Annotated in this window: 17 protein-coding genes (2 of these 17 cut by a window edge); 10 read left to right on the plus strand and 7 right to left on the minus strand. The window is 61.0% G+C overall.

Features of this window, described 5'->3' with window-relative positions; all coding sequences use genetic code 11:
* The 6 genes from AX724_RS17060 to AX724_RS17085 all read right to left on the minus strand — a co-directional run.
* Nucleotides 1-330 carry the 5' end (the start) of an HlyD family type I secretion periplasmic adaptor subunit gene (locus AX724_RS17060; RefSeq protein ID WP_066768629.1) on the minus strand. Its footprint begins 1,065 nt before the window's first position, so 330 of the gene's 1,395 nt are visible here — the first part of the coding sequence; its start codon is at nt 328-330; the stop codon falls past the left edge of the window.
* Nucleotides 327-2,516, minus strand: a complete 2,190-nt coding sequence (locus AX724_RS17065; RefSeq protein WP_066768639.1) for a type I secretion system permease/ATPase — start codon at nt 2,514-2,516, stop codon at nt 327-329. Before AX724_RS17065 ends, AX724_RS17060 begins: the two co-directional genes overlap by 4 nt.
* Nucleotides 2,513-4,198: a TolC family outer membrane protein gene (locus AX724_RS17070; RefSeq protein ID WP_066768642.1), complete on the minus strand. Its 1,686-nt coding sequence runs from the start codon at nt 4,196-4,198 to the stop codon at nt 2,513-2,515. The genes AX724_RS17065 and AX724_RS17070 overlap by 4 nt, the downstream gene beginning before the upstream one ends.
* A 671-nt stretch (nt 4,199-4,869) precedes the next feature.
* On the minus strand, nt 4,870-35,931 hold the full coding sequence (locus tag AX724_RS24590; RefSeq protein WP_231736734.1) for a tandem-95 repeat protein: 31,062 nt from the start codon (nt 35,929-35,931) through the stop codon (nt 4,870-4,872).
* An 827-nt stretch (nt 35,932-36,758) separates the two neighbouring features.
* Nucleotides 36,759-37,241 carry a hypothetical protein gene (locus tag AX724_RS17080; RefSeq protein WP_156448135.1) on the minus strand — a complete coding sequence of 161 codons (483 nt, stop codon included), beginning with the start codon at nt 37,239-37,241 and terminating at the stop codon, nt 36,759-36,761.
* A complete protein-coding gene (locus AX724_RS17085; protein WP_156448136.1) occupies nt 37,238-38,236 on the minus strand; it encodes a hypothetical protein in 999 nt (332 codons plus the stop codon). Before AX724_RS17085 ends, AX724_RS17080 begins: the two co-directional genes overlap by 4 nt.
* Before the next feature lie 341 nt (nt 38,237-38,577).
* On the opposite strand from AX724_RS17085, the gene AX724_RS17090 reads away from it, so the two are divergent.
* The 10 genes from AX724_RS17090 (at nt 38,578) to AX724_RS17135 (ending at nt 56,946) form a co-directional block, all read left to right on the plus strand.
* Nucleotides 38,578-39,177: a toxin-activating lysine-acyltransferase gene (locus AX724_RS17090; RefSeq protein ID WP_197421618.1), complete on the plus strand. Its 600-nt coding sequence runs from the start codon at nt 38,578-38,580 to the stop codon at nt 39,175-39,177.
* A 195-nt stretch (nt 39,178-39,372) separates the two neighbouring features.
* The gene (locus AX724_RS17095; protein ID WP_066768659.1) at nt 39,373-40,164 is read left to right on the plus strand and encodes a gasdermin; all 792 of its coding nucleotides are present in this window, start codon (nt 39,373-39,375) and stop codon (nt 40,162-40,164) included.
* 12 nt (nt 40,165-40,176) lie between these two features.
* A complete protein-coding gene (locus AX724_RS24195; RefSeq protein ID WP_066768661.1) occupies nt 40,177-41,385 on the plus strand; it encodes a trypsin-like serine peptidase in 1,209 nt (402 codons plus the stop codon).
* Entirely contained in the window at nt 41,378-43,333 is a 1,956-nt protein-coding gene (locus AX724_RS17105) for a trypsin-like serine peptidase (protein WP_066768663.1), read from the plus strand. The genes AX724_RS24195 and AX724_RS17105 overlap by 8 nt, the downstream gene beginning before the upstream one ends.
* Nucleotides 43,330-46,599 carry a hypothetical protein gene (locus AX724_RS17110; RefSeq protein ID WP_156448137.1) on the plus strand — a complete coding sequence of 1,090 codons (3,270 nt, stop codon included), beginning with the start codon at nt 43,330-43,332 and terminating at the stop codon, nt 46,597-46,599. The genes AX724_RS17105 and AX724_RS17110 overlap by 4 nt, the downstream gene beginning before the upstream one ends.
* Nucleotides 46,600-46,624: 25 nt before the next feature.
* Nucleotides 46,625-47,938, plus strand: coding sequence for a hypothetical protein (locus tag AX724_RS17115; RefSeq protein ID WP_066768667.1), 1,314 nt, complete (start codon nt 46,625-46,627; stop codon nt 47,936-47,938).
* Between the two features lie 17 nt (nt 47,939-47,955).
* Nucleotides 47,956-50,730, plus strand: a complete 2,775-nt coding sequence (locus tag AX724_RS17120) for a phospholipase D-like domain-containing protein (protein ID WP_066768670.1) — start codon at nt 47,956-47,958, stop codon at nt 50,728-50,730.
* Nucleotides 50,731-50,929: 199 nt separating this feature from the next.
* Entirely contained in the window at nt 50,930-52,477 is a 1,548-nt protein-coding gene (locus tag AX724_RS17125) for a hypothetical protein (protein WP_066768676.1), read from the plus strand.
* Entirely contained in the window at nt 52,458-54,923 is a 2,466-nt protein-coding gene (locus tag AX724_RS17130; RefSeq protein ID WP_066768686.1) for a hypothetical protein, read from the plus strand. Before AX724_RS17125 ends, AX724_RS17130 begins: the two co-directional genes overlap by 20 nt.
* A gap of 157 nt (nt 54,924-55,080) precedes the next feature.
* Nucleotides 55,081-56,946: a hypothetical protein gene (locus tag AX724_RS17135; protein WP_156448138.1), complete on the plus strand. Its 1,866-nt coding sequence runs from the start codon at nt 55,081-55,083 to the stop codon at nt 56,944-56,946.
* A 412-nt stretch (nt 56,947-57,358) separates the two neighbouring features.
* On the opposite strand, the gene AX724_RS23660 is transcribed toward AX724_RS17135, so the two are convergent.
* Nucleotides 57,359-57,671, minus strand: the 3' portion of a protein-coding gene (locus AX724_RS23660) for a hypothetical protein (protein WP_156448139.1). 200 nt of this gene lie beyond the right edge of the window; 313 of the gene's 513 nt are visible here — the last part of the coding sequence; its start codon lies beyond the right edge, outside the window — the gene reads right to left on this strand; its stop codon occupies nt 57,359-57,361.

Consider the following 57,671-nt stretch of genomic DNA (forward strand, 5'->3'; position numbering starts at 1 on the left):
CACAAAATCGCCGTTGCGTACATAGATCGCCCGAACAACGCCTGCTCCAGGTGACTGGACCAATTTGATGTTGCCGGTCGGAATCACGCTGCCCGGCGCAGAAGCGACGACGTCGATCCTCCCGAACACGGTCCACAGGATCGTAAGAAGCAGACCGATCGTCAGAATCCAGGCGGCCATCCGCGCCGTGGGAGACACAGGACGTTCGGCAACCTCGAGCGCGGCAGGAAGAAAATCGGCCTCACGGGAGGGGACGAAGGTCCGGCGCCATTCCCGATCCGCCCTAAGTGCTTCCTTGAGCACATCCCAATGGTGACGCCACGCGCTCATACGTCGGCACCTCGTGCGAAACCGGCACCGCTCTGGCGGCGATGCAAATCTGCATAGCGCCCGTTATTCCGCAACAGTTCTTCGTGATTGCCGCGTTCCACGATATGGCCAGCTTCCAGTGAGATAAGATTATCGCATTGCCGTACGGCAGAGAGGCGGTGCGCGATGATGATCACCGTACGGCCGGCGGAGATCGCCTTGAGGTTTTTCTGGATGATCTCCTCGCTTTCGGCATCGAGCGCGCTGGTCGCCTCGTCGAGAATGAGAATGCGCGGCCCAGTCACCAGCGCCCGGGCGATGGCCAGGCGCTGACGTTGGCCGCCGGACAGGTTGGTGCCACGCTCTTCGACCGGCGTGTCGTAGCCTTGCGGCAGCCGCACGATGAACTCGTGGGCGCCAGCCAGTTCAGCCGCCGCCATCACTTTTTCGAGCGGCAGGGCTGGGTTTGCGAGCGCGATATTCTCGCGGATCGAACGGTTGAACAGCAGATTTTCCTGAAGGACGACGCCGATCTGCCGCCGCAACCATGCCGGGTCGATCTGGGCAATATCGACGCCGTCGATGAGGACGCGCCCGGCAGCGGGCACATACATGCGTTGAAGCAGCTTGGTCAGCGTCGACTTGCCCGAGCCCGAGGAGCCGACGATGCCTAGCGAGGTGCCCGCCGCTACCGTGAGGTCGATGTCTTCGAGTGTCCAGGGACCATCGAGGCCATAGCGGAACTTGACGCCCTCGAACTTAACCTCGCCCTTGAGCGAGGGGAGGGCGACGCGGCTACCGGTACCAGGTTCCACCGGCTGGTTGAGCACGTCGCCCAGGCGCTCGATCGCGATCCGTACCTGTTGAAAATCCTGCCACAGCTGCGCCATGCGGATCACCGGGCCCGATACGCGCTGCGCAAACATGTTGAAAGCGACGAGGCCGCCTACGGTCAGGTCCTTGTCGATCACCGCCCTGGCGCCAAAATAGAGGATCAGAACCATATTGATCTTGGAGATGAGCTGGATCAGCTGGCTGCCGGTATTGCCAAGATTGATGACCTTCTGGCTGGCGAAGCTGTAGCCGGCGAGCTGCCGTTCCCAACGATCCTGCCATTGCGGTTCGACAGCGCCGGCCTTGACCGTCTGGATTCCGCCGATGCTCTCGATCAGGAGCGCGTTGTTGGCTGCCGCGCGCTCGAACTTTTCCTCGATGCGCGCGCGCAGGGGACCCGTGACGAAAACAGCGACTGCGACATAGGCAGGGATCGCCAGGATCGAGATCAGGAAGAGCTGCGTGGAATAGAACCACATCACCACAAGGAAGACGATCGTGAAGAGGGGATCGATCAGCACCGTCAGCGATGAGTTTGTAAGGAACTCGCGGATCGTTTCGAGCTGTCGTACCCGCATGGCGATGTCACCAACCCGGCGTGCTTCAAAATACGCCAGGTTAAGGCCAAGCAAGTGACGGAAGAGCTTGGCGCCCAGCTCGACGTCGATTTTCTGGCTGGTTTCCGAATAGAGCCGGGTGCGCAGCCACCCGAAAAGAGTTTCCCACACCGAGACGACGCCAAAGCCGATTACCAGGATCGTGAGCGTGTCGAGCGTATTGTGGACAAGCACCTTGTCGATGACATTCTGGAAGAACAGCGGCGAAGCAAGGCCCAGAAGATTGATGCCGAGCGTCACCAGCAGCACCTCACCGATCAGGCGGCGATATTTGACGATCTGGGGGATGAACCAGGAAACGTCGAATGCGCGCGTGACGCCGCCAATGCCTTCACGGGTTGTTACCAGCAGAAGTTCGCCCGACCACATGGCCTCGAGCGCCGCCCTGTCGACCTTCATGATCTGGGGCTGGACGCCTTCCGAGCTGTGGCATGGCGGCTGGATCAGGGCTTCATCGTCGCTGATCCGGGCAATGATGAACCATCCTGACGGGCCGTTGGCGAGTGCGGGAAGGGGTGTTTGCCGCAGCTTGTCATAGGAAGAGCGAACGGATTTAGCCCGAACGTCGTCCTGGCGCTTGGCAATGCGCTTGAGATCGTCGGCGTCTACGCCGCGGTCATGGCCAAGGCTATGACGCAGCTGTGCCGGGTCCACCGCGATGCGGTGAAGCGCAAGGAGCGTCGCATAGGCAATGAGGCCCGAGTCGTCTTGCCCCGCCGTCTCGGCTGAAGGTTCAGTCGCCTGGTCGGGGATCATGGCTTGGTTCTCGGGGTGGCGGTTGAAGGAGAGCGGGTTTCTGAGGCAGTCGGTCCGCCGCGCATGAGGTCCAGGGGGGCCTGGGCGGGCGAAGCTGCCGCAGGAAGGGCGCTTGCCTGCGATTCGGGCATCTCAGGGGCGCGAGGCCTGCCGCTCGGAGCACCGAGCCTGTCAATCGTGCGAATGACGCCGCCCCAGGGGACGGCGCTACGCCGTTCGACTTTTTCGAGATAATCGTCCGGGGCATAAACGGGCGGGTTGGCAAGCAGCCGCTTCGTCTCAAGTTGGCCCAGATGGCGCAACAGGATGGCTTGCGCGACATAGCGGTCCCGCTTGCTGCCTAGCAGGGCAATCTGCGTCTCATTGAGCGAATTCTGCGCGTAGAGTACGTCGAAAGTGGACCGCAGCCCTTCGCGATACTCCTCGAGCGTGCCCTCATAATAAATGCGGGCCGCCTGCACCTGCAAATCCTGCGCCAAGGCATTTCGATCAGCCGTCACCCACTGATTCCAGGCATTGACGATCGCCTGGACCAGTTGCCGCCGGGTTGCTTCGATACGAAGCGTATCGGCGGTCTGGCGATTGCGAGCCTGGGCAACGGCCGAGCGGATACGACCACCCGCGAACAGAGGGATCGTCAGGGTGGCGCGTCCGGTAAATGTGACGTCCTGATCTGCGCGGTCGAAATGCGCGGCCGGACCGGTCGTGCCGGCCGTGCCTCTGATCGATAGTTCGGGACGGCCTTCCGCTTGCGCAGCCGCGATCCGCGCCTGAGATGCATGGGCGGTTGCAATGGCAGCGGCAAGATCCGGGTTGCTCGCTTCGGCCATCGCGAAGGCTTCGTCGGCCGTACGGGGCAAATCCGGTAGCCCCGGCTCCTGCGCGAGATTGCCCGGCTCGCGGCCGACGATGGCCGTGAACGCCGCGCGACTGGATTCCAGCTGGGTTTCGGCGGCATTGAGCTGCACACGTGCCGCCTGTACTTGCGTCTCAGCCTGCGCAATGTCGGTTCTGGTGAGTTCACCGGCATCGCGCCGCGCGGCGATTTCGTCGAGGGTAGCTTCCAAAGTTCGTAGATTGCGCTGCCGGATTACAAGCGAACGGCCGTCGCGGCGCACATCGGTATAAGCTGCGATCAGATCGACGAGCAAATCACCCTCGGCTCCGCGCAAGGTTTCCCTTCCCGCTACGCTGCCGGCAAGGGCCGCACGCAAGGCACTTGCTGCACGGCCTCCCGTGTAAATCGGCTGGTCTATGACAAATTGGGATGCGAGATCGTTGCGCTCGATATTCGGGTCGTTGAGACGGTCCGAGAGGGGGCGGTTTGCCTGAGTGATTGCACCGGGCAATGTCAGTTCATAGCCACCTGACAGTTGCACCTGTGCCGACGGACGCGTCTGGGACATCGCTATGCCGACCTCGTCGTCGGTTGCCCGCAAATCGTAGCGGCGCGCACCTAGCCCTGGATTGGATGTAAAACTGTCCGCTATAGCGGCCGAGAGACTATCGTCGGCGGGCGGCGGCACTGGCTCTTCGTCAAAGGCAATGCGCGGGGTTGGATAGGCATCATGCGCTTTGTTCAGGCGTTGCGAAGGACCCTGGGCAGTGGCGTTGCCTGTCAGCAACAAGGCTGACGCCGTCACGGCAAGGCCGCCGATATACCGGTAGCAAAAACGCGCCATGGCTCGATCCCGATCGGATCAAACGCGGTCAAAAGCGAAAAGATGGGGCATAGCCGCACAATTTTGCGTGCAGGTCGCGATCGCGGACCGACGGCCGATAACGCCAACAGCAAGAGTCTTGTACATCGAAATTGCCAGCCCCCGAACGGCGCGGAAAAACGCTGCGCCTCATTCCCCGGATCACCTATTATCCCGTCAAGGGGCCAAGTCAATTGCTTCTGTTACGAGTAAAAAACAATCAATTTGAATGTAAGTTTTGGCGCGTTGAAGTGTTATCTCATCATTTGGCGATGAAAGTATCTTTCTGTTCGGTATGACAGAATATCATTGGTCGTGCTTCTTTAATGAGCACTGCAAATGCACTAATCAAGATTTATTGGGTCATAAAGCGTCACGCAATTAGGCGCGGACAACGTAGTCGGCGGCTCAGACTGTCAGTAGGTTTTCTTCAATCAGCTGGCCTGTTCCGTCAGGCCATCGTCTCGATCGCAACATGGACAAGCGGCGCGGTCTGCTCGGCCATCTTCTGCGCTCGTTCTCGTTGCCCCACCGTTGATATCCCCAGCGTTGATCAAGCGCCTGAGATTTGCATTTTCCGCATCCGCGACAGGAGCCGAACTCCTCTCGGACTTCGGCTCCCATATGCTGCGGTCTGTGCGTTTCCACGCCCATTATGCGAAGAAGTCGACAGGTTTTGTCGCCTCCTGCTTCCAGCCCGTAAGACCGTCGCCTGCCGGTTGGGCTCCGAATGTCACCATGCTCTGGATTATGGAAGCAACGGTCTGGTTGATCCGGGTCGGGTCTGAAGGCGCAAAGGGCTGTTGATCCGCCACTTTGTCGAGAGTCTCGCTTCCCTCGCCCGCGAAGAGCTTCACGATGGCAGGGGGTGACTCGGATATCCGGATCAGACGGTCGCGGCCTGGGGAGTTGGTTGCGAGATCGGCAAAATTGCTAAAGCCATCTTCAAGGGCTGTCGCGAGTTGGTCGGCCGCCGCAAACGGGTCGATAATCCCTGCATCGGCTTTGTTCGGTATGCCACCGTCTGGCAACTCGTTCACCACGGCAGGAGAGGTGCTGGAGAAATAGGTGAGGGCGGCATCGACGAACTCGGCCGCCGAACCGTCGGCGCGGGTATAGCTGCCCTTATTGACGATCACGGTCTCGCCGAGGTCAAATTTGCCCTCAACGGCGGTGCCGGCGAGATTGATTGACTGAACACCTGATCCGTCGAGCGTTGTGATCTCGCCGTCATCGACCGTTCCGTCGCCGTTCCGGTCCTGCCAGATGCGGAACTGTGCGAAGCGAGCGTCGGTGCCCGATAGGATGCCATCGGCGTTGCTGTCGAAAGCGCGCAGTCCTGCAAGGTCGCTGGCCGCACCGGGCAGGTCGTTCACGAAGCTGAACTCGCCGGCATTGCTGAGCGTACCGTCGCCGTCGCGGTCGAGGAACAACATGCCCTCGCCGGCGCCCATCCAGCTGGTGTCGTCGGCAATCCCGTCGGCATCCATGTCATAGGCAGCACTGCTAGCCAACGCGGATACCGTCGTCACCCCGCCACCATCGAGATCGAGGAGGATGGGAGCAGCCAAGCCAATCTGCACGCCGTTCTTGAATTCGGCGATCTCGACGCCGGTCAAGGTGTCGGTGCCGTCATTGCCGTCCTGGGAGGCGGCGTTGTCGACGATCTGTATGTTGCCGCCCACAGTTGAGATCGAATAGGTTGTAGATATCCCGGCGAACACGCCAATGTCCGATCCGGCGCCACCGTTGATCACATCGTTGCCTGCGCCGCCCGTCAGCCGGTCGTTGCCGCCGCCGCCATTCATCGCATTGGCCGCCGCATTGCCGATGATGACGTCATTACCTGACCCCGTCTCCACATTCTCGAAATCATACACGCCATCGGTCTCCGCGCCCGAAGTCGCGGAATTGGCGCCAAGGTTGACGACCCAGGCCGCCGTTGCGGTGGCGTAGGACAGGGTATCTGTCCCGCCTCCGGCATAGACCATGTCATTGCCGGTTCCCGGGGCAATGAAGTCGTCGCCGGCGTCGCCGGTGACGGTGTCGTTGCCGCCATCGCCATAGATCACGTCATTGCCATCGCCGCCGTAGATGCTGTCATTGCCCGCGCCGCCAGCAATCTGATCGGCGCCTGCGTCACCGGTGATCGTATCGTTGCCATCACCGCCATCGATGATGTCGTCGCCAATTCCGGCATAGATTTGATCCGTTCCTGCCCCGCCTGCGAGAATATCGTTTGCGTCGCCACCAGTGAGCGTATCGTCTCCTTCGCCTCCGTTCAGATTGTCCGCGCCGGTGCCGCCATTGAGCTGGTCGTTGCCCGCCCCGCCAAGGATCGTGTCGTTCCCGGCGTCCCCGTTGAGGATGTCATCGCCATCTGCGCCATCGAGCATATCGGTGCCGTCACCGCCATTGAGGCCGTCATTCCCGGAACCGCCCAGCAGGGTATCGTTTCCACCGCCGCCGTTCAGTGTGTCGGTTCCTGCCCCGCCTTCCAGTATATTGGCTGCGCTCGAGCCGGTCAGCGTGTCGTTGCCCGCGCCGCCGCGCACATTTTCGACATTCGTGATAGTGTCAGATTCGCCGCTTGCGACGCCCTGCGCGGTCGTGACGGCCAGGCTGATGCTGAGGTTGGTGGTGTAGGCCGAATAATCGACCCAATCGATGCCCGCGCCGCCATTGAGGCTGTCATTGCCGGCACCCCCGACCAGGACATCGTCGCCAGCGTCGCCCGTGATGGTATCGTTGCCGTCTCCGCCATAGAGCGTGTCCTGACCGTCTCCGCCGGAGATTACGTTCGCCGCGCTATTGCCGACGATCAGATCGTCACCCGCGTTACCGGAGATCTTCGTGATGGCGCTCAACGTCACGCTCGTAAAATCGAAGCTGTCGGCATTGTCGCTGCCGGCAATCGTGACGCCGCTATAGGTTCCACCCGAGATCGTCTCGATGTTCGAGAAGGCGGCGAGACGGATGATTGCATTGTTGGCGAGAGCCACGATGCTGTCCGTGCCTGCGCCGCCGTCGATAGTGTCGTTTCCGGCAGCGGTTCCAGTGAATTGGAACACGTCGTTTCCGATACCGCCCGACAAGTTGTCGTTTCCGGCAGACCCCAGGATGGTGTCGTTTCCGGCGGAACCAAAGATGGTGTCATCGCCCGTTCCGCCATCGATCCGCGTGATATTGACGAGCGTGGACGCGCCAAAGTCGAGTAGATCGTTATTTGCCGAGCCGCGGATATAGACGCCGGTGTAAATGCCGGCGGTGATTGTTTCGACGCCGGACAGGGACGTAAGGCCGATGGCGGTGTTGTTGGCCTGCGCAGCGATCGTGTCATTGCCAGTGCCGCCGTCCACGCCGTCATACCCGTCACCGGTCCCTGTTGCCTTGAACAGGTCGTCGCCGAGCCCGCCGCTGAGCGCATCGTCGCCGATACCGCCCACCAGCGTGTCGTTGCCGGAGCCACCGTTCAGCGTGTCATTGCCCGCGCCGCCCTGGATCGTATCCGCGGCAGCGGAGCCCATGATGACATCGTCGCCGTCAAGGCCGTTTATCGCGACGATCCCAGTCAGCGTGACATTGGTGAAATCGAGCGTGTTGGCACGATTGGTCCCCGTGACGGTCACGTTCGAATAACCGTTTGCCGAAATCGTCTGAAGTCCGACCGTCGTGCCGATCCGGAGCGCCTGGCCATTGAGGCCTGCGTTCAGCGCGGTGGGCTGATTGACGAACAGGAAGTCGTCAGCACCAAAGTTCGAGAGTGCAACATCCTCGACGACGATCGCCGGACGGCCATTGATTGCGATCTTCACGTCGTCCCCGTCCTGCGAAAGGAACGGAGCGAGGTCCGCGAAGCTGGTGAGACCGTCCGAGCCGTTGAGGAAAACGATCTTGTCGGCGCCATCGTGGAAGTCGCCGATCGTCGCCCAAAGCTCCTCCCAGGCCTCTGCCTCCAACATGGTCGAGTCGAACACGAAATAGTCGTAGCCCGCGCCGCCCATGGCGTAGTTCTGGGTACCAAACAACTCGATAACATCGTTACCGCGGCCGCCATAGACGCTGACTGACCAGTTGTCGGCCGTGACATAGTCGTCGCCGTCCAGGGCATCGACAGAGGCGCCGCTCGCACCGTTGCCAAGGATCCGTTCGCTCGCGCTGCCGATATTCTGCCAATCGCTCAGCATGCGCGTGGCCGTCGTCGTGGGCCAGGGAACCGCCCCTGTTGTCGGAGTCGGTCCGAAGCCGCCCGATGTTGCCCAGCTACCGAACATGAAGTCCGAGGCATCAAGGTCGGCAAGCGTGATGTCCTCAATGACGATCGCGGGCAGGCCCGCGAGGACAATGTCGACGTTCGCGCCGTTCTGGATCATGTGCGCCGCGAGCTCGGCAAAACCGTCGACGCCTCCCGTGCCATTGACGATGCCTATGCGATCTACACCATCTGTGAAGTCGGCGATGGTCGCCCATGTCTCCGCTTCACCGCCGGCGAGGAGCGAGAAGCCGTCGAAGATGAAGGTATCCGCGCCTGCGCCGCCTTCGCCAGAGCCACTATAGTACATGAACTCAAGGATATCGTTCCCGTCCTCGCCGTGCAGCGAAACGGCCCAGGCGTCGGCAGTCATGTAGTCGTCGCCGCCCAGCGCCCATATGCCAGCATTCTGCGCGCCGCGACCGACAATGCGGTCGTTGCCCTCGGTAAACTGGCTCCATTGCGAGGGCGTGTACTCGGGACCGGTCGGCAGCATGCCGACGACTAGTGTGATCGTGTCGCTTGCCGAAAGACTTCCGTCGCTGGCGGTGATGCGGATGCTGTAGTCGCCAAGCGCACCCGCACCCACGGTCCCGGTCAGATGGCCATCTGTCAAGCTCAGCCAGGAAGGCAGTGTCGAGCCATCGGTCATGCTTGCCGTATAGGTAAGTGCATCGCCATCGGGATCGCTGAAGGCGCCCGCAGGTATCGTTACATCGAGCGTCGCGCCGCGGATGGTGGCGACATCGCTAAGTGGCTGCAGCAGCACCGGGGCGTCATTCTCCCCGCTGGAGGCATCGAGCGTCAGGCGGAAGATATCAGAGACGGACAAGCTGCCGTCACTTGCGATGACCTCGATGTCGATCGCGGTGTAGCCTGCGGGCGGCGTACCAGTGAAGCGTGCGCCGTCGAAGGCGAGCCAGGAGGGCAGGGGATTTCCGCCAGCGAGGCGCGCGGTGAGAGACAGCATATCGCCATCGACATCGGTGAAGCTGCCAAGGGGCAGGGCCACATCGATCGCATTGGCGCCTGAGAGGCTCACATCGGGCAGCGCAGCGATCAGGACCGGCGCATCGTTGACCGGGCTTATCGCGAGCATGAAGCTGTCTGCAACGCTCATTGTGCCATCGCTTGCGGTAACGCGGATCTCCAGCGTGCCATGGAAATTAGCCGGAGGCTGGCCGGTGAAGCGGCGGGTTGCCGCATCGAAGGCGAGCCAGGAGGGCAGGGCGTCGCCGCCGGCCAGCGTGGCGGAGAGAGCAAGCGCATCGCCGTCCACATCGGCGAAGCTACCGGTAGGCAGGAGCAGGTCGATGGCCTGGTCCTCTGCGTACTCATGATCGGCGATAGGCGTCAGCACCACGGGCGCATCGTTGACGGGCGTGACGGTGAGCAGGAAGCTGTCGGTGACGCTGGCACTGCCATCGCTTGCCTCTACCGTGATCTCGATGGACCCATTATAGTTGGCAGGCGGCGTTCCGGTGATACGTCCGCCTGCGAAAACCAGCCATGATGGTAGCGGCGCGCCGTCGCCAAGCCGTGCGCTCAAAGTGAGCACATCGCCATCCATATCGCTGAAGCTGCTGGCCGGGACGGCGATGTCGATCGCCATGTCTTCCGCGACAGACACATCTGCCAGCGTCTGTACCACAACAGGCGCATCGTTGACGGGATCGATGATCAGGCGGAACGTGGCGCTCGTCGAGAGTAACCCGTCCGATGCGGCGACGACGATATTGAGGAGGCCGTTGAAGTTGGCAGGCGGCTGACCGGTGAAGCGGCCGGCATCGAACTGCAGCCAGGACGGCAGCGGATCACCCGAGGCAAGGGTGGCGGACAAGGTCAATGCATCGCCATCAACGTCGCTGAAGGCGCCCGACGGAATCGTGAAGTCGATGGCCTGGTCTTCGAGGTTCTGTCGATCGACCAGGGCAAGAGCCGCGACCGGGGCATCGTTGAGCGGCGTGATTGTGAGCGCGAAGGTGTCGGCGGCACTTGCGTTGCCATCACTCGCCCGGACCTCGATTTCGATGGTCCCGTGATAGTTGGCAGGTGGGGTGCCGGTGAACCGGGCACCATCGAATGATAGCCATGCCGGAAGTGGTGAACCGTCACCCAGATGGGCCACGAGCGTGATCACGTCCCCATCGATATCCGTAAAGATTCCGGTCGGGAGCAGCAAGTCGACCGGGCTGTCCTCGCTCGAGGCCATGTCTGCGATCGGTTGCGCCACCATGGGCGCATCGTTGGTGCCTGCAATCACCAGATCGAACGCGTCGCTGACGCTGCCCTGGCCGTCACTCGCGGTGATGCGCAGGCCCAGAATGCCATTGAAGTTTGCCGGCGGCTGTCCTGAGAGCACACCATTTGCGACGCTAAGCCAGGCGGGCAGCGGGCTGCCGTCGGCGAGAGTGACCGAGAAGGTCAATGCATCGCCATCATTGTCCGTGAACGCACCGGTCTGAAGGGCGAAGCTGAAAGGCTGGTCTTCGGTTCCCGACAGGTCGGCCAGCGCCTGCGTCAGGACCGGAGCATCGTTGACCGCATCGATGACGATCGCAAACTGACGGATGACCGTAGCCGTCTGGTCCGCCGCCAGGATTTCCAGGGTTACTGTACCATTGAAATTGGCCGGCGGCGTGCCGGTGAACGTCCTGGTCTGGCGATCATAGGCAAGCCAGGATGGCAGAGCCGCGCCGCCGACACCGCGGACTTCGACAAGAACCGTGTCGCCATCGGCATCTGAAACAAGATTGTCGGGCAAGGTCGCCGTGAACGGCTGGTCCTCGGTCCCACGCAGGGCAGGGATCGCGCCGATCACTGGCGCATCGTTCACCGCGGCGATCGTGACCGCGACCCGGGCGATGTCGGTGACGCTGGCGGAATCGGTGACTTCATAGTCGAACCAGGCATCGCCGTTGAAATCGGCATCGGGCGTGATGATGAGCTGGCCGATGCCATTGGTGGTAACCGTCAGGCCGTGCGTGTCGACGATGCGGCTGAAGACAAGGGCCTGGTTGTCGGGCTCGATGTCATTCTCAAGCAGTTGGGAGATGAACAGCGTCAGCGGCGGCTGATCTTCGCTGAGCGACAAGGTGTCGTCGCCCGCGATCGGCGCGTCGTTGACCGGCAGGACCTCAATCTCGACAGTGGCCGTGACCGGGAATCCGGAGGCGTTCGTGATCGCATAGCTGAGCAGCAGCGTGCCATGGAAGTTTGCCGCGGGCGTGATCCGATACTGTCCGTTCTCGAGTGTCGCGATCGAAGCATCGGCCGGCGCGCCGATGAAGCCGAGGAAGGTGATCGTCTCGCCTTCAGGATCATAGTCATTCGCAAGAAGCTGGGCCGGATCGATATCGATATAGGTGTCTTCGAGCGTGCCGAACCCATGGTCGGACACTGCGATCGGAATGTTGAACTCCGGCAGGATGGTGAGGGACACTCGGCCGATGCGATCTGCGCCATGCGCGTCGGTGACGCGATAGGAGAAGGCGGCGTTGCCAAAATAGCCCTCGCGGGGCGTGAAGACGGCGGTGTTTCCGACCATGGCAACGGTGCCATTGTCGCCATCGAGCAGTTCGACGATTGCAAAGCTGTCGCCCTCGATGTCACGATCGTTGGCAAGAAGCGTAGCCAGGTCGATGATGAGAGCCGTGTCCTGGTCGCCGACGAACACGCCTTGCGGATTGTTGCCGGTGCCCACGCCATCGGAATTGGCGTAGGGGGCATCGTTGACCGGTGCGATCTCGAACGAGAAGGTCCCGGTGCTTGTCAGACGGCCGTCCGTGATCGTGTAGCGGAAGGTCGCGGTCCCGCTGGCATTTTCCTTGGGCACGAAGCTGTAGCGTCCACCTGGCAGGCGCTGAATGCGGCCCAGGTCGCCGCTTGTCTCAAGCGAGACGAGACTGACCGTATCGCCGTCAAGGTCGCTGTCGTTGCCGATCAGGTCGGCGGCTGTGAATTCGAACGGCGTATCCTCGTCCGTGCTGAACAGGTCGGCCACTGCGGTCGGTGCATGGTTGGTCGATTGCACATTGATGGTGACGGTGCCGGTCCGTGCGCCATCGACATCGTCGTTGATGATATAGTCGAACCCGGCCTGCCCGCTGAAGTCGGCGTCGGGTGTGAAGACGATCGTCGTGCCGTCGAAGTTCAGCGTGCCGTGAGCGGCATTGAGGACTCCGACGAGGCGGATAGGATCGCCATCGACGTCATGGTCGTTCGCCAGGAGCTGCGCTGGCGTTATGACGATCGGGGTTTGCTCGAGCGTCGAGAAGCTGTCGGGGCCGGCATAGGGCGCTTCGTGACGCCCTTCGACGGCGATCTGCACGGTCGCGCTGCTGTCGCCCTGGAGATCGTCGGTGATGACGTAGGAGAAGCTGTCCTCGCCTGACCACCCCGCCTCTGGCGTGTAGGTGACGCTCGCCGCCAGCTTGCCGTCGAACAGATGCGTTCCCGATGCGCTGTGGCTGTCGCCGCCGGTAGTCGCGGTCCAGACGATGTCGAAGCTTCGGCGCAGATCGAAGGGAACCGTGGCGGTGACAAGGCCGGTGGCGCTGTCGACGTTCATCCATACGGGCAGGTCGGATCCGTCCGCCAGCTTCGCCGTCCAGGTCGCCCCAGGCGCTAAGAGCGCGGCGGGCGGGCCATAGGTGACGATGCCGTCATGGATGACGAGCGTGCCATGGCCGGCCGCGGAAACTGCCTTGACGCGCAGATAGTCGCCGTCGTCCTCGCGATCGTTGGCGATGAGGTCCATCAGCGCGAATGTCAGAGGCTGGTTCTCGATGGTCGCCAGCGTATCGGCAACTGCATCGGGCTTCTCGGCGGTCGGAAGCACGTTGAAGATGATGGTCCCGCTATTGTGCGAGATGCCGCCCTTTTCGTCGATCGTCGTGTAGCTGATCGCGATCGACCCGTTGAAGTCCTCCGGTGCGGAGAGGTCGATCTGCTCGCTCGACGTGCGGATGCCGATGCCATTGGTCCCGCCGTCCGCCAGCGTGAAGCCGCTATCGACAACCACATCGGTGAGGATCGAGAAGCTCGGCAGGCTGCCATTATTGCCGGCGACGTCGAGGCGTACGCCCAATGCACCGACATAGGCCGGCGGCGGGGTGCCGTCGAACGCAAGCGTTCCCTCGTTGAAGGCAAGCCAGTCTGGTAGCGGCGCTTCGCTTTCGCGTTTCGCCGCGATGTCCGCAGCAGAGCCAAGGTCGATCGCGAAGAGGCCCTGGGACTTGAAGAAGTCGCTCTGCTGGAGGAGCGCGTTGATCGCCGGATCGAGCGGCGCGGCGGGGCCGATGACGAATTCGAGGGTGAACCCGCGCTTCGCGGCTGAATAGCTGCCTTCCGGCACGACAGGGGCGTCGGGCGTGAAGCTCAGCTGGAGGCGAACCGGCTGCTCATTGGCGTCGGGCGTTTCGCCCGTCAGCGCCAGGGTCATCGTGTCGACGTCGAACTCCAGCCATTCAGGCAGCGGTCGGCCGCCTTCCAGGCTTACGGAGAAGCTGCCATGGCTCACATCGAAGAGGGCCAAATCGCTTTCATAGGCAATGCCCGTTCCCAGCGAGGCCGGGTCGATCGCCAGCGTGTCGGTGAAGACGCTGGCCGGGTCGCCGGCTTGCGCCCCGGGCTTGGTGAAGTGGAGCACGACATCGAGCGGCATAGTGACGCCGGCTTCCGGTGTGCCGGCGAAGCGCAGAGTGGCGGGATCGAAGATCAGCCAGGACGGCAGGGCATCGCCATTGGACAGTGTTGCCGTGACGGTTGCGCCCGAGGGGAGATTGTCGGCGCCGAAGGCGATCTCGCTGTGATGCGCCTGGCGGACCGTGAAGCCTGACAGGACGGTGTCCTGCACGGACAGGCCGTTAGCGAGGCTCTGGTTGTTGCCGCTGTTGAAAGTGAAGCGCTGCACGTAGCTGCCTGCGGTCGGGTCCTTGAGGATCACGCTGATGGTCGCTGTCGAGCCTGCAGGCGCCTCGCCGGTGAAGGTCATGGTCGCGGCGTCGAAGCTCAGCCAGCTGGGTAGATCTTCGCCGTTGGCTTGGCGTGCGATGACCGTGTAGTCCGCCGAGAGATAGCGGGTATCGAGCACGCCCTGCACACCGGCGCTGCGGAAGAACAGCACATCGCCTTCGGGTTCGACATCGTTGCCGAAGGCTTCGGCCGGGATGACGAACAGCGGCTGGTCTTCCAGGCCGGTCACGAGATCGTCGCGCAGGGTAGCGCCGTCGTTTTGCGGCAGGATGCCGATCGCGACATAACCCGTTGCGGTGCCGCCGCGGCCGTCGCTGATCGTATATTCAAAGCCCGCATTGCCATTGAAGTCGGGCCTCGCCTTGAAGACGATCTGGCCCAGCTCGTTAACGCTGACCTTTCCGTTATCGGCAAAACGCTCGACGCCGACGAAAGTCAGGCTGTCGCCGTCCGCGTCGCGGTCGTTTGCGAGCAGTGTCGCGGGATCAATGATGATCGTCTGGTCTTCCAGAATCGTGAACCGGTCGCCGATCGCCTGCGGGGCATAATTCGCCGGAAGAACATCAATGAAATAGGTGAGCGTAGCGCTGGCTCCGCGCTCGTCGATCACATCGAACGAGATGGCCGCCGTGCCTTCACCGTCGGGCGTAAATGCGATTGTCGCGCCGTCGAGGACCGCGGTGCCATTGAAGGCGGCGTCGCCATCGGCGGCTGCATGGAGGCCGACGAAGGTGATGGCATCGCCTTCGATGTCGTAGGCGGTGGCCATGAGGTCGGCGACGGCAATGCTAGTGGTCCGCCCGAAGCGGACATTTTGCTCAGACTCGCCGGAGCCGCGCGGGGCATCGTTGACCGCGTCGAAATAGAGTTCGATCGGCGCCACCGAGCGTGCACCCGACGGGTCTTCGAGGACGTAATTAAACCCGGCGAAGCCGTAAAAGTCGGTGCGTGAGATGATTTCGAGATAGTCGCCGGCTACGCGCGCCGACAAATTGGTTCCGGCCGTCCATTCGCTGCCATTGCCGTCATAATCGAACGGATCGATCGGGTTTCCGTCCGCGTCGACAAGCGGCGTGATTCCCACGACGCGCAAATCTTCCCAATCGTTGTCGATATCATAGTCGTTGTCCTTGAGGACGGTATCGATGCGAATGCGCAGGATTTCGTCCTCGACCCCGTGGAGCGCCGCATTGGTGTCGGGCACCGCGACCGGTGCGTCGTTGACGGCTGCGACATTGACCCGCACGCGGGCCGTGGATTCGCGGCCATAGGGATCGGCGACAGTATATTCGAAATAGGCCTGGCCGTTGAGGTTCGCCGGGGCCTGGAAGGCAATCATGCCGTCTTCGCGAATCCAGGCATTAGCCCCGCCGGTTCCGTTGACTGATTTGAGCACCAGTTGATCGACGCCTTCTTCGGCGTCGTTGGCGAGCAGCGTCGCGGGATCAACGACGGCTACCTCGTCCTCGACGCCGAAGAGATAGACGTCATCCTCCGCGTTGAAGCGGCCGATGCGTGCCAGATCCTCGATCTTCGCGCGATCCCAGACCGTACCATTGGCGAAGGCGATTTCCTCGATGCCACTCTCATTGCCGAGGAAGTGATCCTTGATCAGCATCGTATCGAAGGTGAGCACGCCAGCGACATTCTCAAGCTCGATCAGGAGATCGTCACCCTGGCGGACCAGCGAGACATCCTTGGGCAGCGCGCCCTCCTTAATCGCCACGCGATCGATATCGCTCGCAGCGCCCTGTTCGATGACCTGGTCATTGTCGCTGTCGAAGCCGAGCAGATAAGTATCGGAGCCAAAGCCGCCCTTGAGCAGATCCTCACCGTAGCCGCCATCGAACATGTCATTGCCGGTGGACCCGATGAAGCTGTCCGCAAACACTGACCCCAGCAGCATCTCGATGCTGACGAGCGTGTCGCCGTCGGCTTCGCCGGTCAGGCCCTGGCCCAGAGACAGGTCAACGGTCACGCCTTCCGCCGACAGCGAATAGTCGGCAATGTCCTCGCCTTCGTCGCCGATCAGCGTATCGGCGCCGCGTCCACCGATGAGGACGTCGTTACCCGCGCCCCCTGAGAGAATGTCGTCGCCGCGGCCGCCTTCGAGCCGGTTGTTGCCGGCATCGCCCTCGATGGTGTCGGCATAATCGGTGCCGATGACGTTCTCGATGCTGGTTAGCGTATCACCGGTCGCGTCGCCGCCCGAGGCTGTGCCGTTCGCCAGCGAGATGGTTACGCCTTGCGTCGAAGGCGAACTATCGGTGGCGTCGAAGTAGCTGGCCGTGTCGATGCCGTCGCCGCCATCCAGGATATCCGCGCCGACGCCGCCGTCGAGCGTATCATTGCCAAGGCCGCCGATCAGCATGTCGTTGCCGGCACGACCTTCGAGCCTGTCGTTCCCGACGCCGCCTTCCAGGCGGTTGTCGCCGGCGTCGCCACCGAGCTGGTCGTTATAGTCGGTGCCGACAAGGGCTTCGATGCCGACATAGGTGTCGCCTGCGGCTGTACCGCCCTGGCCGACCCGCGATTCAAGATCGGCGCGTACACCGACGTTGGAGCCGGCGAAGAGCACGGTGTCGAAGCCCGCGCCGCCGGTGATGTGGTCGGCGCCGAAGCCGGCGTCGATGATGTCGTCGCCGTCGCCCGCATCGATCACATCGTCACCATCGCCGGTCTCGATCCGGTCGTTGCCGCCGAGCGCGAGAATGAAGTCGTTGCTGTCGAGGCCCTGGATCAGTTCGTCCTGCGCATTACCGACGATATAGTCGACATAGCGGCTGCCGCGCAGCGTTCCGTCATACACTGCCTCAACCGTGGCGTGGACGAAGCCGGTATCCTCAAGGCCGGTCGGGTCGGCGATGCGATACTGGATCGTCGCTTCGCCCGAATAGCCGGGGTTGAAGCGTATGACGACAAACTGCTCGCCAGAGAAAGTGACCACCTCGGCCGTGCCGATGCTGACATGGTTGCCCAGCGCCAGCGCAACGGGGTCGAGCACTTCGTCAATGCCCACGAAATGGGGCAGGGGCCCGCCATCTACGTCGTAGTCATTGGCTATGAGATCGGAAACGCGGAGAACCAGCGGAACATCGAGAGGCGTGGCGAAGTCATAATCGTCGACGACGGTCGGGTCGTCGGGCTGGGCGATGATCGTGAGATCGACATAGCCCTCGGCGATGCCGCCTTCGACGGTGTCGTCGGTGATCTGGTAGAAGAAACCGGACGATTGGGTGGCATTCGGATTGGGCGTGAAGAGGATATTGCCATCCGCGTCGAATTCGAGCGTGCCGTTGAGATCATGGTCGGGCCGGAAGCCCAGGAACCGGAGCGGATCCCGGTCCATGTCGCTGTCGTTGGCGAGCAGCACCGAGATCGGAATGGTTGCCGGCACGTCTTCAAGGACGTCGACAAAATCGTTCCGGGCCACCGGAGGGCCATCGCTCACATTGTCGAACCAGAGCGTGACCCTGCCGTCGTCGACCGCCCCTTCGAGATCGGTGACAAGATAGTAGAAGCTTGCTTCGCCCCAGAAATTTTCGTCGGGCGTGAAGATAATCGTTCCATGGTCGGTAAATGTGATGTCGCCGTTGACCGCGGTCGGAACGCTGCTCTGATCGGTCGCGAAGGTGAGGGTAAAACCTTCGGGATCGAAATCGTTCTTGAGCAACTCCAATATCGGGATCTCGATCGCCACGTCTTCCGGTCCGCGCAGGAACTGGAGGCCCGGCCCGGTGTAGCCGTCGTTGCCGGCCACGGGGCGATCGTTGACCGGTTGATAGGCGATGGTCGCGCGGGCCCAGGACATGCCGCCCTGGCTATCATTCACGCGATAGTCGAACCAGGCATCGCCGTTGAAGTTGGCGGACGGCGTGAAGAGGATTGTCTGGTTGGCGAGAAGCTGAGCAATGCCGCCATGGCTTGTTCCGATGGCATCGATGACGAGCGGGTCATTGTCCGGGTCCGTATCGTTCGACAGCAGCCCGGGCACGATGGCACCGTTCACCTCCTGGGCAAGAGCGTTGAGAATAATCGGATTATCTTCGAGGATCGGATCTCCGCTCTGGGTCGTCACGATAAGATCGCTATTGGCAACCGGCGCATCATTGACCGATGCGAAGCTCAAATTAACACGTCCGATCGACGTTGCGCCCGACGGGTCCTTGACGATGTAATCGAAGTGAGCATTCCCCCAGAAATAATCGCGCGGGATGACCTGGATCAATCCGTCCGCATCAATGCTGACTGTGACGTCAGCATTGGAGAGAACGGACTGAAGGGTAAGGATGTCGCCATCGGCATCGCTGTCGTTCGCCAGCAGAGCAAGCGGATCGATGGTGAGGGATTCGCCTTCTACACCCTCTATCGTACCGTCATTCTGAGCGACTGGCGCGTCGTTGACGGGCGTAACGGTGATATAGACCTTGGCGCTCGCGGAGCCGCCTTCCGGCGTGTTCGCGACATAGGTGAATTCGGCGGTGCCGTTGAAATTTGCGGTGGGATCAAAAGCGATGTTGCCGTCGCTGGAGAGCGAGACGGTGCCGCCAACTGCACCATTGACCTGTCCGACGATCATCCGGTCACCGTCGAGATCGTTGGAGAGCAAGCGCTCTACGCGAATATTGAGCGTGCCATCTTCCGCGACGGTAAAGCCGCGATCCTCGATTGCCGTTGCGACAGGACGAATGCGGATATCGACTTGCGCTGTATCGAAAGCGTTGCGTCCGTCCGTGAGCGTGTAGGTCAGCGTGGTCGGACCGTAATAGCTGCTGCTGGCTGTGAAGAGCACATTGCCGTTCGCATCAAGCGATGCGGTACCGTTGGCGCTGCCATCGACCGAGACAATGTGAATGGGGTCCCCGTCGGCATCGAGGTCGTTCTGCAGCAATTCGCTCGCAAGGATGGTGATCGTCTGGCCGGCGATCAGGGTGTAATAGCCGTCGTCGAGCGCCGCAGGCGCGCGGTTGTCGACGAGATCCCGCATCGCCGCCTTGGTCCATTCGACGCCATCGGCGAAGCGGATGATCTCGACGCCCTTGCCGTCGGCGGCCAGCGCATCAATGATCGTCAGGCTGTCGTCCGTCGATGAGGTGAAGCGGATGATGACCGACTCGCTGCCGCGGAAGAGACGCGATACCGACGCTTCGGTAGATGCGAAATCGGCGATAAAGACTGCATCCACCGGCCCCGTCTGCGTCTGCTTGTCCTGGATGGTGTCATTGCCGCTGCCGCGAGCGAACGCATAACTGTCCGATCCTTCCGCGCCGAACAGCTGATCGTCACCGCCACGAGCGGCGAAATTATCGGTGCTGTCGAACCCGTAAACCTTGTCGTTACCGGCCCCGTCGATGTCGGACAGCGCGCGGGCGCGCATGGTGTCGAGGTTCCAGACCGTGCCATTGGCGAAACGGATGGTGAAGAGGTTGAACGAAGCGAGCGCCCCTGTCAGGACGATCTGGTCCTTCCCGCCAACGAAATTGATGACGAGGTCGAGATTGTCGGGACCGCCGCGCGCAGTATTCGCGATATCGGCGGGGGTGAGGTCCTCGAGACGCAGGACGTCGGTATCAAAGCTGAATCCTTCGATCCGGTCTACCCCGTCGCCCGAGCGATAGACGAAGGTGTCAGCACCGCTGCCACCACTAATGATGTCGTTACCACGGCCGCCGGCCAGAGTATCGTTGCCCGATGTACCAGCGATGACGTCATCGCCATCGCTCTGTTGCGAGGCGAGAGCCGCGGCGCGAATGGCATTCAGATCGATGACGACGTTGCTGTCGGTGAGCAATACCCGCTCAATGCCCTGGAAGCCAGCGAGGCCGCCACGGATGACGATCTCATCGCCCGCCTGTGGCAGGCGGACGACGATGTCGTCGCTTTGCGGGGAGAGGCGCGCGAAGCTGAGGTCGCCGAAATCATAGCCCGAGATTTCGAGTACATCATAGACGGTTTCGGCCGCATCGAGGATTGTGTCGCGACCGTCGCCGCGCGCATAACGGTATGTATCGTCACCGCCATTGCCGATCAGCAGGTTGTTGCCCGGACCGCTGACGAGGATGTTCGCATCGGCGTCGCCGGTCTTGATGGTCGTGCTGGCGGTTGTAGCCATTTCGAGGAGAGTCTGGTCACTCCAAACCGTGCCGTCAGCGAAGCGAATGGCTTCGACCTTGTTGGTCATTGCGCCCTGGATCGTGATGCGATCGTTGGTTTCGCGGATCTTGAGGATAAGGTTCGCGCCGTCGGCGCTTTGCTCGACAATGATATCGCTTGGTGCAATGCCGGCGTCGAACTGGATCGTGTCCATGCCGCCGGATTCCATGATGAGATCCTGCCCATCGCCGCGTCCGAAGCGATAGATGTCGTCGCCCAGACCACCGACGAGCCTGTCGGCGCCTGCGCCGCCGCGCAGTGTATCACTCCCTGCGCCCGCGTAGATCTCGTCATTGCCGAGCCCGCCTGCAAGATCGTCGGCATAGTCCGATCCATAGAGGATATCGTCGCCAGCCGTGGGATCGGTCGCCATCGCCAGCAGCGTGGAGGCTGTCCAGACGGTACCGTTGGCAAACTCGACCGACTGGATTGCCATGGCGAGCGATGCTGCTTGACCGAGGTTGATCCGGTCGCCGGTGCCGGCGATGGCCAGCATGACCGTGGAGGCCCCGCGAACCAACTGGACATCCTCCGGCGCGATGTCGGCCCCGAACAGGAGACGGTTGACGCCGCCGCTATCGGAGATGCGATCCTGCCCATCGCCGCGATGGAAAAGGTAGACGTCGTCACCAAGACCACCGTTGAGGACGTCGTCCCCGCGGCCGCCCGCCAGCGTGTCGTTGCCGCTCGTGCCGGTAAGGGTGTCGTTGCCGCCCTGACCATCGATCGTCGTGATGCCGCCGACAAGGGTGACACTATCGTCACCTGCGGTCGTGACCACCGACCGGGCAAGGACATCGCTCCAGTTCCACGTCGTTCCATCAGCAAAAGCGACCTGCTCGATTTTGCTGGCGTTGCCTGAACCCAGCGCCTGGTTAAGCTTGATCCGGCCGCCGCCGTCGCTGACGCGCAATTCGAGATCGGTCCCGATCTGCACGACACTGACATCTGCGGGATCGATACCGTCGACAAACTCGATCCGGTCGTTGCCGCCGGCATCGCTTATGGTATCGCGGCCATCGCCGCGGGTGAAACGATAGAGGTCGTTGCCACTGCCGCCGGTGAGATTGTCATCGCCCCGACCGCCTTCGAAGACGTCGTCATCGGAGAGGGACAGGGTTTCCGTGCCGCCGAAGATCACATCGTCGCCGGTGCCGCCAGCAACGACATCGCTTCCCGCGCCGCCTGCCAGACGATCGTTGCCGTCCTGACCGGAAACCCAGTCATCGCCATTGCCCGCATCGACGATGTCGTTGCCCGTGCCCCCGGCGAGCTTGTCGTTGCCGTCATAGCCGTAGATCGTGTCATCGCCGCCAAAGCCGTAGATGCGATCGTCAGATGGGCTGCCGGCAAGGACATGACCATCGTCGGTGTCGTCGAGGTCGACGGCGCCATCGAGCGGGAAGGCATAGCCGTCGAAATTTTCGAGCGTCAGGCTGCCCGCGCTGACACCCTGCAGGCGCAGGATCGAGCGCGGCGTGGAGCCGCTCTCAGTGGTTTGAATGATTGTGTCGGCGCCATCCTGCTTCACAACAAGGAGACCGAGCTGGAAGGGGTTACCCGAATAGTAGTTGAGGAATTTGATGACGTCGCCCGTCGGACCGCCCTCGAAGTCGGTGATGACGTCTTCGCCTGAACCCATGCCGTAGCGGTTGATGTAGCGATAGGTGTCGCGGCCGCTGCCGCCCGTCATGACATCGATGGCATCGTCCGACGAGACATCCTCGAAGAAGTCCGCGCCATCCCCGCCGATGAGCGTGTCGGCGCCCTGGCCGCCTTCGAGCGAATCCGAGCCGAGGCCACCTTCGAGAATGTCGTTGCCGTCACCCCCGCGCAGGGTGTCGTCATTGCGGATGAAGGTCGAGATATTCGACCCGCGAACCTGCAGGTACCAGACCCCAGGAGCACCGAGGTTGCCATCTGTTGTGTCGAGTGTAACCAGGCCGCCTGCGGGCATGGGCAGGGTGCGCGTTTGCTGCGATGTGTAGAGACCAGGATAGCTGCTGCCACCCCAGGTGAGTTGCTCGTAGCGATAGGCGACATCGAAATCACCATTGCCCAGGACCTTGATCTGCGCCTGGAAGGCGTTGGGCGTGGTGCTGTTGCCATAGGCGCCGACATCATCCCAAGTGACCGTAATCGTGCCGCTGGCGGCGTCAAAATCGACCCAAACCTGGTTGCTGCCGGTCGAATTGCCTCCTTCGCTGGGGGCGAGCTCGCCTGCGCGCGTGTCGGCGTCCTGCGGCCAGACCAGAATGCTCATCGAGCCGATCGTGAGCGTGCCATTCGTCGAGATCTGGATCGCGGAGACCGCGGTGCCCTCGACGCTGACCGTGCCTCCATTGAAGCCCACTGGTATGCCGATCGTCTCGGATCCGTCGTCGCTGCGCGCGAGCACCGTTTCGCCAAAGCCACGCAGGCCTCCCAGCGTATTGACGAGGGCGTTAGAGGCTGGTCCGAAGGCTGCGAGGCCCTGTGCGATAAAGGGATCGCTTCCACCGTTGTCACCGATGATGTGGTCGTTGCCGCCACCGCCGGTCAGGAAATCGGCACCAAAGCCGCCGTCAATCAGGTCATTACCAAGGCTGCCTGTCAGCACGTCGTTGCCGTCTGTGCCGGTGAGCGTCCGATCCTCGGAGGAGGCGAACGTCATGCCGCCGAAGTTGGCGGTCGTGAGGTCACCCATATTGACGTTTTGGAGCACCAGCGCGGTACCGAAGACATAGCTACCGTCGCTATTCGTAGACAGAATGCTCTGAACGAGAACGTCGGACCCTTCCTGTTTGAGAAGAACGGATTCCTGCTCCAGCCCGCCGATGGCGGCCCAGTAGGGAACTTCGACGAAGTCGCCGTTCGCGCCAGCCTCGAAATCGGTCACGATGTCAGCGCCGGCGATTGTTGCGCTGCTTTCAGAGAGGACGAATGTGTCGCGGCCCGCACCGCCGGTCAGCACATCCGACCCGGCGCCGCCATCCAGACGATCTTCACCCAGGCCGCCTTCGAGGGTGTCGTTTCCGTTGCCGCCGTAAAGGTCATCAGCGTCGCGTGCGATGCCGGTGATGAGCTGGGTGCCACGGATTTGTACTGCCCATACCCCGGGCTCACCGGTGTTGCCGAGCGCGGTGTCGAGGCCGGCGGCTCCCTCAGACGGCAGTGGGAGGTAGAAGATTTCCCCCGATGGTGTCCAAATATAAGGCACCCGGGAATCTGTCCAGCGCAGGTCTTCGTAACGATAGATAATGTCGAACTGATCGTCGCCAAGAATTTTTATCTGGACCTGGAAGGCGTTTGGCGTGGTGCCATAATAATAGCGGCCGACATCATCCCAGGTGACGGTGATGGTGTTGGTTGCAGCGTTAAAGTCCCACCAAACCTGATTGCTGCCTGCAGAGTTGCCCCCGTCGCCCGGTGACACAGCGCCGGCACGCGTATCGATGTCCTGTGGCCAGATATTGAAGGAGAAGCTGCCCAGCGAAACTCTGCCATCGGCCACCTCGATTTCGCCAATCGCCGACCCGTCGACGGAAATTGAGCCGCCGTTGAAGTCTTCAGGGATGGCGACGTAGGAATAAGTATTATCCGCGCGCGCCATGGCCTGTTCGCCAAAGCCGAGCGGACCGCCGAGCGTGTTGATGAGTGCGCTGGAGAGTGTCCCGAAATAGCTGCCAAGATCGGGCAGGTCGGTCTGCGGGAGCCCGGGATCGCCGATCAGATGGTCATCGCCGTCGTAGCCGTAGATTGTGTCCGGGCCATAGCCGCCATCGATGAGATCGTTCCCCCGCCCGCCGTTGAGGCGGTCGCCGACCGAGGTGCCCGTGAGCACAACATCATCGGTGCGATAGATAAGAGCGCCGTTGAAATTCGCGGCGACCAGATCATTCGCGTTGACGTTCTCGAGGGTCAGAATGGTGGTGCTGATGTAGGTGCCGCTAAATTCGTCATAGCGTTCGGCCGTGACGATCGTGTTGGCGCCGTCCTGTCGAACAAGTGCCCCATATATGTTGTAGGAGATGTTAAAGGCGGACGAATAATCCAGCTCAATGACGTCGCCCTGCGCGCCGACCATGAAGTCCGTGATGATGTCGCCCTCGCCGGCGCCTGCCGCAGCGCCGATGTCGAACGCACTCAAGCCAACTTCGCCGCCGCCGCCGGAGCCGACGCCGCCATAGCCGATGACGAAGCGGTCGCGGCCAGCGCCACCCGTGATCCGGTTGGACTGGGTGCCGTAGGAGAGATTCCAGAAGATGTCGTCGCCGGCGCCACCATCCATCTCGTTAGCGCCGACGCTGTCCTCGAACAGGTCGTCGCCATCCCCGCCCAGGAGGATATCGTTGCCACCGCCGCCGTAGATTTCGTCGTTACCGTCGAGCCCGGAGATATGGTCGTTGCCGAGGCCGCCTTCGAGGAGATTGTCGCTCTCGTCGCCGACGATAACCTGGTTCTCGACCAGTTCGAAGTCATTGCCGTCGAAGTTCGCGAGCGTGAGATCAGCGGCGTCGATACCCTGGAGGCGGACCAGCGCGCGGGTGTAGCGGACCGAGCCATCGTCCAAGACGGCAAGTGACACAACCGCATCGTCGCCGTCCTGGGTGACGATGATCGAGCCGATGCCGGGGAGGTCGAAGTCCATGAGAATGCCGAGGATGTCGCCCTCGTCGCCGGCCGTGAAGTCGGTGATGAGATCGACACCGGTGGCTCCCGGCGCCTGCGAGGCGAGAATTTCGTAATAGTCGCGACCCTGACCGCCCGTCAGCGTGTCGCTTCCGTTGCCGGTGCCGACATCCAGGAATGTGTCGTCGCCCTCGCCGCCGTCGATCACGTCATTGCCGCCCGGTCCACCCGAGAGGATATCGCCGCCACCGAAGCCCTGGATGGTGTCGTCGAGAACGCCGCCCACGAGTTCGTCGTCGCCTTCGGTGCCGGTCAGGTCGAGGGGCTGGGCGAGGATCGTGGGCCGGTTATCGAGCTCGGTGAAATTGTCGAGCGTCAGGAGGCTGCCATCGACATCGGCGAGACGCAGGAGCTCGACGAGGGCCGAACTGTCGGTCCGGAAGAAAATGACGACATCTGCGCCCTGCTGGGCGAAGAGGATGCGTTGGAAATCGATCACCTCGAAATAGCCCGACCAGTTGCGGCTCGGCCGGAAGGTGATGACGTCGCCGCCCGCGCCGGCGGTGAAGTCGGTAATTGTCGAGATGCCAGCACTCCCCTGGACGGGACCATCGAGCGCAGGAACCCGAACGAGGTAGGTGTCGCTGCCACTGCCACCTATGGCGACTGCTACGGCATCGGGCTGTGACAGGTCGAAGACGTCGTCTCCGGCGCCGCCGTCGAGAATATTCTGACCTTCCGCATCAAGGAAGGTGTCGTTCCCGTCGCCGCCAACGAGGGTATCGTTGCCGTAGCCACCGTCGAGGATATCGTCCGTGGCGCCGCCGGTTAGAAGGTCGGCTTCGCCGGTTCCGTTGAGGCTGTCGCCGGTGAACAGAATCTCCGCGCGGTCGTCGAATTGCTGGAAATTGTCGCGAGTAAGGAGCGTGCCATCTACACCCTCGAGCCTGGCCAGCTCAAGAATGGCTGGAGCATCGGCGCGGTCCGGCTTGAAAAGGACGAGGACATCGTCGCCGTCCTGTACGAGGAGTACGCGCTCCCATGGGTAGAGGGCGTCGCCGCCCTCCACTGCACCGGCGCCGAACCCGAGCAAATCGCCGCCTTCGCCCGGCGTGAAGTCGGTGATGATGGACGCTTCGCCGGCGAACAAGGTCTCATTCTCGGAGGGCAGGAAGATGATGAAGGTGTCGCGGCCGCTGCCCCCTTCGATCGTGTTGCGAGTGTCCCAGGAGCGGCTGACGTAGAAAACATCGTCGCCGGCGCCGCCGGACATCGTGTTGGTGCCCTGAAGGTCCCAGAAACTATCGTTCCCGTCGCCACCGATCAGGATATCATCGCCGCCGTCGCCTGACAGATAGTCGTCACCCGCGCCGCCCTCGAGGATGTCATTGCCATCACCGCCAGAGAGGCTGTCGTCCTGGCTCGGGGGAAGACCGATGATCTCGGTGCCCCTGATCTGGAACGACCAGACGCCATCATCGCCCAGGTTGCCGGCGGTTGTGTCGAGGGCCAGATTAGCCCCGGAAAGGACGCGGATGTCGAGGTAACGGTCGCTGGTGCCGAGGCCAGGCACATAGTCCTGGGCCCAGTCGATGGATTCGTAGCGATAGGTGACGTCGAGTGAGCCGTCTCCGAGCAGCTTGATCTGGAGCTGGAAGGCATTGGGCACCGTTCCCGATGGAGAGGCGCCTACATCATCCCATGTAATGGTGATGGTCTGGCTTGCCGCGTCAAAGTCGTACCAGACCCGGTTTGTGCCTTGCGATGTGCCACCCGTGCTCGGCGTGAGGGCGCCGCCGCCATTGTCCACGTCCCAGGGCAGGACGTCGAACCAGTTGGACCCGAGCGCGGCGTAGCCGTTGATACCGACGGTTATGCTGGTGACGCTTTCGCCGTTGATCATGAGTTCGCCGCCGAGCGCGTCGAGGAGCGCGGCAGGTAGATCGATGACAAGTTCATCATCATTCCCGGCCGCCAGAGCCTCCTCGCCAAATCCCGCGGTTCCACCCAGGCCATTGAGCAGCGCGTTAGTCTGAACGCCGAAATAGCTTTGCAGCTCGGCCTGGACGGCGATCCAGCCGCTTGCACCCAGATCAGCGGGCGCATCGCCGACCAGATGGTCGTCGCCATCGCCACCCGATAGAGAGTCAGCCCCGGCTTTGCCGAGGATTTCGTCGTCTCCGGCCGTGCCTGTCAGATTGTCGCTGCCATCTGTTCCGACGATCGTATCGCCCGACGTCCCGCCGGGTTCCTCTCCACCAGGCTCCTCGCCACCGGGCTCTTCGCCGCCGCCGCCGGGTTCCTCGGTGCCGCCGTCGAAGATGACCGAACCGAAGGGACTGGTGTCGCGCTCGGGATAAAGGATCGCCTGTGCTGCGGCCTCGGAAACGATGTGACTTCGAAGGGTCGTATAATCCCAGAGCGTTCCGTCAGCGAATTGGATCTGATCGATATCTTCGCCGTAGATGCTGCCGCCGCCTTTGATTGTGACACGATCATCCTCACTACCGCGCAGGCGGATGACAAGATCGTCGCCCTTGACAGTGAGGGCTATGTCAGCGGCGGTGATGCCGGCGCCGAACCGCAGAGTGTCGACTGAGTTCCACGGGTTGGGGACCTCGATGGTGTCGCGGCCATCGCCGCGATCAAAGACGAAGGTCGCGTCACCATTGCCGGTGATGAGCGTGTCGTCGCCCTTGCCGCCGCTGATGGTCAGCGTGCGTTCGAACCAGACACCGAATTCAATGCGATCATTGCCCTCGGTGCCTTGGGTTGCACGAGCGAAAATCTCGGCCGCATCCCAGATAGTGCCATCCGCGAAAACAAACTGCTCGATCACGTTGTCGACGCGATCGATATAGTTGTTCTCGTTGTTGCCCATCCCCTCGATGGTCAGGCGATCGGAAGATCCAGCGATGGTGAGACGGATCGCGCCGTTCTCGACGCCCAGGAAAATGATGTCGTCGGGGGTGATGCCGGGGCCAAAGCGCAGCGTGTCGATACCGCCATCATTGTCGACGTTCGCATCGAGAATGCGATCCTGTCCGTCCCCGCGCCCGAAATAATAGGTGTCGCTGCCGCGGTTGCCCTCGAGACGGTCATCGCCTCTGCCGCCGGTCAGGATGTCGTTGCCGTTGCCGGTTTCGATATAGTCGTTGCCGTCACCGCCATAGATGTCCGAGCCGTTATTGGCAGCATCGGCCGGGACGATGATATGGTCGTCGCCATCGGTGCCCGGGATGGACGCTGCAAGCGTCGAAAGCTTTACGCTCGTCCCGTCGGCGAATTTGATCGACGCGATGATCCCGTCAACGCGTCCGATTGGATCGACTAGAGTGAGGCGATCGTCGCTGCCAGCGATCAGCAATATGATGTTGCCGGAAGCGTCGCGGCGCGCGGTGATGTCGCCAAGAGTAATACCCGAGCCGAACTCGATGACCGCGAGGCCATCCCAACCTGTAGTGCTCTGGATGCGGTCCTGGCCGTCGCCGCGGCTGAAGCGGATGACGTCAGCGCCGCCGTTGCCGGCGATGATGTCGTTGCCCTTGCCGCCCGTAAAGACTTCGCCAGCGCTCAGGTTGGTACCGACCAGATTATCATCATTGTCGGTGCCCTGGCCGCGCCAGAGAGCTTCGAGCTGGGCCAGTGTAAAGCTCGCCCCGTCGTCGAAGATAATGCGGTCGATCGTATAGTTGGTCGAAGACGCGTGGCGTAGGGTAATGCGATCGGTACCGTCACCGAACGAAATCTCGGTCTCGCGGAAATCGGGCGTGAAGGTGACCCGCATGTCGGCGGCGGCATAGCCCTTGATCCGCAAAACATCGTCCGAGCCGTTGCTGTCCTCGATGACGTCGGCACCGTCGCCGCGCGTGAAGATATAGGTGTCGTTCCCTCCGCCACCGGCGAGATAGTCGGCACCATGGCCGCCGTTGAGCGTTTCGGCCCGGTTCGAGCCAAGAATTACGTCGTCGCCGCTGCTCGCCTGATCGGTGACCAGGCGCTGCACGATTGCAGCGCCATCGAGCAACTGACCGTCCGCGAAGAGGAGCGAGGGCAGGGCGCCACCCCCCATACCATCGACGAGAATGACCTGGTCGCCGGTGGAGAACAGGATAGCAATGTCGTTGCTACCTTGTGCAAGCGGACGGATAAGTGCGTCGGCCGCACCATAATCGGCAAAGTTGATGGTGGCTGCGTTGACGCCCGCAGGCATTTCTATCCGGTCGACGCCGTCTCCAGCGTTGATCGTGACTGTGCCCCCATTTGCCAGCAGCACGCGGTCATTGCCGCGCCCGGGTTCAACGGCATCGGTGACATCGAGCTCGCGCAGGTCGATAATATCCTGACCGCTGGAGTCGCTGCCAGCCAGAATCAAGCTGCGCACTTGCGTGAGCGTAAGCGTCTCGCCGTCGGCAAAGACGAAGGATTCGACGGGGGCGTTCTTATAGCCGCCCAGGATCACGAGACGATCGGTATCGGTTGCCAGCGAGATGAGCAGATCGCCATTGACGTTGCTGAACGTCACTTCGTTTCTGGTCACACCGGGGCCGAAGACGATCTGGTCGATGCCGCCCGTGTCGGTGACGGCGTCATATCCATCGCCGATGCCGAACTTATAGATGTCGTTGCCGGTGCCACCGGCGAGCAGGTCAGAGCCTGCGCCTCCGGACATCACGTCGGCCCGACCGTCGAAGCCAACGATGCTGTCATCACCTGCGCCGCCGGTGAGCATGCGCTCGATGATGGCGTCGCGGGTCAGTACGGCGCCGTCCGCGAAATGATATTCCTCGATGCTGGTGGTACCCAGGCCACCGACGATCCGCAGGACGTCGGCGCCATTGCCCAGATCGATGATCATGTCGCTGCCGTCGCGCGTGACGATCAGGTCTTCCAGATGTACCGAGGCGCCAAAGACGATACGGTCGATCGCGCCGGGCCGATCCTGCTTTTCGACGATCGTGTCGAAATCATAGCCTGCGGTGAAGGCGTAGGTGTCGCCGGCGTTGCCGCCTTTCAGCGTATCGTCGCCCTGGCGACCGTCGAGCGTGTTGGGAACGTCGATAAGGAGGTCGCTGACCTCGATGATATTGTCTCCGCGATTGCCGCCCTCGATCTGCAGTTCCTGCTCGATATCGCCCGCGCTGAGTACGGTGCCGTCGTCGAAGCGGAAGATTTCAATGGTGTCATCGATGCTGCGGAACTGGTTGCGGATGCGCAGGGAACTATCAGGGCGACCGGTGATGGTGATAAGGAGATCATCGCCCGACTTGGTGAAGACGACGTTCCGGTCCGTCTGATAACGGATGTCGGCGGCGAACTCGACGGTGTCGTCGACCGGAACGGATATGCCGTCGCGATCGCTCCAGTGCGCGCGGGTGCGGCGGTCTACGATGACGTCGTTGCCGTAGCCTACATCGAAAATATATGTGTCGCCGCCGTCGGCACCGATCAGTTCGTCGTCGCCGCCCCGACCATCGATGATTTCGCCGAAGTCCGAACCAGTGAGGGTATCTGCGCCGCTTGTCGCGCCGCCGGTGAAGCGGTCGAGCGCAATGTCCTCCGGGTTGAGATCAGTGAAAGAAACCAGGCGATCGCCAAAGACGAACAGTTCGACCGCTGCGTGCTGAAGGCCCTCGCGGATATACTGGCCTTCGACGATCAGCCGCTCGCCGGTTGCTTTGATCGTGAAGACAAGGTCGAGCGCCGTACGCGTGATGGCGACGTCGGAGAAATTGAGGTTTGCGAAGATGAGCCGGTCCGCACCTTCCTCATCGAAGATCGTGTCATTGCCGCTCCCTTGAGCGAAATAATAAATATCGTTACCCGACAGGCCTTCCAGGCGATCGTTGCCGGCGCCAACGTAGAAGATGTCGGCAATGCCCTCGAACCCGTATATGATATCGTTTCCGCCAGTCTGGCCGACGTCCACGAAATGCTGGAGGAGTTGAAGGTAGCTCCACTCGGTCCCGTCCGCGAACGCGATTGTCTCGAGCGCATTCACATAACCGAGGAAGATGATTTCCTCGAGGAAATCGACCATGGTCACCTGATCATCGGTGCCGGAAACGCGCAATGTCAGCGTGTCGCTCTTGCCGGTGCGCAGATAATCGAGGTCGGTCCAGCGAATGTCGTCGACGAACTTCAGGACGTCCTTCGACGGCGGATCGAACAGGCCATATTTAGGGCCGTTATCCTCGATGACGTCATGACCATAGTTGCGGCCGAAAATATATGTGTCGTCGCCGCGGCCGCCCTGGAGATAATCATCGCCAGCCCCGCCGTCGAGTGTGTTGTCGTTGAGGAAGCCGTAGATCGCGTCATCGCCTGCGGTCTTCGCGTTTGCGAGGACCCGCTCGGCAACCTGGGTGAATTCAAGGCTCGTGCCGTCGTCAAAAATGAAGCGTTCGACCTGGTTGGGTGACACATAGTCGAGCCCGTCGCTGCTGCCGAACACCTCGGAAAACAAGCCTAGGCCAAGCGACAACCCACCGAAATAATCCTCGATCTCGATCGTGTCGCTGGTCGGGTTGCCCTGCTTGTCGAGCAGAGTGATATGCAGCGTCGTATCCGTGCCGCTGCGCGTCAGCCGCAGATCGCTGGCACTGATATCGCCGGTGAATTTGAGGAAGTCGATGCCTGCCTTGATCGGGCCGAACGAGAAACCACCGCGTTCGCTGATGACATCCTGGCCGTCGCCGCGCGCGAAGATGTAGATGTCGCCGCCCAGGCCACCGGTGAGAACGTCATTGCCCTTGCCGCCCCAGAGCACGTCGCCCGAGCCGGAACCCGCGTAGACGTCGCCTGTATCGCGGGGATCGGCTACTTCCACGGCCATGCGGAAGCGATCCCAGATGACACCGTCGGAGAAGACGATCTGCTCGACGCCGGACTGGAACTGCTTACCGTTGGACAGATAGGGATTGAGTTCGCCCAGGAACTGATCGGTCAACCGAACGAAATTCGTCTGCCCGCGGATTTGAAGGATAAGATCTTCGCCATCCCGAATGGCGATCACATCGCCGGAATCGAGATCGGTGAAGCGCAGTTCGTCATTTCCGCCCAGATCCTGATCGAAGATGACGTCATCGCCGCTATTCTTGCCAACGAAGTAATAATCCGAGCTCATGCCGCCACGCAGCGTCTGGTCGCCGGTGGTCATGTAGAAATAGTCGGTGCCGTTCGTGCCTTCGACGAGCGTGTCGCCGCTCGCGTGGGTGATGATGCGGGTCTCATCGACCGAGAGCGCATGGGCGACGCCGCGGATATCAAGGTCCACGCCCACATTCTCGTACGCCTGGATCAGCATCTGCATGATGTAGGCCTGATCGACGCCCACCTTCGCCTCAAGGACGCCGCCGGTGTCATCCGGCGCAAAGTCCGGATAGATCTGCCAGAGGATCTCGTTCCAGTCGGTCAGATAGTCGAGAACTGCGTCATTTGCGTTTGATGCTGGTGCTGCCGCGAAGATGGCCTCGAACATCGGCGCCATCTGGCGATCGGTGGTCGTGACGAACACATCGCGCGATGCATCATAGGACAGACCTTGGGCAAAGGGCTTGAGGCCCCCTTGCAGGGCGAGGCGCACCGCCAGACGACGCGACGTGATGACATATTGCTCCATCACCGGCTGGAGCATGGCGATCATCGTTTTGACGTCGCTCTGATAGCTGGTCGCCGGTGCGGTCGTCCCATCGGAATAGGTTACCAGGACGGGGTTGCCGTTGGCGTCCACCTGATTGACGTAACGCCCCGCGCCTTCGACGCCGTTCACGCTGTAGCTGAGTTGACCGGTCACATTATTGTAAGTGGCGGACAGCATTTCGGGGCGGAAATCGACGCCGCCGAGGCTGGTCGCGAAATGGAACTGCTGCGGTGTCAGCAGCTCCACGCGATAGACGCTGTCGTCGGTCGAACCGACTTCATCGAGGGTCTCGAAATCGATCTGGTAGTTACGCAGGTTGAATTCGAACGCGTTGCCCGACTTGGCTTGAAGCTGAAGCGCCCGATCGAGATTGCGCGCCCAGACATAGAAGCTGCCGTCATTGTCGGTGATCTGGACCGTATAGTCGACGGCGACGCCGTTGATGAAATTGACGCCGATCTTCTCGACAGGAAGGTTTGCGAGCGGATTGAACTGGATGTCCTCTCGGCGCCATTCGGTCCCGATCGCGTGGGGGAGGGCGAAGATAGCGTCGATGGAAGCGTAGGAGACAGACGGATTGGATGCGAGCGCCCAGCTTCCGTCGGTCTGCTTGATGCCATAGTCGAGAATGACCGCACGGCCATTCACCTGGCTCATGAGATATGGTGCTTCGTCGCGGAAGGCGAGGGCGCTCTCACGCGAGGAAGGTGACCAGGCTTGCTCGAGCCTCCAGCCGGAGCCTTGGTCGAGCACTTGTTCCAGCGTCGGGCGTGCGATCGTCGCACCTTGCGCGTCGAGAACCGGATTCCCAGATTCGAGCGTCCAGTAGCCACCGGTCGCATCCTCGGCATAGACTGCACGGTCGACGAAGGCGCCATCGCTGCCGAGCTTGACGGCCACCAGCTCCTGGCTGGTTTCGAGCGTCATGCCCCAATCGCCCAAGACATCGCCGACCTTGGCGACAAGGTCCTTCATCTTGGGCGTGGTCATCGCCGCGGCACGATCCTGCGCCAGTTCAGCAAAGCCTACGTCGTTGGCGGCCGCTACGGCGAGATCGGTGATAGAGCCGAAGCCCTTCGCATTAAGCTCGGAGCTGGACTGCCAGGGCGCGAGGCCGGCTTCACCGGCAAATTTGGTGTCGACTTCGTTGGCGGTGAACAGCGCTTCGAAGATGTTGCTGGTCCGGCCGTTGTTGAATGTGACCGTACTGCTTGAAACCAGATGGGCGTTTTGCGGCGTCGTCACGCCAAGAGCGGTCGAAGAGAGGTTGATCGAAATGATACCGAGCTGATCAAGAGACTTTAGCTCGCCAGTATCGGTTACGCCGTCGCGATTGCGGTCTTGCCAGACCTGGAGGCTCGACCAGATCAGATCGGAAGCCGTGATCTTGCCGTCGCCATTGCTGTCATATTGGGACAATTCGGCAAAGCCACCGCCTGCGCGGCTACCGAACATCTCGCCGATACCGTCGATACGGGCGTTACCATTGCTATCGAGGACAAGGAAACCATCGTCACCCTTGAGCCAACCGGTACGTTCGGCAAACAGGTCGCCATCGACATCGAAATAGGCTTTGCTGTCGCTGAGACTGGTCGTCTCGATGCCATCGCCGTCGAGGTCGATGATGAGCGGGTCCATTCCGTCGGCCCATTTGAGCGCCTTGGTGAAACGCTGGGTCGCCGCCACCGTCGATAGGAGCGAGTCTGCAAATACCGAATAATAAAGTGCCGCGCCAATGGCGCCGGGAACGAGATTGAGTAGGGGCAGTAGTGCCTGCAGCGGATTGACCGCGCGGAACACCATATTGAGGTCGCCCTGGCCAGCCAGCTCGCCTTGCAGCGCGCCGAGGCGTGAACCGACGACGTCGACATTCTCGATCTTCATCCAGCCTTTGTGGATGCCTTCCGACGAGCCCGCCTCATTGCCCGTGGCGGCCATCATGCCACGGAAGATCTGCTCGAATGCATTCGTCACATACATGTCGAGGTTGCCATCCTCGTCATGCTGGAAGGTGTAGAGAATCCATGGCTGGATGTGATCGACATAGACCTCACCGGTCCAGTCGCTCGCTTGCCCTGTCATGTAGCGCGTGATGTTGGCCATGCCGGTTGCGCTACCGAGCAAGCCGTTCATGATCGCAAGGCCCGCGAGGCCGCCATTGGCGTCGCCTCCGGTCATGGGGATGCCGAAATATTTCAGCACGTCATGATGCTGCGCGTCCATCAGCGTTGTGTCGGCAAAGAACCAGATATTGTCAGAGTTGGCGGCGTTGTCCTCGACGGCGAGGCCCGTTTCCGGGTCGAGCCCGTCTATCGTGTCGCCATAGATCTCGCCGTTCCGCGAAGTGTTGAAAATCCAGTCACGGCCAAGACCGCCCGCAGTGATCGCGCCCTCGCCAAGGATCGAAATCACCCAATCATTGCCAGCACCGCCGTTAAGGATCATCTGTAGGTTGGTCTGGGCAACCCCTGCAGTACGTTCGAGCGTTGGTGGTTCGGGGGCCTGGCCCAATGCCACCAGAGCATCGTATGCTGCCCAAGCGGCTGCTGCTTGAGCCTTCACATTTTCGTCGAACGTCTTTCCCGCTTCGAGGTATTCGGGCTTCCAGCCGACAAGGAAGTCGTCACCGTTGCCGCCTGCGGCGTTTGCCCACTTAGTACCGAGTACCCAATCTTCGCCGTCGCTGGTGTCATTCGGGTCAATCGTGAAACCGAGTTTCTTGAAGAGCTGGGTAGCATAACCATCGATATCGATACCGTCACCAAGAGCCACGCTGACGTCAAAGCCATCATATACGCCATTGATCAGTTCGTCGAAGATATCCGGATACTGATCATAGATATATTCACCGAGCTCCGATCCGGCATACGATCCGGCAACACTCCCCGCCACCGCGCCAACCAGCGGTCCCCAGAATCCGCCAAAGCCCTTCAAAGTCGCTACAGCGACGTAGCCCCCAACTGCAGCGCCAGCGAGTCCCCCCGCCGTCTCGAAGAAATAGGATACCCAGAGCTTGTTTGCCTTCTTAATGTTTTCGGCATCGCCTGTCTTGCGTAGCTCATCCGCAGTCGATGCAACCATCGAAAACGCCAATACGTCCCCGATAATCCCAAACTTGGCAAGAACATACCCAGCACCCGCAAGGATTCCGCCTTTAAGGGCGAAAGAAGGCGAGACAGATCCCGCTGAATCCAACAACAGGCGCCGACGTAGATCACGAAGGTCGTCGAGGATTCCTCCGTCCAGAATATCCGGATTGCCATGAAGCATGTCAAATTGCGCCTGCAACTTGAACCGCTTGCCGCCCGTTCCATCGTTTAAACCATCGGATAGCTCGCGACCTGATGCTTTGAAGCCGTCCAACCAAGCTCTGAAGCCTGCCTTGTCGATATCACCGACGGAGTATCGCTCTGCCATGAACTCGGCTGTTCCACGATACGGTTCAGTCCCATGGCCCTTTGCTTTCAGGCCGTCGTTGCTGAAACTGCCGGTTTCGTTCCAAACTTTCCGCAGGAAATCTGCATCGTCAGTTAAGAGTCGTAAACTTCCGTTCGTGTCGATACCCGCATTTTGGAGCGCGGCTGCTGCGACGGGATTGTTTTGATGATCCATGAGCGCACGGAGAACATTGTCTCCTGCGTCTGGTCTCAATTGTCCAACGCGCGGGTGATCATCCGGAAACCTGATACCTTCGATTTCGAAATTTACCAAGGGAATGCCCTTCGATAATCTCCAAGTATCGAATGCTTCTACGATATCCGCGGGGGCTCCGCGCATTTCGGCATTAATGACCGACGACAGAACAACTTTCTTGCCCCCGGTCAGAAGTTGATCCCATGCAGCAGCACCTCCGCCCGCATACAGGTTCTGAATGGCATTAGTATCGAGAACAATAAACTCGCCCGCCATTATTCGTCTCCCACTAATACATAAGGCAAGTTATTTGGATGGATTGCGCTCCACATTCTCAATAATTTGAGGACGCTGTCGGGATCGCCAATGTGGAAATCTTCATCTTGGAAAGGCCATCCCCATCCATCAGGCTCATTTCGTATCAATCGCCGAGCAACGTTGATGAAAGTCGTGCCTGCAGATTCAACCTTATGACGCAGCTCGGCGTCGTGTTCTGAGGATTTTATGATCTGGGCATAGGTTGGCCATCCATGCCGAGCTAAAATCGACCAGCCGATGGCTTTGAAGTTTCCATATGCTTCGTGAGCGACCTCAGAGCATTGAGAATTGTCCAGGAGATTGCCGCGACCCGCCACGTATTCGGAATCGTAAACGGCAAGTGCTTCTTGCGCGCGAGGATTGCTTACATATTCCTTCAACATCTCATAGAATTCATCAAAGGTGAATTTGCGCGGCATCTGAAATTCACTTGCACTCATGCCGCACACTCCATGGAAAAGTCGTCGTTAACCGCGATGGCGAGGTCGGTGATGGAGCCGAAGCCCTTGGCATTGAGCGTGGAATTAGATTGCCAGGGGGCAAAGTCGGCTTCGCCTGCAAATTTGGTGTCCGTATCGTTGGCGGTAAACAGCGCCTCGAAAACACGGCTGGTCCGGCCGGTATCGAACGTGAAGGTGCTGATGGAAACGAGATGCGCATTCTGAGGTGTCATCACCCCAAGAGCCGTCGCGGACAGATTGATCGACACGACGCCGAGCTGGGCGAGGCTCTTGATCTCGCTCGCATCGGTGATGGCATCGCGGTCGCGGTCTTGCCACATCTGCAGGCTGGACCAGATCAGGTCTGCGGCCGTGATGGCGCCGTCGCCATTGCAGTCATACAGCGCCAGTTCCGCGAACCCACTGCCTTCGCGGCTGCCGAACATCTCGCCGATGCCATCGACGCGGCCATTGCCGTTAGCGTCGAGGATGGGGAACCCATCGCCGTCCTTCACCCACCCGGTGCGTTCAGCGAACAGGTCGCCATCGACATCGAAATAAGCGGTGCTATTGTCCAGGCTGATGGTTTCGATGCCGTCGCCATCAAGATCGATGGTCAGCGGATCGCCGCCGACGACCCACGCCAGCGAATTGGAAAAGCGGGACGTCGCGGCGGCATTGGAGATCAGTTCGTCGGAGATCACCGATTGCCATATGGCGATGGCGTAAGGAATCGGGTCAAACAGTTCCGTCTCAGTAATTCCACGGACACTGCCCAAGAGGTCAGCAACATTGCGGAAACCCTTGACATTGATGGCAGAGACAGATTGCCCCGCCCCGCTACCAGAGTCGCCCACATAGCGGGGTACCATATCGTTAGCGTGGAAAAGCGCCTTGAAAATCGTTGAGGGGCGACCGTATCGGAAAGCTGTCGCCCCACGGCATAGGAGCCGGAGTCCGCGCGAGCTTGCTGTTCCTCCAATATCTGTGATCATGCCCCCGCATACCCCTTTCGCCCTTGCCTAGATGCCACAAGCCTGTAAGTATGCAATAGAAATCTGCTTTGACGAAACGCAGCAATGCCTAATTAATCATTATGAAATCTGGTTCGTGTCCTTAAATATTTATGTAACATTGGATCATATAAGAAATAATCATGAGAGATGTTAAGAAAAAACTACATCCAAATTGAATGTATCTCGTAAATTCACGGTTTGATCTAATAGCGCATCGTTATTGACGGCGATTATTTGACGATTATTGGCAAGAAATCCATATTTCTGTAATGTTTGCACATCGCCCGCGCGGCAGGGAAAGCATCGAAGGAGGGATTATAGTGGCGAAGAAGTTGAACGAATCGCAGCTCGAAGCAGGAGAAGCGTCGGCACCATCGACCGGCATCGACCCGGAAATTGCGGCAAAGATTTCGGCCGTGCGCACGCATATCCGCGAGAGCTTCGGTAAGGCCGTCATGGCGCTTATGATGTTGCCGCGCTACCGCAACCAGACGCTTGCCGACCTCCAGCACCTCGTGCTTGAGCCGATGATGCGCGACCGTGTGGCGATCGCCTATCCGGGTGGCGAGAAGACCGGGCCGCTCGCAGACATGGCGGGGCTCGCAATCTGGGCAAGCGTTAGCAAAGAGGCTGATGGGCGCATCCGCGAACAGATCCAGGCCGGGACGTTCCCAGTGCGCCTCAAGGCCGAAGACTGGAATTCCGGCGACATCAACTGGCTGCTCGATGTCGTGGCACCCGATCAACGAACTACGGCGAATGTGATCGCCAATTTCAAGCAGGTCGTGAAGGAGGGGAGCCTACGTCTGCATCCCATCGTCACGCGCTTGGTCGATGCCGACACGCTGCAGAGGATGGGCGCCGAGAAGATCTCGCATCCCGCATCCCCGTCTGTGCCGGAAAACGCGACCGTCAATTGATTGCTTTCCCCCAGAGCCGGGCGGGCGGGAGGCCTGCCCGTCCGGCTCACCCCTTGGGACGGGAGATGGAAGTCGAAGACGAGAATTCTATAGTAGATCGATCGAATTGATGACAAGATAGAAGAACAGGGTCTCCCGGGTCGCATCAGCACATGGCCGGTATCACATGCCAGCATGTCCACTTGGGAGGTATTTATGGGAATATTGCCGAACTGCAAGGACCCGGCGCTGAGCGCGCTGAAGTCCATTGGTTATAATGTCGTGCAGCTTCCGCGGGTCGATTTGCATCCGACCCAGCTTCTTGTCTCTAGCAACAAGCGGTTGAAACGCCTCGGTGATTTGACCTCAGTGTTCGTGCCCGCAAGCGATGGCCCCGCGATCCCAGCGATCAGCGCCGACCGGCCAGGGCCCAATATCGCAATCACGAAGACCGCATCGCTAGACATCGGCGTGGGGCTCAATATCTTGGGCGGTCTGATTTCAGCTCTGGGCGGATCGACGCTCGGGCTCAGCCTTTTTTACGCGAAAGCTGCCAAGATCGAGATGGAATATGGTGGCACCCTGGAGAATGCAGCCGAGCTCGCGCTTATAGATCAGTTCCTCGCCGGCGCAAAGGTCAGCCCTTATGCGAAGGCGGCAGCGCAGATGCTCGACGCCGACCAGGTCTATGTCGTCACCAGCACATTGAAAGCGACGACACTCAGCGCTGCGGCGACCGACGAGAAGAAGAACGCGGTCGGCATCGACGTGCCCGTGCTCTCTAACGCAGTCGGCGGCAATCTTAAAGTCTCTTCGGCCGGCACAGGCAGCACCACTGTCAAATTCGAGGGCAAAATCCCGCTGGTATTCGCCTTCCAGGCCGTTCGGTTGATCTTTGACAAAGGCGTCTACAGGTTGATGAAGCTCGTGGATGGCGGCGGGGTGATTGCCGAGGGTATGGGGGAAGCACCGCTCGCCGCGGACAGTGATCTCCTCTTGTCCGCTTGAGGGGAGGCTCGCATGCACGAACAACGGGCAAAGCTTCTCGCAGGGATTCTCGCGGCGAGCGAGACGACCGACGGCCCACGGGCCGAATGTCTGTCGATGGCGGAGGGCGCGGGCGTGCCCTCCGATTCCAACGTTATTCTCGATCGGGTGACGGCACAGTTGGAGGCATTGTCCGGGGGATCGGGCGGCGGCGATGCGGTGCCTCCGGGCACCGGCCCGTGCGCCGCCGTCGAACCGGCGCGCAAACGGGCACTGGACCTGTTGCTCGCACATGCTGAACCGGCATTGCAGAAGATCAAATCCCGCGATTTCTCGCTTGGACCTGACGAACTCTGCGCGATGGAGGCGATCATCATCGCCGACGGAAGCCGCCCGAGCTTCCTGCTGTCGGGTGGGCGTGTCGCTATGGACGACCCGTTCGTTGGGGAATGGGAAGGATCCCTCGTCGCGTCGCGCGACGCGGTCGAGAGAGTGGCGAAGGCTGTCGGGCGCATCCAGCCGGCCGGTGGCAATGCCAGTTACTATATCGGAAGCGGCACCCTGGTCGATCGAGCCGAGCGGTTGGTTATCACCAACTTCCATGTCATCGAGCAGGCGCGCACCTTGCACGGCATCGCCATGCACGACGATGGCGGACGTCTCGTCGTCGAGGGTGATTTCGAGATCGATTTCGCCGCGGAGTCGGGCGTTCTCGACACGCGGCGTTTCAGGATCGCGGAGGTTCGCCTGCCTGAGGGCGCGGGCGCGGTCTTTGGCGGGATCGACGCCGCCGTTTGCCGGCTTGAGCCGCTCGATGATGGGGTAACCTTGCCCGATGCGGTCAGGCCGCTCAGCCCGAGCGCGCAATATGCGACAGGCGAAATCTCCTCGATGGCGCTCATCGGTTTTCCAGGCGAGCCGGCCAAGAACAAAGGCGACAAGGTCGACTGGAATTTTGTGATCGCAGAGCTGTTCGGCAGGCGGTTCGGGGTAAAGCGGTTGGCGCCGGGCCGTTTCCGTCACGGGCTTGGCACCCATCCGCTGGACACAGGCAAGCGGGCGATCAGTCATGATGCGACGACGTTCGGCGGCGCGTCGGGCGCATTGGTGGTGGCTTGGCTCGATGACGGCGCCCCAGGCTTTGCCCTGCATTTTGGCGGCGAGACCGTGGAGTCCAATTACGCCTTGTCTTTCGCCAGAGCGCAGGCGGCTCTGGAGCCGCTGGGGGTGCCCTTTGGCTGACGGGGACGACCAGCCTTTCGATCCGGCCGTCTATCTCGCGGGATGGACGACGCTGCCGCCCGACGTTTTCAAGATTTGCTACAAATCCACCTATCCGCGTGGCAGCGCTCGGTCCTGGGAGGAACTGGTCGCGGGCGGTGGGGCGGACCCGATCCGCTTCGCCTGTCTGGAGGCGAGTGCGATCGGCTTCCTCGACCGGCTCGCCGATGTCGTCGGGAAATGGGAAGTGGACAACGGGCGCCCCGCTGCGGACGTCGCCGCCATGCTGCCGCTGACGAGCGGCGGCGGCATCATGCAGGCGATCATCAACCACGCTACGGGCTTTCTTGATCCCAGGTCGTTGCTGGCCGTCTATGACGCCTATAGCGCATGCGCAATGGTCATGGGGCCACAAGGTCCCCGGGGAACCGCTTTCCTGGTGCGCCCGGACATGGTGCTCACCGCCGCACATGTCGTTCTCGACTGTGAGGGAAACGACGACGCGCGAACATGGTCCAATCGGATTTTCGACGACCTGATCTTCAGTTTCAGTCCCCGCGACGGCGCAGCAACGCCTGATCGCGTCCAGGTGCGCGCGGCAGTGAAGGATGCTCTGGTAGCGTCATCGAAGCCCTGGGGACGATGGCCGAACCTGCTCAATCTCAGCCTTGCTTCACCGCCCGAACCCACGCTCGACTATGCCCTCATCAGACTGGCGCAGCGTGTCGAGCATATCAAACCGGTCGCCGTAGACCCGCCGGCTGGCGTAGATGCTGAACGCAGATGTTGGACGACAGGGTATCCCGGCGGCAAGGCGGGCGTCGTCGACATCGACGTGGTGGTCAATGCCAATGCGGGCGGAGGGCGCTGGCTCCATAAGGCGAACGCCGTTCAAGGCATGTCGGGGGCATGTTGCATAAACGACCTCGGGAAACTGGCCGGTATCCATGAGGGGAGCGTCACTTTACCGGTCGAAGGCGAGAACAGGCCTTTCAACCGTGGCATCAGCATAGCCGCCATTCGGGAACATCAGAAAAGTGCCGCCGGCCGCGATCCGATGCTATCGCGGATCGTTGTGCAAGGTGTCGAGTTCGAGGATGCCGAACTGGTCGGTGAGCTCTATCGTGTCGGCCAGCGGCTTGCCGATCCGGCGTTCTCGGCAAACTGGGAAGCTGCCGTCCGCGCGGTGCTGGGCGCTGCCGATCCGTCGCTGTCCGCGGGGCTTCCTGCTTTCCATCCCTGGTTTACGCGCGATCGCTTCGAAGAGTGGATTCGCCGCGCAATGCCGCGCGAGCGGCTGTGCTTCGTGAGCGGGGAGCGCGGCGCGGGCGCCAGCTTCTGCAAGCAGATCCTCAAAGCGCGGCTCGATCCGTCGGGCCTCGACTATATCGAGATCAGTCCGACCCAGGTCGCGGCCTTTTCGCCGCGTGAAGCCGTTCCCGCAGGGAGTGACGCAACTCCCTCACCCAGCCGTACCGGCGCCGCCAATTTTCGCTATAACGATGCGAACGATCTGATCGCACAACTGCGTGGAGGCGGGCAATATAGCACGGGGCCGCGCACGCTCGTCATCGACTTCGGTCCGGATGGAGGACCAGACCGCCTGATAGGCTCCAGTTGGCAGGAATTCATCACGCGCCTGCTTGCCGAGGAAGCCGTGAGGCTGGTGCTGATCGGCCTTACGCCGGACGAACAGACTGTGCTTCACGATCTGTTGCTCGACAATCCTGCGACAGAAGACATACGGGCCGTACCGATCTGGCTCACGCATGTAACGCCTGACGAATTTGAGGCCTATGTGGGTGCGTTAGCCGACGCGCGTGGTGTAAAGCTCAGAACGTCGGACCTTCGCCAGCGCCTTGCGCCGATCCTGGGACCTTATCCCTATGCACCTCCTGGCAATGCTGCGCTGCGAACGAGCTTTTTCGCGCTGGCCGCCATGACACTGGAGGCGGGACTATGGGCATGAAGATGAAAGCGTCCGCGAACGTCAATCTCCAGGCCGTGTTCGCGGCGCCCCGGGAAGCTGCAGGTCCAACTACCCGGCATTACGGCGATGATCTTCCCTTCGCACGGCTTTGCCTTGCCGTCCGGGGATGGGTGACACCGACCAACCTTGTGCGCAATCTGGCGGGAGGTGGTGGCGGCGACATGCTCGCTGCGCTTGCGGGAGAGGTCGAGACCACCGCAGCGACGCGGTCGGGACAGTGGTTCATGCAAGTCGAACCTCGACGCCAAGCGATTGCAACGGCGTTCGGAGATGAAGTCGTCCGTGCCCTGGCTCCGCATCTTGGTTCCGATGGGCAAGATGTGATCCTGAGCGCGTTTCGCCTGGCGTTGGACGACAAGCCCGTCGATCTTGCCGCCTTGTCGGATAAGGCACTGCGGGCACTTGCCAATGTTCGGGACTGGCTTGGGGATCGCTGGCGACTGCCTTTCGACAAGGACGAGATTGGGGCGGCTCTCGCCGGCAAGGTCCTTGCCGCCGATCTTGAACGCATGACGGCACAGCAGTTGGTAGGCAAAGCCCATAGGGATGCCCTTGCCATTCTCGAACGGTTCGTCCTGCCCGGCGAGGACGCGCGACTTCGAGCCATCTATGTCCAGGCGGCGGGGGGCGGGGGCAAGACCACCTTGCTCGCCTATCTGCAACGCAAGCTCCAAGAGAGGGCCGGCGGCGCCGCGATCGCGCGGATCGATTTCGACGAACCAGGCATCGACCCCTCGCGCATGATCACGCTCAACCTGGCGCTGTTCGAACAACTGGCAAGTAACCTCTCGCAGATACGTGCCCGGGTTTCCGATTTTCTACCGCAATTGCGCGGCGCAGCGTCGGCGCTGCGGTTGCCGGATTATGCCGGTTGGACCCCGCTTGCCGGATGGTCGTCCGGGCAACGTAGGCGACGCTCGCTTGGCGGACAGCGTCAGATCTCGGAAAGCGTGTCCGACCAGGGCTCGATTCTATTCGGCCTGCTGTCGCCCGATAGCTTGCATGGCCCCTTGGTGCTGGTGCTCGATACAGCGGAATTGGTGATGGAAGGCGATAGCCGGGCCGCTGCCGGGATTGCCGACTGGCTGAATTTTCTCGCCACCGAAGCTCAAGCCCACGATATCAGGCTGATCATCGCGGGGCGCGATCCACCGCCCGGAGGAGACAGCCTGCCGGTTGGAGAATTGTCCCTCTTTGCCCGACTAGAGCGCATGGGTGCCCAGTTCGATCCACCGATCTTCCTTCCCGAGCTTGTCCCTTCCGAAGCGGCCGAACTGCTTGCCAATTGCGGTGTCGACGACGAGAAGTTGCGCCAGGCGGCGGCCGACGCAGTCCCAGGCAATCCCCTTCTTTTGCGCATCACCGCCGATGCGCTGCGGGATGGTGACGCCCGGCTCGTCCAGGATATTCATGCAGTTCACGGCCAAGCGCAGGTCGATTCACATAGCGCGCGCATCTACCTGTTGCGGCGCGTGATCGCACATGTGTCCGACCCTATGGTCCGTCCTTATGTAATCGCCGCGATGGCCAGTCCGATCCTTACATCGGCCATGCTGGGAACGGTGATCATCCCATTGGTCGATGATCAGGTGAAAGGGGGGGACGGGGCAGCTCTCCAAGCAACGGGAAGGCGCAAACCGCGCAGGGTATTTGCAGGTATCGAGCGGACGGCGTGGCTTGGCCGGGCCTCGCTGGATGGAAAGCGGTTCACGTTCAATCGTGACCTTCGGCGTTTTGTAATGACTTTGGTCCAGGCGGTTGATGACGATCGCAAGCTGCATAACCGGGCACACAAGGCGCTCCTCACCTATCATGAGCGTCGGCGCGATCCGCTGGATCGGGCGCTCACCTATTATCATCAAAGGGCACTTGGGGGCCCTGCAAAACTCCCGCGCGGCGACAAGAGCTTGAAGATTTTGCGCGGACTGCTCGACCAGTTTTCCGAAGCCTTGGAAGAGGAGGTCGCCTCCGAGATCGATGCCCTGCTGCTCTCGCGCCAGTTCAGCGCCGTGCGCGAACGCTTCGGGCGAGCGCCGCCCGTCATTGCCGTTGGAAGGGGGGACGCAACTGGCGGTGCGAAGGCGGAGGCGATCTCCTCGCAGTTTGAGGCCATACCGAGCGATAGGCGGTTGGACGATCGCGACTGGCGCTTTCATCTCGAAGGGCGCGAAGGCAAGCCGGGGCAGGGAGAACTGCTGGTCGGCGATGACCGTGCGGCTGAAGCGCTGGCCATGTATCGCGAGCGGCCGACGCGTGAGCCAGGCGCGCCGCCGACTTTCGTGATTCAGGCGGTGGCCGATCTTGGCGAGTGGGATTGTGAGGATATCGCCATATCGGCGGTCGTCGAGGACCTCTCGAGCAAGCTTTCGCCACGCTCGGTCAACGCCAATATCGAACGCATCTACTGGATCACGCGCTTCGCCCTCCAGCGCGACACCGGCAAGCTGGAACGGACGCATATCGATCTGCTTCAGACCGTTTGCAATTATCTCACGGGGCCGGGGCTCGCGACCTTGCCGCCACTGCTGGCGGTTGCCGAGGCCTTCTGTGACGAGAGGCTCATGTCTCCTCGTATGATGGGCGGAGTTAGGGGGAATGAAGGCGAGGGGCGGATTTACCTGGTCCGGCGACAGCCCTTGAACGCGGAACTCGCGATCGGTCAGTTCGCCGTGACGCAGCGGGACTGGCTGGCGCGGGTTCGCCGCACGCGTGCCGTCGCGTCGGTCGATGCCCTCAGTTGGGTGCAGCGCCAGATAGACGACTTGCATGGTCAGCCGATCGCGATGGTGAGCCAGCAGTTTATGAAGCTGCGCGAGGCGATCGAGATCGACTGGAACGGCCGCGATATATCGGCGGGGACGCTGCTGCTTCGCGGCATGACGGCTGAGTTTCTTCGTCCCTTGCGCGAAGGGATGGCGCGCGTGATCGCCGAAGGGGGGACGGAGAGGCTCCGTCCCATTCTTGAAAGGGCGACGATAGGGATGACCATTCGCCCCGCCGAACTCGAACCCGAGACTTTCCACGAAAGGCTACGCGCTAATCCGCGCGCCTGGCTCAGCGCCTTCATCAGCTATGCCGACCGCTCTCGTCTTCTGCCCGGACTGTGCGCCGATCTGGCCGAGACGCTGGCGTCCAGCGATGTCACTGGCGCCAGCGTCGCACGTGTCGCGAGTTCCTACCTCGCATGGGACGAAGCCTTGGGCGGCGGCAGCGACTGGAGAAACGAATCATCTCTATCCGCATAGGCGGGAGAAGAAGGGCAGACACATCATGACCGAGCCTGAATATGATGAACCTGTCGTCGACGACGAGGACGGTCATACCGATCCTTGTGAGCATCGCGAGCCCGATGCTCCGGAGTCCGGGGTTACTGCGGAGGCGGTGCGCCCCTCACGGCCGGCAAAATCCCTCCTCGCCTTGCGTGCACGGATCGATGCGGTCTACCCTGATCGCAAGACCAAGAGCGACGGCATCGTTGGAGACGCAGCCCACCAGTCGCGCGCATCGGACCACAATCCCTGGGTGAGCGACGGCGCCAAAGGGGTCGTAACGGCGATCGACATCACCCATGATCCTGCCAGTGGCTGTGATGCCGGCCGGATCGTCGAGGCCCTTCGCGCGAGCCGCGACAAACGCATCAAATATCTCATCTGGAACCGTCGAATTGCCAATGCGTCAGTGATTGGGGGCGTCGCGCCCTGGACGTGGCGATCCTACACCGGGAAAAACCCGCATGATCATCATTTCCATCTCTCGGTGAAGCCCGACAAGGCGCTATATGACGACGAGGCACCCTGGACGATCCAGCGCATGGAAGAAAGCCTCGGTGTCGATGAGGTCGTTGATACCGACGCCGACATCCTGCAGGCCCTGGCCGCGCTCGGGGCCAATATCATCACACATGCGCCGGCGCTGCCGCAGATCGACACTTTGCAAGATGCAATCACGCAGCTTCAGGCCAATCATCATGCAGTCTGGGCGCCAGCCGAGCTTGAGGGCGTCGGCGCCGAGGCGGCGGTCAGTTTCGAGACGTTGAAGAAGGGCTATGAGAAGCTGTTCGCCCAGGCGAAGGTTCTCGATAAATGGAAAGGCACCGTCGCCTGGTATGTCGCGAAGATACGCAAGGGGCGCGCGCAATATGAAGCGGTCGCGGCAAAGAGCGGCGTGCCCTGGTGGTTCATTGCCATTGTGCATGGCATGGAAGCGAGCTTCAGCTTCACGGGTCACCTTCATAACGGCGATCCCTTGGGCAGCCGCACGGTTCAGGTGCCCAAAGGACGTCCCAAAGTCTGGAACCCGCCAAGCGACTGGAGCAGCAGCGCGCTAGATGCATTGGAGCAGGAAGGCTTTCTGCATCAGGCCGACTGGACCCTGGCGCGCGTCCTTTATCGGTTCGAGGGCTTTAATGGATATGGGTATCACGCGCTCGGTATCAATTCACCCTATCTGTGGAGCTTTTCGGACCAGTGGACGAAGGGCAAATTCGTGGCGGACCATAAATTCGATCCCAACGCCACATCGAAGCAGTGCGGAGCGGCAGTCATGCTGCGTGCGCTGGTCGATGCTGGCGATGTGCAACTGTAATGAGGGAAGGCGAAGACATGACCAATGCAAAGTCTCCCTCGATCGGCGCGCATTTGCGGCAGCTTCTTGGCAGGGTTCAGAATGTCGACGGGACTCCGGGGGTGATGGCGGAATCGACCGCTACGCTTGCCGAAGCTGCGTATCATGTTGCCGGCCGATACGAACCTCATGATGTACCATCCGACATTTCCGCAGACGAAATCACGAACGTTGCCCGCAAGGCAGTGGCCGACGAACCGCTTGATGAGCGAGAAGGCTTTATCGCCGAGGCCATTATCCTGCCGGATCTGAGACCCGCAATCGACATCATCGGGGGGGACTTCACGATCGACCATCCGGCCTGGCGCGACTATGGTGCTGATACACCGGCACATGCCAATTTCGTCCAGGCTATACCATCAGTAGGGCGTATCGAACTGCCGGGAAATCCCGGCGTTCCTTACGGCGGTACCGGCTTCGTTGTGGGCGAGGGCCTGCTGATGACCAATCGACATGTCGCCCAGTTGTTCGCGAGCGGGCTCGGCGTCGATGGCCTCCAGTTCATTTCGGGCATAGATCCGGCCGTGGACTTTCTTCGTGAGCTGGACAATCAGGCGGGAACGCCGTTCGCGTTTCGCAAGATCCGCATGATCCATCCATATTTCGACATGGCGCTTGTGGAGATCGAGGGGCTTGAAGGACATGCCCCCCTCTGGCTGGAACCGGTCGAGCTGGATGCGGCGCGACCCCGCCGCATCGCGGTCGTCGGCTATCCCGCATTTGATCCGCGCAACCGGGCCGATGTACAGGATAAGGTTTTCCGCGGCGTCTATAACATCAAGCGCTTCCAGCCCGGTCTTCTCGCCGGGCGGAGGAACGTGGACAGCTTCGGCAAGATGATGAGCGCGGGCTGCCATGACAGCTCCACGCTAGGCGGAAATTCGGGTTCGCTCGTCCTCTCGGCGGAAACGGGCGATGTCGTCGGCCTGCACTTTGCCGGAATATACAAGGATTCGAACTTTGCGGTCCCCGCCGTTGATCTCGCACGTGACGGGCGGATTATCGATGCCGGGGTCAACATCCGGGGCGGTGGGCATCGAAGTGACGGACCCTGGGAGCAGTGGTGGCGCAACGTTGCGACGCCCGAAAGGCCGACAACCGCCGGAGTCCCGTCCACGCCCGCGGCAGTAGCCGTCCAGGCACCCGCAGCAGTGCACGTTCCAGATGGGGGCGCGGTGACGATCAGCATACCTTTGCAAATTACGGTATCGCTTGGCGTCCCGGATACTGGCTCCGCAGCGCAGACCGTGGAAGCGCTATCTCTGGACGAGGCAATTGCGCGGCTGTCGCAAGCGTTGCCGGATGGGGTCGTCAGGGTGAAGCCGGGCTTCAACGGACGAACGGATGTCCTTGTCCTGGCAGCTCGCCCGGAACGCTTCGAGGTCGTTCGCGCGTCCGCTCCAGCGGCATTCGCAGGCTATCCCGTCGATGTTCGTTATGCGACGATCGATGAACAACTGGGTTTGACGGTGGATCAGCTGGAGGTGCCCGGTACGATTGCCTATGACGACGCGCGCCGCGCGAAGGCCCCATTTCTCTTCGATCCGGTGGAAGAGGAAATGACCGTCATCGCCCATGTCGGACCGGAAGAGAGCTTTCCCATGCTCCAGGAGTTTCTGGGCAAGGTCCAAACGACGCTCACCAGTTCGATGTACCAGTTCTTCGCGGCCCATGTAATGGAAGCCGTAAAGGAGCGCCTTGACGCAGGCGGTCTGACGATGAAGATCGTACTCGATCCCGCGACCCGCGATAGTGGCGATGGCGGGCCCAAGGACGGTGAATTTCGTCGAGATACCACCTTCGAGAAATGGCGTGACGACTTCGCCTTCACGAATGTTTATGTGCCTGTCGGCAACGGCAAGCTGGTCACCAGAGCCTACCATATCAAGGTCAGCGTAGCCGACAGCCAGTGGGTCTGGCTATCCAGCGGCAACTGGACCAGGAGCAGCCAGCCAAAGCCTGTCGATGGCGGCGCGCGCGGCAACCGTGAATGGCATATCGTGCTTGAGAACCGCAAGCTGGCCGACATGTTTGAAGCCCATATCAATGCGGACTTCGATCAATGTGGAGAGCTTGGCGGCGGAGAGGAGGCGATCGCTCCAGCCGAAATCATGGTCGACGTGCCCGAGGAAATCTTTCTGGAAGCGCCCGTCGAACGGCTCCAGCCGCTGCGTGTTACCGGACGAAGCGTTAAGGTCCAGCCGGTTCTGACGCCAGATCGGCGCGGCCGGATCTATACCGACGCGGTGCTCTCTTTGATCCATTCGGCCAGGCGGCAGCTCGTCTTCCAGAATCAGTATATCAAGATCCGCAAGGACATGGCCGGGAATCTCGATGAACTGGTCGAGGCGCTGATCGCGAAATCGAAGGAGATTGCGGACCTTCGGATCATCCTTCGGGCCGGCGATGTCGATGATGATATTACCGAGCTTCGTCGTCGCGGTCTCGACGTAGCGCGGTGCGTCCGCATCATCACCAACACTCATACAAAGGGGATCATAGCTGACGGGCAGCGAGTACTTGTCGGCAGCCAGAACTGGAGCGACCAGGCGGTATCGACCAATCGCGACGCAAGCCTGTTGTTCGACGATGCTGAGATCGCTGCCTATTTTCTCAAGGCTTTCGAGATCGACTGGGCAAGAGCCAGGCCTGCGGTCGCCCTCGGCGTCGAAAAGCCTGCGCTGATTGCGCAGGGCGCCGGCCCGCCGCCGGGTTATGTCCGTATGCCCTTGTCCGAATATTACGGTCGATAGAACAAATTGAAGCGGATAATCTTCTTCCCAAACTGGGGGCATCCTTGCTGGGCTGGCCTTTGAGCAGGCTGCGATTGAAGGAGGAAAAGGGCGCCATTTTTCGAATAGATTTTTGACGAACCTCGGCGCGCTAACTCTTCTGCAAGACTAAAGAGGGAGATAGGTCCGACACTCGAAAAATTTCGTTAGAGGGCTATAGATGCCGAATGAAACCAGGGGCATCGAAGTCCTTCCCGACTGGAACAAGCCCGGCTCATTTTCGTCGGGAAGAGATCCGCTCGGACTGCAGGCGGCATCGGTTCGGTTATACACCGACCTCCTTCCCGGACTGACCAACGTTACCAACCGGCTGCGCTACTTCTCATTCTATTGCTGGGTAGTCAGGCAGTTCGAGCTGACGCAGCACAGCCTCGACGAAAAAAAGTGGCGCATCTTCGTGCGCCGCGCGGAGGCGATATATGCGCTTGCATGTCAGATCGGAGACAGCGACGAGGCCAACGGTATGGCCGGTTCAGCTTGGGCAGGTAAAAACATCGGGATCGGCAAAGCCTTCGATTTCACGCCCTGGACGGACGGCCCAGGGGAAGAAAACCAGTATCTTAAGGCGGTGAGGGGCAATTTCGGGCAGTTCTATGTGGCCAGCATGCTGCAGATGGGCATGCTCCTGAAAACCAACATCCGCGTCCAGGCAGTGTCGCCCGATCATGGCCTCGATCTTGCCGAAGCCTTCGCCGAAGCATGTCCGACAGCCTGCAAGAAAATCCTCAAGGCAATCAGGACCGGCAGGATCGACCATGCAGACTGCGTCGCCATATCGGACGAGGCACATCCGGCCTATCTTGATGTGCAGTCGGGGGAGACGCAACTGCTGCTGCGTTACCTGCGCGGCGAGAGGGCAGACGATGATACTGCGCCAGCACGTCGGGCGACGCTATGGAACGTCCTCAACATCATTAGTCGCATCGGTCGTCAGGATGGTAACGACCTTCGCCGCGAGCTTTACGTCCAAGACAACATCGGAACCGTCACCAACCAGTTTCTAGCGCAGAACCTGACCCATTGGCGCGCCTATTTCGTGAACGAGCTCTGCCACATCTCACTCGAGCTTGTGCTCAACGCGTTGACCCACCGCATCAACGAGACGTCGGGCGCGACCGCGGATGAACTGTCTCGCGCCATAGCCACCCTCGCGCTTCGCCGCGGCGACGCGGCATCCACCCTCGCCAGAGTCGCCGAAGCACGGGATCTCGGCAGCCTGGCCCTCGAGCATAAGGCCGGATCTGAACTCGCGGACATCGCGGGCGGGACAAGTGAGCCCGGCAGCAAACAGGTGCGCAAAGCCATCGATCTCCTGCTGTCGTTGTGGAGGCGCTGGAGCGATGATGCTGCGATCAACGGGATACTGGCTGAAGCCACCGTCGCCGATAGATCGGCGGAAGGCATCTTCCGCTATCTCGACAAGATGGCCGATAGACCTGCAATGGAGGGGCTCGCGGGTCTGGTGCGCAAGTTCGTCATCGGGAACCACCTGCTGATCGCTGGACAGAAGCTTGCGGCAGGAACCTACACCTATCGCTTTATCGTCGATGAAAGCGGACTCGTCGACGGCGAACCGGCCGAATATACTTTCACCAACCCCCGCATCGTCAATCTTCTGACGTTCGCATATGACGGCGCTCTGCTCGATGATGAGGGCGATGTAGCCGAGGCAGGAAAGGCGCTGCTCGATGCCGTTCAACCTGTTTGACGACCTCAAGAGACCCGGCTTCCACAGCTCGATTACAACTACTTTCAGCGTAGACCCAGCTTTCTACGACGCCAACGTCCAGTACCGGCTCCGGGCGGTCGGGTGCCAGAACAACCTGCTGATTGCGGACGCTGCGATGCTCTCGCAGGCACTTGAGCAATTGCCGGAGGCGTTCAGCCATGCTGGCCGGAAGTACCTGATCGAGCCGATCGAAGGGACCGGCTGCTTCCATCCCAAGATGATGATCCGCTACGGCAAGGCAAAGGCAAGCTTTACCCTTGGTTCGGCGAACGCGACCTCCGCGGGTTGGGGCAGCAACCGGGAACTCGTTTCAAGCCTCGATTGGTCCCAATCAGCGGAAACCCCGGACAGCGCCGTCCACCGCAGGCTTATAGCCAGAGCCCATGACTGGCTGATCGCGCAGGTTTCTGCGACAGGGAATCCCGACCTCTCCTATAAGTTCGATCTCCTGAACTCTCAGGCACCTTGGCTGGCATGTACCGACCGGGGGGAGGGGGCAGAGGTGTTCGCCGACGGAAGCCTCGTCGATCTGATGCTGTCCGCTCCGGACGCAAACGAACCGATCGGCGACCGCTTTCTCGCGAACGTCGAAGGCAAGGTGGAACGCCTTGTAGTGATTTCACCCTACTGGGATTCAGACCTCAAGGCTCTGCGGCGGGTGCACGCTGAACTGGGCAAACCACCTCTGCACATATTCATGACCCTGTCCGATGTTGCCGGGGCGCGGCAATCGACATTCCCGATCCAGGCGCTCGGCTCGAAACTGAAGCCGACTTTCCATCCACATGGCGCGAGCGGAAATCATCGCTTCCTGCACGCCAAGCTTCTGGTCGCGCAGACGCGCAAATATGACTTCCTGCTCTTTGGTAGCACGAACTGCACCGCCGGAGCCCTGGGCGGCTCTGGCATGCCCGGACTCAACCATGAGGCGGCGATCTTCCGGCGCCTCCCACGAGGCACGGTTGAAAAGACCCTGTGGCTCGACTTTTCGGAGATCCTTCGCCCCAAGGACATCTCGGCCCCCGAGAAGCCCGAGCCATCCGCAGCGCCGCCGCGATTCAATCCCGGCCGGATTGAGCGCAAGGACGACAGGCTCTACTGGAGCGTCCCGTCGGGCATCAACCCCACAGGGGCTGATCTGCTAATCGATGATGATCGCCATCCGTTGATTGCCGGAGGCGACGTAAGGCCTCACGCGCGACTGGGAGGGGCGCGCAGCGGTTCCACGATCGTCGCGAGAGTAGCGCTGTGCGACGGCAGGATTAGTCGCCCGGTAATCGTATACGAGCCGAACAGGCTGATGGCGGCGGCGCCGAGCCCGCTCGCAAGCGGAATAAAGCGTAAGCTCGACGCAGTGCTGAACGGTGAAAGCGACCTGATCGACCTGGCCCGCGACGTCCACTTGCTTTTTGGGGATGCCAATCCGATCAGACGGTCCGCGCTACGCGCGGATCGACGGGGCGCGTCGGTTGCCGCAGTGGCTGGCGAGGATTTCGACACGCCCGAGGAATTTCGCGAGGCACTGGGGCTCAAGGCCGATCTGATGGCAGGGGGACTCTCGCACGCGAACAATCCGGCCCTCCAACTCCTTCTGCAGATCGTGCTGCGCGGTATCGTCCAGCTCGAGGACAGCGAGACGATCGACCACGACAGCTCCGCGTCGGCCGCCGCCCTAAAAACCGGCGAGGACCAGGACGATGAGGGGAGCGATGAGGAGGGCGATGAGGCGGACGACGACCAGGATGGAGATGCCGCGGACGCTCCTCCGGCAAACGGAGTCAGGGAAAGACGACTTGTTGCCCAGCCCGTTCCCCGCGAAGCGTTCGAGCGCAACCAAAGGACATTGGAGCGGGCGATCGAGCGATTCGAGGACTATATCGGGACGGTCGCGAAATCCCGACAAGAGCTCGATCTCGACTTCGTAACGCGCGCCCTTTTTATGATCTACCTCATGCTCCACGGCTGCTCACACAGATATTCTGTCGATGAAACTGAGGTCGGGGTACTGATGCCCTTCTCGGCCATTGGGACCCGAAGGCAGGACGAAGGCTTTCTCATGCGTGGCGCCCGTCTCATCAGCTTGATCTGGGGGCGCAGGTTCACCGACGGACTCATGGCCCGCATTCCCCTCGACCGCGAACTGGAGAACGTCCCCATACCGATCCTCACGCTCGTGATCTTGTCGCGCTGGATTCTTGCCGCCATCCTTGTCGAGGCAAGAGCGGCCGCAGGCGCGAAATCGCTCGCTGCGATTCTCGAATCCCAGATACCCGAATTCTACCGATCGACTTCGGCCTTCGCGTTCACCAAAGGGCCGCAGGTTGAGGCGGCCGTGACCCAGATGGCCCGGCATATCGGAATGTCTGCCGCGCAAGCCCAGAATGTAAGGAAGGGCATGGCGGAACTGGAAAAGGTGATGCCTTGAATTCGACTATATGCACCTGATTGGCATTGAGCCGATGGTCCCTTGGGGCCTCAATTCATTGAGAAACTGCGCCTCAGGGGGCGTTACGATAGATCATTGCCAACGGCGTTTTCCGGCATCAGAACGGGCTCGAACTTGATTACTGAGCGCAAACCTGATGGCGCGACGGCGTACCCTGAGGAAGCCCTTCGACGAAGCGGGCACGCGCGCACTGCGTGATAAAAGACGGGACTATATGTACGAAAACTGGTGGCCGGACCTTCTCGCCCACATCCCTGAGGAATGCCCCTGGGCTGCATCCGATGTGGTCGTCGCCGAGATACGTGGTTTCGACGACCCATCTGTGCCGGGTGTCCGTTTCATGTGGTCTGCGCTGGTCCCCGTCGCTCAGCTTGAAGCGCTGGGAGGGCGGCTCCGGGCCTTTGGCCATGAGGTGGAATCGAGCGGACGGCCATCGCCCCTATTGAACGGCCCGCAGAGCCTTAATCCACGATTCTGGATCGGGACCTATCTGGAGGGCAAAGATGGTGCGCCTTCGGTGCGGGAGGACTATGAACCGCTGATCCTGGGGTGGACCAGCAATAACCAGACAGCCATGGTCCTCGATCCGCGGTTTGCCATGACCTATGGATTGATGCCGCGCGTCCATGTCGATGGGGCCACGCGTTGGGACAATCCCGCCGAACCCGAGTTCGATGTCGCCTCGGTCGATAAGCCCTCGCTCTATGCCGATCTGCGTTATGACGACATGCGCGCCGTCGTATCGCGCGATTATCTGCAAGATTACCTCTCGCTGCGCGAGATGGCACTCGTCCAGGTCTTTTACGAAATCCGCCATGGACTTACCGACAAAGCGGCGGAGTTGGCGCTGGGAACAAGCCAGCAGCTGAACGAACATCTTCTGACGCGCGAGATCGATGTCCAACGTCGGCGCGAGGGGGGGTATTGCGCGCAGGTGTGGGGCGCGCGTCATGTGGCGGGGCCTGGCGATTTCCCCATCTCGGTCAATCCGCTTGAAACGCAGGGGCTTGTCTGGCCGGGCAATCCAACGCCCGTCACGTCGCGCATTGCAGACCGATTTCGGCCAAGGGATTATATCTACGTCCGCGATACAGTGCTCGGCGCCTATGAGGGACGGCCAGGCTTCCATGTTCATCCTGAAAGCGGCGGGGTCGGCTATCAGAACCAGTGGAACGTGGGGCCTGCCAGCCGGATCGGGCGAGATCTGATCCAACTTGAGATCAGGAAGCTTTACGGTGGGACGCCGCACCGCGTCGTCCAGCATTGGCATGGTTACGCCGTTGCAGCAACCGCCGAACAATTGTCGGCAGAAGCACGCAAGGTTCCCAATGTCGGCACGCGGGCGAAGGCGCTGACCCACGGCATTGCCGATGTCGGCGAGCGGCTGTCCGCACTGGCCGCACGTTTCGGGATCGAGGTAAGCGGTGAGGAATTCGTCAAGCTTGACCGAACCTGGCTCGACTATCATGGCTGGTGGCAAGGGCTCCATGTCGAACCGGTTGCCCGGCACATTCCGCTCGACATGACGCGATCGGCCTTTCTTGCCCGCTGCCTCGACCTCGACAAGCTCGTCGTCGAATGTCTGGCGGAGCGCTACTTGCGGCTCTTCGTGCGCGCCTTTGGCCCCCAGACCGACAAGATCGACAAGCTGCGGGGACTCAAGCTCCTCGATCGGACAATCTGCTTCTGTCAGATCGGGCATGAGGCGGGCCTATCGGTGTGGGACTCGGCCGAGGAGATAGTTTCGCGCTTCGAAGCCGCGGGTACGGCGGTCGGGCGCCCCATCGACAAGCTTTTCGCCTTGTCCGATCTGCGGCAGGTGGCCGGTCATCGCAAGGAGGATATGGATGGGCTCATTGCCGGCGCATTGGAGCGCTTTGGTCTCGACCTTGCCGCCGCCAGGGGTGGCTGGGGTCATGTCATGGACACCCTCTATGATCAGCTTGCCGACCAGCTTGCCACTGTAGTGCGCCTTTTGGACGACTGCCTCTCAGAGGGATGAAGTGCCCGGACGCGATCATTCCGAATTGGTGCGGTTTACACAAACTGCAAGCTGGCAGCTTTCGAAAATCTAGACGGAGCGTTTTAGAGGTTCGGGCTTTTTCCCTTCCGCGAGGGTGTCGCGCAGGCAGGCGCTGAGCATTTGGTTATCGAATGGCTTCTGGATGAATGTCGGCTTCTCGGGCATGTCGCCATCGCACGGCATCACCAGACTGCTGGCTATGACGATCTCGATCCATTTTCATCCTTGGGCAGCGTGACGGGCAAGGGCAAAGCCGTTCATCGCGCCTTGGCATTTCCACGTCGGAGAAAAGCAGAACGATATTCTCGGCATGGATTGCGAGCAGCGCCTTAACCTGACAGCGAAACGCATGGCGAGCGTCGCAAACCGCCTGATTTTCGTGAAAGCGTGCCTAGTCACCACGTCGCGGGCACATTGCGATGGCTCCCTCCCCGCTTACCGCGCGTGTCAAAAGGGCTTTATCTGAGTCAGAACCTGTAAATTGCGGAGAGCGGAACAGCACTCGATAGTGGCCTGTGAAATATGGCTTCCCTGTATCGTAAACGTAGCCAATGGCACGATAATCAGAATTTCTAGACGTCAATTCATAGCGCGTGACGAGGCCGAGGCCCGGTACATCTGATGTTCCACGGAAATGAACGATATCAGCATCACGCTCAGGGTCTTCTGTGAAGGTATCTATTACTAGCTCACCTTCTGAAATA

The organism is Sphingobium sp. CCH11-B1, assembly GCF_001556865.1.
In the GTDB taxonomy this organism is placed as follows: Bacteria; Pseudomonadota; Alphaproteobacteria; order Sphingomonadales; family Sphingomonadaceae; genus Sphingobium.

What these genes read in the sequence shown, in the direction of transcription:
- AX724_RS17065 (WP_066768639.1), bottom strand. Translation starts at nt 2,516, where the DNA reads ATGATCCCCGACCAGGCGACTGAACCTTCAGCCGAGACGGCGGGGCAA.
- AX724_RS17070 (WP_066768642.1), bottom strand. Translation starts at nt 4,198, where the DNA reads ATGGCGCGTTTTTGCTACCGGTATATCGGCGGCCTTGCCGTGACGGCG.
- AX724_RS24590 (WP_231736734.1), bottom strand. Translation starts at nt 35,931, where the DNA reads ATGGTTGCATCGACTGCGGATGAGCTACGCAAGACAGGCGATGCCGAA.
- AX724_RS17080 (WP_156448135.1), bottom strand. Translation starts at nt 37,241, where the DNA reads ATGAGTGCAAGTGAATTTCAGATGCCGCGCAAATTCACCTTTGATGAA.
- AX724_RS17085 (WP_156448136.1), bottom strand. Translation starts at nt 38,236, where the DNA reads ATGATCACAGATATTGGAGGAACAGCAAGCTCGCGCGGACTCCGGCTC.
- AX724_RS17095 (WP_066768659.1), top strand. Translation starts at nt 39,373, where the DNA reads ATGGGAATATTGCCGAACTGCAAGGACCCGGCGCTGAGCGCGCTGAAG.
- AX724_RS24195 (WP_066768661.1), top strand. Translation starts at nt 40,177, where the DNA reads ATGCACGAACAACGGGCAAAGCTTCTCGCAGGGATTCTCGCGGCGAGC.
- AX724_RS17110 (WP_156448137.1), top strand. Translation starts at nt 43,330, where the DNA reads ATGAAGATGAAAGCGTCCGCGAACGTCAATCTCCAGGCCGTGTTCGCG.
- AX724_RS17115 (WP_066768667.1), top strand. Translation starts at nt 46,625, where the DNA reads ATGACCGAGCCTGAATATGATGAACCTGTCGTCGACGACGAGGACGGT.
- AX724_RS17120 (WP_066768670.1), top strand. Translation starts at nt 47,956, where the DNA reads ATGACCAATGCAAAGTCTCCCTCGATCGGCGCGCATTTGCGGCAGCTT.
- AX724_RS17125 (WP_066768676.1), top strand. Translation starts at nt 50,930, where the DNA reads ATGCCGAATGAAACCAGGGGCATCGAAGTCCTTCCCGACTGGAACAAG.
- AX724_RS17130 (WP_066768686.1), top strand. Translation starts at nt 52,458, where the DNA reads ATGCCGTTCAACCTGTTTGACGACCTCAAGAGACCCGGCTTCCACAGC.
- AX724_RS17135 (WP_156448138.1), top strand. Translation starts at nt 55,081, where the DNA reads ATGGCGCGACGGCGTACCCTGAGGAAGCCCTTCGACGAAGCGGGCACG.